55 protein-coding genes (1 of these 55 cut by a window edge) are annotated in these 55,627 nt (G+C 71.6%); 25 read left to right on the top strand and 30 right to left on the bottom strand.

Annotated elements, in window-relative coordinates; translation table 11 throughout:
• Window positions 1-767, bottom strand: the 5' portion of a protein-coding gene (locus tag AB0I88_RS16985) for a hypothetical protein (RefSeq protein ID WP_361024494.1). The gene continues 40 nt to the left of window position 1, outside the view; only the first 767 of its 807 coding nucleotides appear in the window; it begins with the start codon at window positions 765-767; the stop codon falls past the left edge of the window.
• A 182-nt stretch (window positions 768-949) separates the two neighbouring features.
• Between AB0I88_RS16985 and AB0I88_RS16980 the strand changes: the two genes are divergently transcribed.
• Window positions 950-1,498, top strand: coding sequence for a TetR family transcriptional regulator (locus AB0I88_RS16980; RefSeq protein ID WP_361024491.1), 549 nt, complete (start codon window positions 950-952; stop codon window positions 1,496-1,498).
• Window positions 1,499-1,502: 4 nt separating this feature from the next.
• Here the strand turns inward: AB0I88_RS16980 and AB0I88_RS16975 are convergent, their stop codons facing one another.
• A complete protein-coding gene (locus tag AB0I88_RS16975; protein ID WP_361024488.1) occupies window positions 1,503-2,507 on the bottom strand; it encodes an SDR family NAD(P)-dependent oxidoreductase in 1,005 nt (334 codons plus the stop codon).
• A gap of 170 nt (window positions 2,508-2,677) precedes the next feature.
• On the opposite strand from AB0I88_RS16975, the gene AB0I88_RS16970 reads away from it, so the two are divergent.
• Together AB0I88_RS16970 and AB0I88_RS16965 are read left to right on the top strand one after the other, a co-directional pair.
• A complete protein-coding gene (locus AB0I88_RS16970; protein WP_361024485.1) occupies window positions 2,678-3,880 on the top strand; it encodes a hypothetical protein in 1,203 nt (400 codons plus the stop codon).
• A gap of 87 nt (window positions 3,881-3,967) precedes the next feature.
• The gene (locus AB0I88_RS16965; RefSeq protein ID WP_361024482.1) at window positions 3,968-6,226 is read left to right on the top strand and encodes an FdhF/YdeP family oxidoreductase; all 2,259 of its coding nucleotides are present in this window, start codon (window positions 3,968-3,970) and stop codon (window positions 6,224-6,226) included.
• Here AB0I88_RS16965 and AB0I88_RS16960 read toward each other — a convergent pair.
• Window positions 6,223-7,191 (bottom strand): glycosyltransferase, encoded by a 969-nt coding sequence (locus tag AB0I88_RS16960; protein WP_361024479.1) that lies wholly within the window; start codon window positions 7,189-7,191, stop codon window positions 6,223-6,225. The genes AB0I88_RS16965 and AB0I88_RS16960 overlap by 4 nt on opposite strands.
• Window positions 7,192-7,480: 289 nt before the next feature.
• Between AB0I88_RS16960 and AB0I88_RS16955 the strand changes: the two genes are divergently transcribed.
• Window positions 7,481-8,035, top strand: a complete 555-nt coding sequence (locus tag AB0I88_RS16955) for a dephospho-CoA kinase (protein ID WP_361024476.1) — start codon at window positions 7,481-7,483, stop codon at window positions 8,033-8,035.
• Window position 8,036: 1 nt separating this feature from the next.
• Here the strand turns inward: AB0I88_RS16955 and AB0I88_RS16950 are convergent, their stop codons facing one another.
• From AB0I88_RS16950 to AB0I88_RS16925, 6 genes are all read right to left on the bottom strand, one after another.
• Window positions 8,037-9,146, bottom strand: coding sequence for a hypothetical protein (locus AB0I88_RS16950; protein ID WP_361024473.1), 1,110 nt, complete (start codon window positions 9,144-9,146; stop codon window positions 8,037-8,039).
• Window positions 9,143-9,673: a sigma-70 family RNA polymerase sigma factor gene (locus AB0I88_RS16945; RefSeq protein WP_361024470.1), complete on the bottom strand. Its 531-nt coding sequence runs from the start codon at window positions 9,671-9,673 to the stop codon at window positions 9,143-9,145. The genes AB0I88_RS16950 and AB0I88_RS16945 overlap by 4 nt, the downstream gene beginning before the upstream one ends.
• A 61-nt stretch (window positions 9,674-9,734) precedes the next feature.
• Window positions 9,735-11,204 carry a glycosyltransferase family 39 protein gene (locus tag AB0I88_RS16940; protein WP_361024467.1) on the bottom strand — a complete coding sequence of 490 codons (1,470 nt, stop codon included), beginning with the start codon at window positions 11,202-11,204 and terminating at the stop codon, window positions 9,735-9,737.
• A 146-nt stretch (window positions 11,205-11,350) separates the two neighbouring features.
• Entirely contained in the window at window positions 11,351-12,274 is a 924-nt protein-coding gene (locus tag AB0I88_RS16935) for a PfkB family carbohydrate kinase (protein WP_361024464.1), read from the bottom strand.
• Window positions 12,275-12,343: 69 nt separating this feature from the next.
• The gene (locus AB0I88_RS16930) at window positions 12,344-14,455 is read right to left on the bottom strand and encodes an ATP-binding protein (protein ID WP_361024461.1); all 2,112 of its coding nucleotides are present in this window, start codon (window positions 14,453-14,455) and stop codon (window positions 12,344-12,346) included.
• Window positions 14,456-14,498: 43 nt separating this feature from the next.
• A complete protein-coding gene (locus tag AB0I88_RS16925; RefSeq protein WP_361024458.1) occupies window positions 14,499-14,918 on the bottom strand; it encodes a response regulator in 420 nt (139 codons plus the stop codon).
• Window positions 14,919-15,113: 195 nt separating this feature from the next.
• On the opposite strand from AB0I88_RS16925, the gene AB0I88_RS16920 reads away from it, so the two are divergent.
• Entirely contained in the window at window positions 15,114-17,351 is a 2,238-nt protein-coding gene (locus AB0I88_RS16920; RefSeq protein WP_361024454.1) for a bifunctional diguanylate cyclase/phosphodiesterase, read from the top strand.
• A 128-nt stretch (window positions 17,352-17,479) separates the two neighbouring features.
• On the opposite strand, the gene AB0I88_RS16915 is transcribed toward AB0I88_RS16920, so the two are convergent.
• The 5 genes from AB0I88_RS16915 to AB0I88_RS16895 all read right to left on the bottom strand — a co-directional run bounded on the left by AB0I88_RS16915 (window position 17,480) and on the right by AB0I88_RS16895 (window position 24,171).
• Window positions 17,480-18,649, bottom strand: a complete 1,170-nt coding sequence (locus AB0I88_RS16915) for a S8 family peptidase (protein ID WP_361024451.1) — start codon at window positions 18,647-18,649, stop codon at window positions 17,480-17,482.
• A gap of 192 nt (window positions 18,650-18,841) precedes the next feature.
• The gene (locus AB0I88_RS16910; RefSeq protein WP_361024448.1) at window positions 18,842-19,399 is read right to left on the bottom strand and encodes a hypothetical protein; all 558 of its coding nucleotides are present in this window, start codon (window positions 19,397-19,399) and stop codon (window positions 18,842-18,844) included.
• A 124-nt stretch (window positions 19,400-19,523) separates the two neighbouring features.
• Window positions 19,524-20,726 (bottom strand): GAF domain-containing sensor histidine kinase, encoded by a 1,203-nt coding sequence (locus AB0I88_RS16905; RefSeq protein ID WP_361024445.1) that lies wholly within the window; start codon window positions 20,724-20,726, stop codon window positions 19,524-19,526.
• Window positions 20,727-20,746: 20 nt separating this feature from the next.
• On the bottom strand, window positions 20,747-22,822 hold the full coding sequence (locus AB0I88_RS16900) for an ATP-binding protein (RefSeq protein WP_361024442.1): 2,076 nt from the start codon (window positions 22,820-22,822) through the stop codon (window positions 20,747-20,749).
• A gap of 80 nt (window positions 22,823-22,902) precedes the next feature.
• The gene (locus AB0I88_RS16895; protein WP_361024439.1) at window positions 22,903-24,171 is read right to left on the bottom strand and encodes a histidinol-phosphate transaminase; all 1,269 of its coding nucleotides are present in this window, start codon (window positions 24,169-24,171) and stop codon (window positions 22,903-22,905) included.
• Window positions 24,172-24,354: 183 nt separating this feature from the next.
• Here AB0I88_RS16895 and AB0I88_RS16890 point away from each other — a divergent pair, with 183 nt between their 5' ends.
• Window positions 24,355-24,777: a cupin domain-containing protein gene (locus AB0I88_RS16890; protein ID WP_361024436.1), complete on the top strand. Its 423-nt coding sequence runs from the start codon at window positions 24,355-24,357 to the stop codon at window positions 24,775-24,777.
• A 39-nt stretch (window positions 24,778-24,816) separates the two neighbouring features.
• On the opposite strand, the gene AB0I88_RS16885 is transcribed toward AB0I88_RS16890, so the two are convergent.
• Window positions 24,817-25,329 (bottom strand): hypothetical protein, encoded by a 513-nt coding sequence (locus tag AB0I88_RS16885; RefSeq protein WP_361024433.1) that lies wholly within the window; start codon window positions 25,327-25,329, stop codon window positions 24,817-24,819.
• A 90-nt stretch (window positions 25,330-25,419) separates the two neighbouring features.
• On the opposite strand from AB0I88_RS16885, the gene AB0I88_RS16880 reads away from it, so the two are divergent.
• Complete coding sequence (locus AB0I88_RS16880; RefSeq protein WP_361024430.1) at window positions 25,420-26,232, top strand: siderophore-interacting protein; 813 nt, start codon at window positions 25,420-25,422, stop codon at window positions 26,230-26,232.
• A gap of 68 nt (window positions 26,233-26,300) precedes the next feature.
• On the opposite strand, the gene AB0I88_RS16875 is transcribed toward AB0I88_RS16880, so the two are convergent.
• Window positions 26,301-28,805, bottom strand: a complete 2,505-nt coding sequence (locus AB0I88_RS16875) for a PAS domain S-box protein (protein WP_361024425.1) — start codon at window positions 28,803-28,805, stop codon at window positions 26,301-26,303.
• A gap of 158 nt (window positions 28,806-28,963) precedes the next feature.
• Between AB0I88_RS16875 and AB0I88_RS16870 the strand changes: the two genes are divergently transcribed.
• Both AB0I88_RS16870 and AB0I88_RS16865 read left to right on the top strand, forming a co-directional pair.
• Window positions 28,964-29,911: an NmrA/HSCARG family protein gene (locus AB0I88_RS16870; protein ID WP_361024422.1), complete on the top strand. Its 948-nt coding sequence runs from the start codon at window positions 28,964-28,966 to the stop codon at window positions 29,909-29,911.
• A 105-nt stretch (window positions 29,912-30,016) separates the two neighbouring features.
• Entirely contained in the window at window positions 30,017-30,568 is a 552-nt protein-coding gene (locus tag AB0I88_RS16865; RefSeq protein ID WP_361024419.1) for a GNAT family N-acetyltransferase, read from the top strand.
• A 221-nt stretch (window positions 30,569-30,789) separates the two neighbouring features.
• Here AB0I88_RS16865 and AB0I88_RS16860 read toward each other — a convergent pair whose 3' ends face one another.
• The 4 genes from AB0I88_RS16860 to AB0I88_RS16845 all read right to left on the bottom strand — a co-directional run bounded on the left by AB0I88_RS16860 (window position 30,790) and on the right by AB0I88_RS16845 (window position 33,319).
• Window positions 30,790-31,503: a hypothetical protein gene (locus tag AB0I88_RS16860; RefSeq protein WP_361024416.1), complete on the bottom strand. Its 714-nt coding sequence runs from the start codon at window positions 31,501-31,503 to the stop codon at window positions 30,790-30,792.
• A gap of 160 nt (window positions 31,504-31,663) precedes the next feature.
• Window positions 31,664-31,945 (bottom strand): hypothetical protein, encoded by a 282-nt coding sequence (locus AB0I88_RS16855; RefSeq protein WP_361024413.1) that lies wholly within the window; start codon window positions 31,943-31,945, stop codon window positions 31,664-31,666.
• Window positions 31,938-33,041 carry a hypothetical protein gene (locus AB0I88_RS16850; protein WP_361024410.1) on the bottom strand — a complete coding sequence of 368 codons (1,104 nt, stop codon included), beginning with the start codon at window positions 33,039-33,041 and terminating at the stop codon, window positions 31,938-31,940. The genes AB0I88_RS16855 and AB0I88_RS16850 overlap by 8 nt, the downstream gene beginning before the upstream one ends.
• On the bottom strand, window positions 33,038-33,319 hold the full coding sequence (locus AB0I88_RS16845; protein WP_361024407.1) for a hypothetical protein: 282 nt from the start codon (window positions 33,317-33,319) through the stop codon (window positions 33,038-33,040). The genes AB0I88_RS16850 and AB0I88_RS16845 overlap by 4 nt, the downstream gene beginning before the upstream one ends.
• 256 nt (window positions 33,320-33,575) lie before the next feature.
• Between AB0I88_RS16845 and AB0I88_RS16840 the strand changes: the two genes are divergently transcribed.
• The 5 genes from AB0I88_RS16840 (at window position 33,576) to AB0I88_RS16820 (ending at window position 38,995) form a co-directional block, all read left to right on the top strand.
• Window positions 33,576-34,406, top strand: coding sequence for a polyphosphate polymerase domain-containing protein (locus AB0I88_RS16840; RefSeq protein WP_361024404.1), 831 nt, complete (start codon window positions 33,576-33,578; stop codon window positions 34,404-34,406).
• Window positions 34,407-34,409: 3 nt separating this feature from the next.
• A complete protein-coding gene (locus AB0I88_RS16835; protein ID WP_361024401.1) occupies window positions 34,410-35,087 on the top strand; it encodes a DUF4956 domain-containing protein in 678 nt (225 codons plus the stop codon).
• Entirely contained in the window at window positions 35,087-36,640 is a 1,554-nt protein-coding gene (locus tag AB0I88_RS16830; RefSeq protein WP_361024398.1) for a CotH kinase family protein, read from the top strand. The genes AB0I88_RS16835 and AB0I88_RS16830 overlap by 1 nt, the downstream gene beginning before the upstream one ends.
• A gap of 257 nt (window positions 36,641-36,897) precedes the next feature.
• Window positions 36,898-37,878, top strand: coding sequence for a glycosyltransferase family 2 protein (locus AB0I88_RS16825; protein WP_361024395.1), 981 nt, complete (start codon window positions 36,898-36,900; stop codon window positions 37,876-37,878).
• Window positions 37,865-38,995, top strand: coding sequence for a glycosyltransferase (locus AB0I88_RS16820; protein WP_361024392.1), 1,131 nt, complete (start codon window positions 37,865-37,867; stop codon window positions 38,993-38,995). The genes AB0I88_RS16825 and AB0I88_RS16820 overlap by 14 nt, the downstream gene beginning before the upstream one ends.
• 186 nt (window positions 38,996-39,181) lie before the next feature.
• Here AB0I88_RS16820 and AB0I88_RS16815 read toward each other — a convergent pair whose 3' ends face one another.
• From AB0I88_RS16815 to AB0I88_RS16800, 4 genes are all read right to left on the bottom strand, one after another.
• Complete coding sequence (locus AB0I88_RS16815; RefSeq protein WP_361024389.1) at window positions 39,182-39,388, bottom strand: type II toxin-antitoxin system Phd/YefM family antitoxin; 207 nt, start codon at window positions 39,386-39,388, stop codon at window positions 39,182-39,184.
• 68 nt (window positions 39,389-39,456) lie between these two features.
• On the bottom strand, window positions 39,457-41,055 hold the full coding sequence (locus AB0I88_RS16810) for a hypothetical protein (protein WP_361024386.1): 1,599 nt from the start codon (window positions 41,053-41,055) through the stop codon (window positions 39,457-39,459).
• Window positions 41,052-41,885 (bottom strand): hypothetical protein, encoded by an 834-nt coding sequence (locus tag AB0I88_RS16805; protein WP_361024383.1) that lies wholly within the window; start codon window positions 41,883-41,885, stop codon window positions 41,052-41,054. Before AB0I88_RS16805 ends, AB0I88_RS16810 begins: the two co-directional genes overlap by 4 nt.
• Before the next feature lie 47 nt (window positions 41,886-41,932).
• Window positions 41,933-42,763, bottom strand: coding sequence for an SGNH/GDSL hydrolase family protein (locus AB0I88_RS16800; RefSeq protein ID WP_361024380.1), 831 nt, complete (start codon window positions 42,761-42,763; stop codon window positions 41,933-41,935).
• A 70-nt stretch (window positions 42,764-42,833) separates the two neighbouring features.
• On the opposite strand from AB0I88_RS16800, the gene AB0I88_RS16795 reads away from it, so the two are divergent.
• From AB0I88_RS16795 to AB0I88_RS16760, 8 genes are all read left to right on the top strand, one after another.
• Window positions 42,834-43,130, top strand: coding sequence for a SelT/SelW/SelH family protein (locus AB0I88_RS16795; protein ID WP_361024377.1), 297 nt, complete (start codon window positions 42,834-42,836; stop codon window positions 43,128-43,130).
• Between the two features lie 88 nt (window positions 43,131-43,218).
• Window positions 43,219-44,226 (top strand): permease, encoded by a 1,008-nt coding sequence (locus tag AB0I88_RS16790; protein WP_361024374.1) that lies wholly within the window; start codon window positions 43,219-43,221, stop codon window positions 44,224-44,226.
• The gene (locus AB0I88_RS16785; RefSeq protein ID WP_361024371.1) at window positions 44,223-44,930 is read left to right on the top strand and encodes a TIGR03943 family protein; all 708 of its coding nucleotides are present in this window, start codon (window positions 44,223-44,225) and stop codon (window positions 44,928-44,930) included. Before AB0I88_RS16790 ends, AB0I88_RS16785 begins: the two co-directional genes overlap by 4 nt.
• Window positions 44,927-45,970, top strand: coding sequence for a hypothetical protein (locus AB0I88_RS16780; RefSeq protein WP_361024368.1), 1,044 nt, complete (start codon window positions 44,927-44,929; stop codon window positions 45,968-45,970). Before AB0I88_RS16785 ends, AB0I88_RS16780 begins: the two co-directional genes overlap by 4 nt.
• Before the next feature lie 83 nt (window positions 45,971-46,053).
• Complete coding sequence (locus tag AB0I88_RS16775; RefSeq protein WP_361024366.1) at window positions 46,054-46,554, top strand: copper chaperone PCu(A)C; 501 nt, start codon at window positions 46,054-46,056, stop codon at window positions 46,552-46,554.
• Window positions 46,551-47,693: a Dyp-type peroxidase gene (locus AB0I88_RS16770; RefSeq protein ID WP_361024364.1), complete on the top strand. Its 1,143-nt coding sequence runs from the start codon at window positions 46,551-46,553 to the stop codon at window positions 47,691-47,693. Before AB0I88_RS16775 ends, AB0I88_RS16770 begins: the two co-directional genes overlap by 4 nt.
• Window positions 47,606-48,238: a copper resistance CopC family protein gene (locus AB0I88_RS16765; protein WP_361024361.1), complete on the top strand. Its 633-nt coding sequence runs from the start codon at window positions 47,606-47,608 to the stop codon at window positions 48,236-48,238. Before AB0I88_RS16770 ends, AB0I88_RS16765 begins: the two co-directional genes overlap by 88 nt.
• Window positions 48,239-48,252: 14 nt before the next feature.
• A complete protein-coding gene (locus tag AB0I88_RS16760) occupies window positions 48,253-48,969 on the top strand; it encodes a YcnI family protein (protein ID WP_361024358.1) in 717 nt (238 codons plus the stop codon).
• Here the strand turns inward: AB0I88_RS16760 and AB0I88_RS16755 are convergent.
• Window positions 48,945-49,520 carry a class I SAM-dependent methyltransferase gene (locus tag AB0I88_RS16755; protein ID WP_361024355.1) on the bottom strand — a complete coding sequence of 192 codons (576 nt, stop codon included), beginning with the start codon at window positions 49,518-49,520 and terminating at the stop codon, window positions 48,945-48,947. The genes AB0I88_RS16760 and AB0I88_RS16755 overlap by 25 nt on opposite strands.
• 53 nt (window positions 49,521-49,573) lie before the next feature.
• Here AB0I88_RS16755 and AB0I88_RS16750 point away from each other — a divergent pair, with 53 nt between their 5' ends.
• Window positions 49,574-49,957 carry a MerR family transcriptional regulator gene (locus AB0I88_RS16750; protein WP_361024352.1) on the top strand — a complete coding sequence of 128 codons (384 nt, stop codon included), beginning with the start codon at window positions 49,574-49,576 and terminating at the stop codon, window positions 49,955-49,957.
• Here the strand turns inward: AB0I88_RS16750 and AB0I88_RS16745 are convergent.
• Entirely contained in the window at window positions 49,954-50,319 is a 366-nt protein-coding gene (locus tag AB0I88_RS16745) for an MmcQ/YjbR family DNA-binding protein (protein WP_361024349.1), read from the bottom strand. The two genes, AB0I88_RS16750 and AB0I88_RS16745, sit on opposite strands and share 4 nt — an antisense overlap.
• Window positions 50,320-50,443: 124 nt before the next feature.
• On the opposite strand from AB0I88_RS16745, the gene AB0I88_RS16740 reads away from it, so the two are divergent.
• Window positions 50,444-51,397, top strand: a complete 954-nt coding sequence (locus AB0I88_RS16740) for a sulfite exporter TauE/SafE family protein (RefSeq protein ID WP_361024346.1) — start codon at window positions 50,444-50,446, stop codon at window positions 51,395-51,397.
• 53 nt (window positions 51,398-51,450) lie between these two features.
• Here the strand turns inward: AB0I88_RS16740 and AB0I88_RS16735 are convergent, their stop codons facing one another.
• Genes AB0I88_RS16735 through AB0I88_RS16725 form a run of 3 tightly spaced genes read right to left on the bottom strand, consistent with a single transcriptional unit; the run spans window position 51,451 to window position 53,343 of the window.
• Window positions 51,451-52,236, bottom strand: coding sequence for a hypothetical protein (locus AB0I88_RS16735; RefSeq protein WP_361024344.1), 786 nt, complete (start codon window positions 52,234-52,236; stop codon window positions 51,451-51,453).
• 2 nt (window positions 52,237-52,238) lie between these two features.
• Window positions 52,239-52,631 carry a hypothetical protein gene (locus AB0I88_RS16730; RefSeq protein ID WP_361024341.1) on the bottom strand — a complete coding sequence of 131 codons (393 nt, stop codon included), beginning with the start codon at window positions 52,629-52,631 and terminating at the stop codon, window positions 52,239-52,241.
• A gap of 19 nt (window positions 52,632-52,650) precedes the next feature.
• Entirely contained in the window at window positions 52,651-53,343 is a 693-nt protein-coding gene (locus AB0I88_RS16725; RefSeq protein ID WP_361024338.1) for a YbaB/EbfC family nucleoid-associated protein, read from the bottom strand.
• A 125-nt stretch (window positions 53,344-53,468) separates the two neighbouring features.
• On the opposite strand from AB0I88_RS16725, the gene AB0I88_RS16720 reads away from it, so the two are divergent.
• Window positions 53,469-54,065, top strand: a complete 597-nt coding sequence (locus AB0I88_RS16720; RefSeq protein ID WP_361024335.1) for a hypothetical protein — start codon at window positions 53,469-53,471, stop codon at window positions 54,063-54,065.
• 14 nt (window positions 54,066-54,079) lie between these two features.
• Here the strand turns inward: AB0I88_RS16720 and AB0I88_RS16715 are convergent, their stop codons facing one another.
• Entirely contained in the window at window positions 54,080-55,009 is a 930-nt protein-coding gene (locus AB0I88_RS16715; protein WP_361024332.1) for a YegS/Rv2252/BmrU family lipid kinase, read from the bottom strand.
• Window positions 55,010-55,627: the final 618 nt, after the last annotated feature.

Below are 55,627 nucleotides of genomic sequence, written 5' to 3'. Positions count from 1 at the left end.
GTGCCGCCGCCGGTTGTTCCGGTGCCGCCGGTCGTGTCGGTGCCGCCGCCGGTTGTTCCGGTGCCGCCGGTCGTGTCGGTGCCGCCACCTGTCGTTCCCGTTCCGCCCGTGGTGTCGGTTCCGCCGGTGTTACCGGGGGGCGGGGAGGTGGTGGGTGTGGGTGACGCTCCGCCGGTTGTTCCGGTGCCGCCGCCTGTCGTTCCCGTTCCGCCCGTGGTGTCGGTTCCGCCGGTGTTACCGGGGGACGGCGAGGTGGTGGGTGTGGGTGACGCTCCGCCGGTGTTGCCGCCGGTTGTTCCGGTTCCGCCGGTGTCACCGGGGGACGGGGAGGTGGTGGGTGTGGGTGACGCTCCGCCGGTGTTGCCGCCGGTTGTTCCGGTTCCGCCGGTGTCACCCGGGGACGGCGAGGTGGTAGGCGCCGGAGTGCCCGCTCCACCAGGGGCGCCGGTTCCCGGCTGCTGGCCGGGGGCGCTCGTTCCGGTTGGCTGATCCGGTCCCCATTGCTGGTATTCGACGATCAGGATGAACATCCGTTTGTTGCCGATGTGTTCATCGGTGCAGCCCTGGCTTTGCCACAGTCCGATATGATGCCCCATCTGGTTGATGGTCTGGCATGCGGACATCGAGCCGAAATGGCCGATGACATTATCCGATCCGGACCCCGGGGGAGGGTTGCCGGGCCCCGCGTGCGCGATGCCCGATCCGAATATCGCACCGGCCAACAGTCCGATTCCAGCGACGGCCAGCCCCCGTTTTGCCTTGCTCATGTCGTACCTTTCTACGCGTAACGCCATGTCCCGGATAGCTGAGCACGGTGCCGGAGAGGTGTTGTCCGCAACGGGCGAACCCGGCCGGTCCGGGCCACCGGTTCGGCCCGCGAGGGCTACGCGGCCGTGGCGGCACGAGCCTGCCGGGACTGCCGATGCTGGTGGCGGCATACGATCAGGGCATGGTCAGGCGTACCGGGGAGGCGACCCGCGAGGGGATCCGCAATGCGGCGGCGCGTCTGTTCCGGGAGCGCGGTTTCGCGCGTACGTCGGTGCGTGACATCGCCGCGCAGGCCGCCACCGATCCGGCCCTGGTGATCCGCCACTTCGGAACGAAGGAACTGCTGTTCCTGGACACCATGCATCTGACGATCGACGACGAGCCGCTGCTCGACGTGCCGCTGGAGCGGTTCGGTGAGCGTTTCATCGAGGTGGTGCTGGCCGACCAGGACATCCGCGGCGTCTACCTGGCGCTGGTGCGCGGCAGCAACGAGCCGCGGATCAGGGCCCGTCTTCAGGCCATTCACGAGCGCACCTTCGTCGAGCCGGTCCGGGCCCGTCTGACCGGCCCGGACGCCGACGTCCGGGCCCGTCTGGCCGCGGCGGTGGTCGGTGGTCTCCTCTACGCCCTCTGGGTGGTGGAGGACGAGCATCTGGTGACCGCCGACCGTCCGGTCCTGGTGGAGCGTTACGGCGCGCTGTTGCAGCAGGCCCTGACGCCGCGCGGGTGACGGGTCACTGCACGGACCAGCCGCCGTCGGACGGCAGGATCACCCCGTTGAGGTTCACCCCGTCGTCGCTGAGCAGGAAGGTGATCGGCGCGGCCAGGTGCTCGGCCTGCGCCACGCCCGGGATGAGCTGCAGGAACGGGCCGGTCCGCCCGCGCCCGAACTCGGAGACGTCAACGGGCGCCATACCGGTGGCCACCCCGCCCGGCGCCACCGCGTTGGTCCGGATGCCCTCGTGCCCGTACATGAAAGCGGTGTTCTTGGTGATGCCGAGGACCGCGTGCTTGGACGCGGTGTAGGCGACGCCCGCCGCGTTGCCGCGCAGTGCGGCCTCGGACGCCACGTTGACGATCGAGCCGCGCCCGGCCGCCCGCATGACCGGCAGGACGGCCCGGGTGAGGCGGAAGACGCCGTCGACGTTGACCGCGAAGACCTTCTCCCAGATCGTGTCGGACGTCTCGTGGGCGGCGCTGAAGTCGTCGACCACGCCCGCGATGTTGGCCAGCCCGTCGATCCGGTCGCCGGCGGCGGCCACGATCCGGTCGATGTCGCCCGACCGGGTGATGTCCCCGGCGACGGCGACGAACGACTCGCCCAGTTCGGCCTCGGCCTCCTTGAGCCGATCGGCGGTGATGTCGACGCCGATGACGCGGCCGCCCTCGCGGACGATGCGGGACGCGGTGGCCCGTCCGATGCCGGAGGCGGCGCCGGTCACGATCACCGTCTTGCCGTCGAAGCGGCCCGGGGTGATCCGTTCCCGCCAGCCGGTGCTCTCGCCGGACTCGACGGGGGCGACGCCGCCGTTGACCTTGAGCACCAGGTCGTCGATGAGCGACTGCGGCATCTTGCCCTGGCTGAGGGCGACCAGTTGCTGGAGCGGGAGCCCGCGGACCGGCGCGAGCGACGAGGCGTCGGCGCCGCCTGCCGCGAGCAGTTCGCCGAGGGCCGGTCCGCCCTCCGGGTGGTCCAGCCATTCGCCGACGGTGTTCGCCGCGGTCAAGGGCTTCGTCATCGGTGGTTCTTCCCTTCGATCGGGGAAAGGGGCAGCGGAGGTAAACTTAGTTGACTTTCGCATCTTGGGTAACCCGGCAGTCGTCTGATAGCGGTCGCGATCTCGCCGGCGGTGCGGCCGCTGCGCTGTCGCCGTCCCCGGCCCGGCCGTAATTCGAGTACGGTCCACCAATGGGACTGCTGGACAGGTTCGCCGGTTCGCCGCGCCGCCGTTTCGCCCAGCTCGCTCTCCGGGTGGCCCGGCGGACCCCCGGCGTGGAGCGTGCGGTCTACCAGCCGGACGACTTCGCCATCGCGATCCACCGGACCGGGATCGCCGGCCCGGCCCATCTCTACCTGTCCAACGTCTTCCGGGAGACCGCGGACGCCTCCCCGGCCGAACGCCGGGAGCGGCTCGAGCGCCTCATCCGGCTGATGGCGCCGATGCCCGAGGACGATTGGGATTCGGTACGCGGAAAGCTGCGCCCGGTGTTGCGCCCGGTGACGTTCGGGGTGGCCGGGCCGACCGGGATGCGCCCGCCGTTGTCCCGCCCCGCGATGCCGTACCTGCGGGAGCTGGTCGTGATCGACGCGCCCGAGGCGATGGCCTACGTGCCACCCGACCGGCTGGAGACCTGGGGCGTGCCGGTCGAGGAGGTGTTCGCGGCCGCCCGGGAGAACCTGGCGGCGATGGCCGGCGGCGTACTGGACCGGCCGTGGCGTGACGGCATGGCGATCAGCATGCTCGACGACGGCGACGGCTACTTCACCTCGATGCTGCTGACGCCCGGCTGGCTGTCCGAGGTGGGGGAGCGGATGGGCGGCCCGGCCCTGGCGTTCGTGCCGGACAGCAACACCCTGCTGGTCACCCCGCTGCCGGACACCGGCGCGGAGCAGCTCTACGCCGCCGTCGAGCACGCCTTCGGCGAGGCGGTCCGCTACCTGTCCCCGGTCGGCTACGTCGCCGGGCCGGACGGGCGTTCGGTGCCGTACACGCCGCCGCCCGGCCACCCGCACCACCTGCCGGCCCGCCGCGCCGACGCCGTGCTGGCGCTGACCGAGTACTCGAACCAGACCGACTGGCTCGCCGAGCAGTACACGAAAGCCGGCGTCGACGTGCACGTGGGCAGCCTGCTCGCGGTCGAGCCGCCCGACGGCGGCCCGGTCGAGACCGTCGCCACCTGGACCGAGGGCGTGAGCACTCTGCTGCCCCGGGCCGACACGGTGGCGTTCGCCCGGCCCGGCGCCGGCATCGACTTCCGGGTGCCGTGGCGGATCGCCGAGGAGCACGCCGGGCTGTGCCCGGAGCCGTTGTTCGCCCCGGTCCGCTACCGGGTGGAGACGTGGCCGTCCGCCGACGTGCTGGACGGGCTGCGGCTGCACAGCCTCGACTGAGCATTCTCAGGTTGCCGATCCCGCACGGTGGGGCGCACGGTGGTCGGGGGAGACTGCACCCGAACGCACGGTGAGGGGAAGGGTCCGATGACAGCCTTCGACGAGGAGGAAGCCCACCTGCGGGTGGGACCACCGGCCGACCACGTGGCAGGGCTCGAGGCGGTGCGCCTGAGCATGGCGAACGCCGTACGCAAGATGGGTGTGCGCAAGTCGGTGCGCAACCTGCGCGCCCTGAACCAGCACGACGGCGTCGACTGCATGAGCTGCGCCTGGCCGGACCCGCAAGGCCGGCGGCACACGGTCGAGTTCTGCGAGAACGGGGCGAAGGCGGTCTCCTGGGAGGGCCAGCGGGACACCGTCGGCCCGGAGTTCTTCGCGGCGCATCCGATCGCCGACCTGGCCGGGCGGACCGATCACTGGCTGGAGAAGCAGGGCCGGCTCACCCATCCGATGGTCCGGCGTGACGGCGGCACGCACTACGAGCCGATCTCCTGGGACGACGCGTTCGCCCTGATCGGCTCGTTCCTGCGTGACCTGGACAGCCCGGACGAGGCGGCGTTCTACACCTCGGGGCGGGCCGGCAACGAGGCCGCGTTCGTCTATCAGCTGCTGGCCCGGGCGCTCGGCACCAACAATCTGCCGGACTGTTCGAACCTGTGCCACGAGTCGACCGGCACCGCGCTGATGCGCACCATCGGCGTCGGCAAGGGCTCGGTCACCCTGGACGACCTGCACTCCGCCGACCTGATCGTGGTCTCCGGGCAGAACCCGGGCACCAACCATCCGCGCATGCTGACCGCCCTGGAGGTCGCCAAGCGGGACGGCGCGAAGATCCTGGCGGTCAACCCGCTGCCGGAGGCCGGGCTGATCCGCTTCGACAACCCGCAGAAGGTTCGCGGCCTGGTCGGCGCCGGCACCCCGCTGGCCGACCGGCTGCTGCGGATCCGTTCCAACGGCGACCTGGCGCTCTGGCAGGCGATCGGCCACCTGCTGCTGCGCAAGGGTGTCGCCGACCGCGAGTTCATCGGGTCGTCCACTGTCGGGTTCGAGGCCTGGGCGAAACACGTCGCCGGCATCGACCGGGACACCGTGCTCGCGGCCACCGGCCTCGGCTGGGACGAGATCGAGGCCGCCGCCGACATGCTCGCCTCGGCGAAACGGATCGTGCACTGCTGGGCGATGGGCATCACCCAGCACCGCAACGCGGTCGCCACGATCAAGGAGTTCGTCAACGTCGCCCTGCTCCAGGGCATGATCGGCAAGCCGGGGGCGGGGCTCTGCCCGGTGCGCGGGCACTCCAACGTGCAGGGTGACCGCAGCATGGGCATCTGGGAGAGGCCGCCCGCCGCCTTCCTGGACCGGTTGCGCGACGAGTTCGGGTTCGAGCCGCCCCGCGAGCACGGCCACGACGCCGTCGACACGGTCCGCGCCTTCCGCGACGGCCGGGCGAAGGTGTTCCTCGCGCTGGGCGGCAACTTCGTGGGCGCCATGCCGGACACCGACGTGACCGCCGCGGCGATGCGTGCGGCGGCGCTGACCGTGCAGATCTCCACGAAACTGAACCGCAGCCACGTCGAGGCCGGGCGTACCGCGCTGATCCTGCCGACGCTCGGGCGTACCGAACAGGATCTGACCGGCGGCCGACCGCAGCGGGTCACCGTGGAGGACTCGATGTCGGCGGTGCACGCCTCCCGCGGCCGGTCCGCGCCGGTGGGGCCGCTGCTGCGTTCCGAGGTGGACATCGTCTGCGGCATCGCGGCCGCCGCCCTCGGCGGCCGGTACGGCATCCCGTGGGACGCGTTCGCCGCCGACTACGACGAGATCCGGGAGCGGATCGGCCGGGTGGTGCCGGGCTGCGACGGCTACGCCGCGAAGATCCGCGACGGCGGGTTCACCATGCCGCACCCGCCGAGGGACTCGCGCACCTTCCCGACCCCGGAGGGCAAGGCCGTCTTCACGGTCAGCCCGCTGGAGGTGATGACCGTGCCGGAGGGCCGGCTCGTGCTGCAGACGCTGCGCAGCCACGACCAGTTCAACACCACGATCTACGGGCTGGACGACCGGTACCGGGGGATCAGCCGGGGCCGCCGGGTGGTCTTCATCAACGCCGCCGACCTGGCCGAACTGGGGTTCGCCGACGGCGACGTGGTGAACCTGGTCTCCGAGTGGGCCGACGGCGTCGAGCGGCGTGCCGAGCGGTTCCGGCTGGTCGGCTACGACACCCCGAAAGGTTGTGTGGCCGCCTACTACCCGGAGACGAACCCGCTGGTCCCGCTCGACTCGCAGGCCGAGGAGAGCGGGACGCCCACGTCCAAGTGGGTGCAGGTACGCCTCGAGCGGGTCTAGACGGAGACGTTGTCCGTGGTGGGCGGGGCGCTCTCGAACAGCCCCGCCAGGGTCTCCACGCCACCGCCCCAGGCGGCCGCGAGGACGGCGGCGACCACGGCCATCGCCTGCAGCGCGTGCACGGTCCCGCGGCCGGTCACCGCGTGCGCCAGGTTCCGGGCCACGGCACGCGGCAGCGTACGCCGCAGGTAGTCCTTCTCGGTGCCGAGCTCCTGGTCGTCCGGCATCAGACCGGCCATCTGCACCTTGCCCCGGCCCTCGGCGTAGCAGCGCCGCATCAGGAACCCGAACGTCGACCGGTCGGCCGGCACCTCGTGGTCGATGGTGGCGTGCGGCACGTACATCCAGCGGCCGCCGGCCACCGCGCTCATCCGCAGGCACAGCTCGGTGTCCTCGGGCCGGTTCTGGTCGCCCAGCTTGCCGAAGCCGGTGCGGAAACCACCGACCGCCAGGAACGCGTCCCGCCGCACGATCATGTTCGCCGACCAGACGTTGCGGATCGGCGCCGTGGTGGTGGGCATCCCGGTGTAGGAGACGCCGACCGTCCAGAGCAGCTCGTCGGGCATCCAGGGCGGGCGCGGTCCGGCCCAGGCGGGGATGATGCCGCCGCCGGTGCCGACCACCGACGGGTCGGCGAACGGGGTCAGCTGGTGGGCGAGCCAGTCCGGGCTCGCCACCGTGTCGTCGTCGAGGAACGCGATGAACGGCGTACGCGTGTGGAAGGCGCCGGTGTTGCGGTTGCCGGAGGCGCCGCGCGCGTACGCGTTCTCCAGCACGGTCACGCCGGGGAACGTGAGCTTCACCCGGGCGGCCATCTCCGGGTTGTGGTCGACCACGACCACGATCTCGGTCGCCGCACGCGTCTGCGCCTGAGCGGAGGCGATCGTACGGGCGAGCGACGCCCACCGTTTCTCACTGTGTGTCGGGATGACGATGCTGACGTCGGAAGTGCTGTTGTGCTCCAAGCCGTTTGCTCCTGGGCGACGGCGCATGACGCGGTGGGGAGGCGCGATGTGCGAAACGAGTGTGGACACGGGGGATCCGGGGTGGATGCAGTTTTGTGCCACCAAAAGGCGAAACAATTACGCGATCGTGACGAGAAGGGGATTTCTGGTCGGTTATCGACGCCGGTGACCAGAGCTTTGCCGAGAAGTCTGTGGTGAGCCTGTGGAATCGGGAAACTTGAGCGAACGGCGCTGTGAGCCCGATCGCTCCCCGTCGGCGGAGGCCCGGGAGCAAATAGGATGATCACCCATGATGGCGGTGGAAAGGGACGTGGCCCAGCGGGTCGTCGCCTGGGCGGCCGGCCGGAGCCCGGCGATCGGGCGCCGGCGGATCGTCGCGATCGAGGGCCGTTCCGGATCGGGTAAGACCACCCTCGCGGCGGCGGTCGCGGACCGGACCGGAGCGCCGGTCGTCCACATGGACGATCTCTACGCCGGATGGGACGGGCTCCTGCCCGGGGTCACCGCGCTGCGCGAGTGGATCCTCGAACCGCTCGCCGCCGGAGAGCCGGCCGTGTGGCGGCGCTGGGACTGGACCGCCGGCGCGTACGGGGAGGAGCACCGCGTGCCGCCGGGCGCATGGCTGATCGTCGAAGGGGCCGGTGCGGGGGCGCGGGTGCTCCGCCCGTACCTCGCCGGGGTCGTCTGGCTGGAGTGCCCCACCGCGGAGCGCAAGCGGCGCGCGCTCGCCCGGGACGGCGAGACCTATGCCCCGCACTGGGACCGGTGGGCCGCGCAGGAGGCCGCCTTCTACGCGGACGAGCAGGTCCGCGAGTGCGCGGACCTGCTCGTCGAGACGTGCTGACTCACTCCTTCATGGCGTACTCGTCCAGGCGCGGGTCGTCGGCCGGGAGTTGCCGGAGGCCGGCCAGCAGGGCGTGGACGGCGGCCGCGTCACCGTGGACCTCGGTGGTGACCCGGCTTCCCGGCAGCACCTCGTAGGTGACGGAGCCGGAGGACCAGCGGAGAAGCGGGCGGCCGGCCAGGTCCTCGAGTCGTTCTCCGGGGCGCAGGTCCACCGCGATCGGCTGGGACCGGCCACTGATCACGTCGACGAGCCGTTCCCGGGTGCCGTCGGTGAGCCGGATGTACCAGTTCTCCGTCGAACCCTCCGCCGGATACCGCGGGCCGGTCCGCTGATGCAGGACACGCATCCGCGGGAACCGGCTCCCGGACCAGACGACCTGGTCACGGTCGGTGCCGACCGCGGACATGATCTTGCGGGCGTCCGCCAGGGAGTGCCCCGCGACCGATGCCTGCCAGTGTTTGCCCCGGTCGTCGGCCCAGATCCAGGAGTAGTGGATGCCGTCCTCCTGCTGGTAGTCGTAGCGGACCGCCGGACGGCCGTTGAGGGTGTCGGCGGTGCGCAGCGGCTTCGGATTCACCTCGGCACCCTCTTCCTCGTAGGAGATCCGGTCGACCGGGCCGCTCACCCAGACACCGCCGCGCATCACGCCCGTCGCGTCCAGTTCCGCGGCCACCAGCGAAGGCGTGGTGCAGGCCACCGGCCAGGTGGACTCGCGGGCGAAGATGTCGACGAGCCGCCAGCCCGCGGGGATGACGGTCGGGAACAGCCGCACCCGCGCCTTGTCCGGGCGGATCGGATCAGCGTGCCCCTCGAAGGAGGACCCGCAGCTGAGCGAGCCGTCCACCGCGACGGCCGCGGACACCAGCGGGTCCGGCTCGGGCGACCACAGCCGGGTCCCGGCGACCGCCACCACCACTGCGGCGGTGGTCAGCCCGGCCAGCACGGCCAGACGGCGGCCGTGCCGGCGCGGCCGGGAACGGACGGCGACCGCGTGCCGGCGGTGGTCGACGGCGGCGCGGATGGCGGCCAGCCGCTCGGCGTCACCGGGTTCGGCGCCGGGCGCCGGGTCGGCCGCGAGCAGAGCGGACGGCAGATCGTGGCGGCTCATCGCAGGCCTCCCGGAACGGTGGCGGGCAGAACGTTCGAGCCGGCGTCGCCGGCCATCTCCCTCATCGCGGCCTCCAAACGGCGGCGGGCCCGGTGCAGGCGCACGGCCAGCGTGCCCCGCGAACAACCCAGCGCGGCCGCCGCCTCGGGCCGGGTCAGCCCGTCCCAGGCCAGCAGCATCAGCAACTCCCGGTCGTCGGCGGGCAGCCGCTCCAGGGCGCGGCCCACCACGCCGGACGGGACCCCGGCGGCCGGTACGGGCTGGGCGGCCAGCCGGTCGTGCAGGGCCTCCCGCCGCTGCTCCGACCGGCGCACGTTCGCGCTGACCCGCCGGGCCACCCCGAACAGCCACGGACGGGCCGCCTCCGGGATCTCGCGCAGCCGCCGCCACGCCACCACGAACGTCTCGGCGACCACCTCGTCGGCCTGGTCGCCGTCGACGCGGCGGCGTGCGTACGCCAGCACGGCCGCGGCGTGGTCGCGCCACAGCCGGTCGAATCTCTCCTCGTCGGGCGCGTCGTCGCCCACTCGTGCCTCCCCGGTCGTGAACATCCCTCACCGGGGGATGTGTCCGGCAGACGGCGAGAGATTACCGGCGCACCAACAGGGTGATGCCGAGCAGCGGATAACTCCAGCGACGGGCGACCCGGTAACCGTCGCCGATCCGGTCCCGTTTGGCGGGCGCCATGTCCGCCAGCGGGTCGGCCGGGCTGTCCACCCGGATCACCCAGATCCGGCCGGGCGTGCCGAGGCAGGCGGCCTCCGGGCACTCCCGCGCGGACAGCCGGCCGCTGAGCCGCTGACCGGTGGTGGCGAGCACGTCCGGCGGCCTCGGGGCGGGCAGATAGCGCAGGTAGAGATCGCGCGGGGCCCAGCCGATGCTGGGATGCGAGTCGGGGAACACCGCCACGTCGCCGGGGCGGTGGAGCGGGCGGATCACCGCGGCGATGCGGGCCGAGTCCTGCCCGTGCCCGGCCGGCTCGCGGATGTCCCGCTGGACCGGGTGGCCGAGCAGCGCGGCGAGCGCGACGACGGCGGCCAGGTGCGCTCGGCCGGCCCGGACGGCGGCCCACGCGGCGAGCACCGCCAGGGCGGGGACGGTGATCAGGACGTACCGGGCCACCCACACCGGAGTGAACACACCGGCGGCCAGCAGCAGCACGATCGGGGCGAAACCGGCGCCGGCCAGGCAGAGCGCCGGGGACGGCCGGCCCGGCGTGTTCGTCTCGCCCGTGCGGCGCGTGCCCAGGATCGCCGGGGACAGCCGGCCCGGCGTGTTCGTCTCGTCCGTGCGGCGCGTGCCCAGGATCGCCAGGCCCAGGATCAGGCCGCCGAGCGCGGCGGAGAGGAACAGCTGCTTCGGCACGTTCCGCACGGTCTGTTCGCCGACCCGGGTGATCCACGAGAGCTGCGCGGACTGCCCGGCCGCCATCAGGCAGAGCGCCACCGCCGGAAGGCTCCCGGCCAGCGCGGCGGGCGGCCAGCGGCGTGGCAGGCGCCATCCGGGCAGCGCGTGCCCGGCGACCATGAGCAGGCCGCTCAGCGGATGGCACAGGCCGGTCAGCGCGACGGCGCCCGCGTAGACCGCCGTTCGCGCGAGTGTCGGCCGCTCCAGCAGGCGGATCAGGGCCAGCAGGGCCAGGGCCGCGAACAGCATGGCGAGCGCGTACGGGCGGGCCTCCTGCGCGTATCGCGAGGTGACCGGCAGGATCGCGAACAGCAGCCCGGCACCGAGACCGGTGCGGTCGCCGCCGGCCCGCCGGCCGAGCGCGACCACCGCCAGCGTGGTGGCGATCATGGCGAGCAGCGAGGGGAGGCGCAGGGCCGCCGTGCCGGTCCCGGCGATCGCTGCGAAAGCCTTCAAACCGGCATAGTACGGCGTGAGCACCGCGTCAACCGCGTCAGCCAGCCGCCAGAGCCGCCCCCAGCTCAGCCGGACCGCTCCCCACGTGGCCAGCTCGTCCGCCCACAACGCCGCCCCGGTCAGCCGCCAGCCCCCGAGCACGGCCGCGACCGCCGCCGGAAGAGCCCACACCAGCGGAGCCGTCACGCGTCGCACCGGACGAACCCTAGAAGCGGCCGCCCGGGCGGCACGACGATCGCCGCCCGAACAGTCCGTGAACGTCAGGTGAGCGGGGGCGTGAGGCCGGCCCGCCGGGCGGGCCGGGGTCGGATGGGTGCCGGTGTGAGGCCGCCGGGCGGGGGTCAGGTGGTGGCGGGCGTGAGGCCGACCCGCCGGGCGAGTTCGACGATCGCCTCCCGGCGGCCGGTGCCGAGACCGTGCCGGGTGACGTTGAGCGCCCCGGCCGCCGCCCCGGTGCGTACCGCCTCGTGCATGTCCCCGCCGCGGGCCATCACCGTGGCCACCCCGGCGGTCATCGAGTCACCGGCCCCGCGGTGGTCCACCACCTGCAGCGACGGCAGGTCGACGAGCAGCGGATCGTCCTCCAGCAGGGCGACACCGGGCCGGTCGGCGCGGCTGATCAGCACCGACCCGGCGCCCTGTCTCCGCAGCTCGCGGGCGGCCGCCAGCATCGCCTCGTCGCTGTCGTCACCGGCCCGCCCGTCGTCGAGCAGTTCCTCGTGGCTCACCTTGAGGAAGTCGACGCCGCCCTCCAGCACCGCGGTCAGATGGTCGCCGGACAGGTCGGCGACCACGGTGCCGCCGTGGGCGCCCAGGTCGGCGGCGAGCCGCCGGTACACCTCCGGCGGCACCACCTGCGGGGCGGCCGGGCCGCTGAGCACGCTGACGTCGGCGTGCAGCCCGGCGGCCAGGGCGGTGCCGTACAGCTCGTCCAGGTCGTGGCGGCCGAGCGGGGCGCCGGCGAAGTCGGCCACCGTGTCCCGGGAGCCGTCCCGGCGGTCGTGCACGTACCAGCCGCTCCCGCCGCTGCGGCGTACCGTCCGTACCTCGATGTTCTCGTGGCACATGAGCGCCGCGACCACCTCGCCGATCTCCCCGCCCACCGCCGCGCAGAGGGTGACGTCGGCGCCCAGCCCGGCGCACATCCGGGCCTGCCAGACGCCCTGCCCGCCGGGGTGCACGTGCAGTTCCGGCTCCTCGCCGGAAGTCTGCTCGACGGTGACGGTGAGCTGGGGAACCGGTGCGAAGACCATGACCGTGGACATGGCCGTCGCGTACCCCGGACCGGGCCGGTCAACCCTGGACCGCGCCCACGATCGACAGGGTGGACGAGGCTACGGCACGTTCGCGGGCAGGCGGTCGCCCGACCGGATTCCGGCGATCGTGAAGGTGAAGACGGTTCCGCCGCCCGGGTTCGGCATCGCCTCGATCTGCCCGCCGTGCCGCTCCACGATCCGGCGGCAGATGGCCAGGCCCAGTCCGGTGCCGGGCATCGCGGTGCCGTTGCTCGCCCGGTGGAAGCTGTCGAAGACGGCCGCGTGCTCCCCGTCCGGGATGCCGATGCCCCGGTCCGCCACCTGTACCCGGACCATGCCGTTCCCGGCGTCGCGGGCGGTGACGTCGATCCGCGGCGCCTGGCCCGGCGGCGTGTACTTGATGGCGTTGCCCACCAGATTGTCGACCACCTGGCGCAGCAGCACCCGGTCGGCCCGCACGTCCGGCAGCGCGGCGACGAAGACGTCCGGCCGGGACCCCGGCCCCTCCGGCGCGTCGGCACGCGCCGCCACCACGTCGTCCACCAGCGCCCGCAGATCCACCCGGTCCACACGCAGCGTCGCGTCCCGGGCCGCCGTGTAGTCCAGCAGCTCGGTGATCAGCGTCTGCATCCGGATCGCCCCGTCGATCACCTTGGCGGCGCCGCGGCGCACCAGTTCCAGCGTGTTCGCGCCGGGAGCCGGGTCGCCGAGGGCCTCGGTGATCAGTTCGGCGTATCCGCGTACCGAGGTGAGCGGCGCCTTCAGATCGTGGGCCACCACGCCGGCGAACCCGCGCAACTCGTTCTCCACATGCTTGCGGTCGGTGATGTCGTGGAAGACGGCCACCGCGCCGCGCTCCCCGCCGGACGTCTCGATCGGCCGGGCCGACACGCTGATGATCCGGCCCTCCGGGTGCTCCGGGCCGCGGACCACCATCTCCTCCTCGTCGGTGTCCTCCCCGTTCAGAGCCCGGTTCAACGGCAGCCGGCCGTCCGGGTACGGGGTGACCCCGTCCGCCAGGAACAGCTCCGACCGGCCCCGCCGGGTCCCCAGGATCCGCTCCGCCGCCGGGTTGTACATCAGGAACCGGCCGTCCGGGCCGACCACGCCGACACCGTCGCTGATCCCGTTCAGCACCGCCGACAGCAGGCCGGCCTGACGGTGGCTCTCCCCTTCGCGGGCGCGTAGTTCGGCGATGGCCGTACGGACCCTGGCCTCGGCGCGTTCCCGGGCCGTCGCCAGCACCCAGACCAGGGCCGTGAGCAGCACCGTCAAACTCAGCCCACCCCCGGCCACGGCGAACGGCAGCACACTGTGCGCGCCCGGCAGACGGTCGCGGACCGCCGAGAGCCGCAGCACCCACGTCCCGCCGGCCACCGGCACGGCCACCGTACGGTGCAGGTCGCGCTCACCCGGCTGGCCGGAGCGCAGCGCGGCGACGACGACGCCCCGGCGTTGCTCGTCGGCGGCCACCAGCTCCAGGTCCAGCAGGCCCTGCCCGGCGTTGGCCAGAGTGGCGCCCATGAAGTCCTGACCGCGCACGCCGAGCATGATCCAGCCGAGGAAGCGCCGCGGTTCCTGCTGATGGACCGGGGCGGTCAGCACGAACGAGAGCTGCCGTTGATCGGCCGGCAGATCCCGGTCGGCGAGCAGCTGATAGGTGTCCGACACCGCCACCCCGCCGGTGCGCCGGGACTCGGCCAGCGCGGCGGCCGGCGCCTGCGCCCCCATCATGTCCAGGCCGGCGGGCGCCGTCCGGTCACCGAGCGACCTCACGTAGATCGAGAAGGCGTGGTCGCCCCGCCCGTACGGGGCCAGCGTGAGATCCGGCGCCGCCCGCTCCCGCCACAGCCGCTGCACCGAGTGGACGCCGGTGTCGTCGGACGGCACGATGAACGCGATCGAGCTGGCCCCGGCCAGCTGCATCGAACCCAGCGGCGCGGTCATTGCCGAGTACTCGGTCCGGGTGAGGACCTGCTGCGCCCCCGCGGAGGCCGCCGTGGCGCGCAGCATGTCCACGTAGCGGCGGGTCTCCGCGCGGACCGCCTCGGCCGCGGCCGCCGTGCGGCGATCCATCTGGACCGCGCCGGCCTGCGACTCACGCCGCTCCAGTTCGACGCTCACGCCCAGGGTCACGGCGCAACACACCAGTGCCACGAGCGCGCTGATGAGTGACCGCTTCCTTCTCACACCCGGACTATCGACCGGCACGGCCACCCGGCTGAGCACGATCTCACGGGCGGGGCGGCAGCAGCCAGCGCACCCGGCGTACCAGCTCGGCCGGATTCACCGGCTTGGCCAGGTACTCCTCGGCGCCGGTGACGAACGCCAGCTCGATGTCGGTCTCCGAGGCCATCCCGCTCAGCATGATCACCGGGATCTCGGCGGTGGCCGGGTCCGCGTGCATCCGGTAACAGACGCTCACCCCGTCCAGGCCGGGCATCACGACGTCCAGCACCACCAGGTCGGGACGGATCTCGGCGACCATCGTCAGCGCGGTGCAGCCGTCCGCCGCGGTCGCCGTCCGGTAGCCGGCCATCTGGAGTTTGAACGCCACCAGGTCCCGGACGTTCTCGTCGTCGTCCACCACCAGCACGATGGGCCCGGTGCCGGTACGCGTCGGAACGGTGTCCACATCCATCAGAGCCGTCATGATCTCTCCGGTTCTCCTCGCTGGGCCCGGCGGGCCGTGCCGCCGGAGTCGACCCGAGCTATCGGCCCGGCCATCGCCCCCGCCAGCCAAACGTCGGTTGCCGGCCGGTTGCGGCGTGAATCACCGGAGAGGTCAGGTCCCCACCGTGCCCGCCGATGGAGAGTCCCGTCCCACCACCGCAGGCGAAAGGCACCGATGACCACAGACCGGAAGACGGCCGTGTTCTACGGCCTGACGGGCGCCCTCCTGCTCGCCGTGCTCGGGAACCTGCTCGCCGGCGGGGTGCCGCTGGAGGCGTTCACCAGCCTGTCGATGATCGTCTTCGACCTGGTGGGCGCCGTCTTCGCCGTGCTGGCCAGCCGGCGTCCCGGACTGCACCCCCGTACCCGGCGGGCCTGGCGGTGGATCGCCGCGTCGAGCGTCACCCTGTCCGGCTGCTCCATCGCGTACGCCGTGTTCGCCGGAATCCAGATCTTCCCGGCCCCCGGCGACGTGTTGCGGCTGCTCTTCGTGCCGATCATGCTGACCGGGCTGCTCGCCCTGCCCCGGCGTGCCGCCGCCGGCGGACTGGCCCGCGCCAAAGCCCTGCTCGACGTGGGCACCGTGGTGGCCGGCGGTGGCATGGTCATGTGGTACTTCATCATCGCCCCGACCCTGAGCGGCCACGGCCTGTCCCCGGCCGTGGTGGCCGGCGCGATCGCCTTCCCGATCGGCGACCTGGTCCTGCTCTTCGGGGTCAGCCTCGTCCTCGTGCAAGGCGCCGACGCGGCCGTACGCCGTCCCCTCAGCCTGCTCGCCGCCGCCATGCTGTTCGAGATCGTCGGCAACGTCTGGCTCGGCTACCTGCGCTCGCACCAGGACTTCAAACCGCTCACCTCGTGGCAGTTCGGCTGCTGGGCGATCGGCCACTTCCTCATCGCGGCCGCCGCCTGGGAACAGAACCGTGCCGCCAGCCGCACCGCCGCCGGACTCTACCCGGAACCGGCCGTCAACCGGATGCCGTACCTCAGCGTCCTCCTCTCCCTCGGCCTGCTCGCCGGCGTCACCGTCCACCGGGCCGACGCCTCGCTCACCGGCCTGGTCCTCGGCGTCGTCGCGCTCACCGGCTTCGTCGTCGCCCGGCAGGTCGTCGCGCTCCGCGAGAACCACGAGATGGCCGTCACCGACGGGCTCACCGGCCTGGCCAACCGGCTCCGGCTGCACGACTCCCTCGGCCGTGCCCTGGCCCGCTCCGCACGCGGCGGCCGCCCGGCCGGCGTGCTGCTGGCCGACCTCAACGGCTTCAAGGAGATCAACGACACCCTCGGGCACGCCGCCGGCGACCGCATGCTGATCGAGTTCGGCGGCATGTTGCGCCGCTCCGTACTCGGCTACGACGTGGTCGGCCGGCTCGGCGGCGACGAGTTCGCCGTGGTCCTGCACGACATCGGAACCCGCGCCAACGCCGAAGCGGTGGTCCGCCGGCTGCGCCAGGAGATGGAACTGCCCGTCATGATCGGCGACGTGGTGGTGAAGATCCGGGCCGCCGTCGGCATCGCCATCGCGTCCCCCGGCGAGACCGACGTCGACACCCTGCTCCGCCAGGCCGACGAAGCCATGTACGAGGACAAGCGCCGCACCCGTCAAGGCCGCGCCGGAGAGGACGAGGCCCTCGCCGCCGATCTGTGGGGCGCCGCCGAGCGCGGCGAGCTGCGCGTGCACTACCAGCCCGTCGTCGACCTGCCGACCGGCGAGATCAACGGCATGGAAGCCCTGGTCCGCTGGGAACATCCGGCCCGCGGCCTGATCCCGCCCGGCGACTTCATCCCGGCGGCCGAACGAACCGGCGCCATCGCGGAGATCGGCGCCTGGGTGCTGGCCGAGGCGTGCGCCCAGGTGGCCCGCTGGAGCACCGCCGGCCGGCGCCTGCACCTCGCCGTCAACGCCTCGCCACGCCAGCTCCAGCCCGGCTTCGCCGACCGGGTCGTCGCCATCCTCGACCGGACCGGCCTGCCCGCCGCCGACCTGATCATCGAGGTCACCGAGAGTGTCCAGGTGGAGAACGCCGACGTCGTCACCGAACTCCACCGGCTGCACGCCCACGGCGTACGCATCGCCCTCGACGACTTCGGCACCGGCTACTCCACGCTGCGCTATCTCACCCAGCTGCCCATCGACATCCTCAAGATCGACCAGTCCTTCGTGGCGGTCCTCAACGGCACCGCCCACGGCGCCGTGGTCGCCGACACCGTCCTGCGCCTCGGCCGCATGATGAACCTGGTCACCATCGCCGAAGGCGTCGAATCCGCCGAACAGGCCACCGAACTCGTCTCCCTCGGCTGCCGCAGCGCCCAGGGCTACCACTTCGCCAAACCCATGCCTGCCGCGGCCTTGGAGACTCTCCTGCTCCCGTCACAGACCTTCTCCGGTACGGCGTTCCCCGCCACCCGGTGACAACGGCCGTCCCGCCGGCGCCCCGCGATCACCTGCCACTCCAGCCCCTGCCGCGCCCGCCGGGCCGAGCTCAGTGGTCCTGGTAGGAGCGAACGGTGGGGGACGAGAGCCCCCACCGTTCGCCGGCGTCACTGCGTCACGAAGAGCAGACGGTTCGGGGAGCTGGTGCCGGGGCTGGTGACCACGCCGGTGGTGGCGCTCGCGGTCAGCGACGAGGACACCTGGGCGGGGGTGTAGGACGGGTTGCGGGACAGCACGAGGGCGGCCGCGCCGGCCACGTGCGGCGAGGCCATCGACGTGCCGCTGATCGTGTTGGTGGCCGAGCTGCTGGTGTACCAGGCCGAGGTGATCGACGAGCCGGGCGCGAAGATGTCCAGGCAGCTGCCGTAGTTGGAGTAGCTGGCCCGGGCGTCGGTGCTGGTGGTGGCGCCGACCGTGATGGCGGTGGGCACCCGTGCGGGCGAGGCGTTGCAGGCGTTCGCGTTGGAGTTGCCGGCCGCGACGGCGTAGGTGATGCCGGCGGCGATCGAGTTGCGCACCGCGGTGTCGAGGGACGTGCTGGCGCCGCCGCCGAGGCTCATGTTGGCGACCGCCGGCTTGACCGCGTTCGAGGTGACCCAGTTGACGCCGGCGATGACCCCGGCGGTGGTGCCGGAGCCGGAGCAGCTCAGCACGCGTACGCCGACCAGCCTGACCGCCTTGGCCACACCGTACGTGGACCCGCCGACCGTGCCGGCGACGTGGGTGCCGTGGCCGTTGCAGTCGACCGCGCCGCTGCCGACGGCGTCGTAGCCGGCCGTGGCCCGCCCGCCGAACTGGCTGTGGCTGTAGAGGATGCCGGTGTCGATGATGTAGGCCGTCACGTTGGAGGCGGTGACCGGGTAGGTGTACGTGGTGCTCAGCGGCCGGGCCCGCTGGTCGATCCGGTCCAGGCCCCACGGTGCGTTGTTCTGGGTGGCGGCCAGGGAGACCACCTGGTTCTGCTCGACGTAGGCCACCTTGGAGTTCGCGGCCAGCCGCTTGGCCTGCGTCTCGGTGAGGGTGGCCTCGTAACCGTTGAGGGCCTTGCCGAAGCTGCGCTTCACGGCGCCGCCGTACGACTTGGTGAGCCCGGCCTCCGTGGCGCCGGACTTGAGCACCACGATGTAGCTGCCGGGGATCGCGTCCGCGGTGCCGGCCAGCCGGATGGTCCCGGTCGCCGGAGCCGCCGCGGCCGGGGTCCCCGTCGCTACGACTGCCGTGGCCAGCGCGAACAGACCGGCGGCCAGGATGCGGCCGCCATTGCGTCGAATCGCCATGATCTTCCTCTCTCGCGCGCCGGCGGCGAGCATCCGAGGGATCGATGCCCATCGCTCGACTTCTCCTGGTGAGCGTACGGGCGCGATTCGTTCACACCTAGATATCGAAATGTATATATCTTGTTTCCGGGGGTCGGGCGCCGACCGCCGGGCAGGGGCGGGCGACCCCGGCCCCGGCTCGCCGAAAACGCGTCACGGCACCGCGCCGAGCATCGTCAGCACCCCGGTGAACAGCGCCGTGGTCGCCTCCTGATCGAGGTGCCGTGCCTGCCAGCCACGATCCTGGGTGCCCTGGAGAACACCGACCATCGTGGTACGCACGGTGCGCAGCGTGGCGGGGGACAGCAACACGGCCGAGGTGCCGTCGGCGTGCGCGGCCCGGGCCGCCGACCCGACCGCGACCAGGGCGGCGGCCGCCCCGTTGAGGATCTGCGCGACGTGCAGCCGGTCCCGGTCGAGGTTGAACGCCGCCACGTGCACGGCCAGCCCGAGCGCCGTCACGAGGCGGCCGGTCTCGTCCCCGCTGAGCACCGCCGGCATGGTCGCCGAGTCGTCCTCGACCGTCCCGATCCCGGTGCAGAACCCGGCGATCAGCTCCTCGGCCACCACCAGCGGGATCGGCGTGGCCGGATCGGGGAACCGGCGCCGCAGGGCGGCCTCCACGGCGTCGCGGACGATGTACTCCGGGACGACCCGGTTCTGCTCGGTCAGCCGCTCGATGATCACCGAGACCACCTCGTCGATGGTCATCACGACGCCCCTGCCGCGCCCCGGCGCCGCGGCCGGGCCGGCGCCGGGCCCGATGGTCCGCTCGCGGGCTCGCTCAGGACGCCGGGCTGCTGCATTCCCTCACCGTAGCCGCGCACCGGCGGCCTCAGGTGACGGCGGGCAGCGTGATGCAGGCGACCGTGCCGGACGGCGTGCCGGTCAAGGTCAGCGTCCCCTGATGCGACTCGACGACGTTGCGGGCGATCGTCAGGCCCAGACCGACACCGGGAACGGCCTGCTCCCGGGCGTGCCGGCCGCGGTAGAAGCGGTCGAAGACGTAGGGCAGCTCGGCGTCCGGGATGCCGGTGCCGGAGTCCGCGATCTCCACGTAGGGCTGTGGCGCCGCGCCGGCCCGGATCTCGATCGGCCGGTCGGGCGGGGTGAACAGCAGCGCGTTGCGCAGCACCTGCCCGATGGCGCCGGCCAGCCGGGTCAGGTCGGCCCGGACCAGCACGGCCTCGTCGGAGCGCACCCGCGGCGGCCTGGAACGCAGCCCGATCAGCGGCCGGCAGGTGTTCAGCGCGGCCCGTACCACGGTGTCCAGCCCGACCGTGCCGGCCGGCGGCGGCAGCGGCGCCTCCGCCGGCCGGGTGCCGGCCAGCAGGTGGTCGACCATGTGGACGAGGCGTTCGCCGTTGCGGTGGATCGGCTCGATCAGCCGCCGGTACGCCGACAGCTCCTCCTGGTCGCCGAGGATCTCCAGATAGCCCTGGATGGACGCGACCGGCGTACGCAGCTCGTGGCTGATCGTCGCGACCAGGTCCTCCTCGCGCCGCGCGGCCCGGGCCAGTTCGTCGCCGAGGTCCGCCATCCGCATCCGGTCGCGCATCGACGACAGGTGCACGGCCGCCTGCCCGGCGAACGTCGTCAGGTTCCGGATCTGCCGGTCGTGGAACCGGTGCGGCCGGTCGTCGACGACACACATGGCGCCGAGCGTGTGACCGTCCTCGTCGATGATCGGCGCACCCGCGTAGAAGCGGATGTTAGGCGTGCCGGTCACGTTCGGCAGGTTCGCGAAGCGCGGGTCGAGGGTGGCGTCCGGCACGATCAGCGGGGCGCGGGCCGGGACCACGTGCTTGCAGAACGACACGTCCAGCGGGGTCTGCTGGTCGGCGAGGCCGGTGCTGCCGGCGAACCACTGCCGGTCCCGGTCGACCAGCGAGACCGCCGCCATGGGAGTGTCGAACATCGACGCGGCCAGCCGGGTGAGGTCGTCGAGCACGGCCGGGCGGGGCCGGTCCAGCACACCGTACGAGCGCAGAGCGGCCAGTCTGGCCCGCTCGTCGGAGTCCTGGAGTTCGTGCCCCACGACTGTCCTTCGGCGGCCGGTCAGCGGAGCTGAGCGGAATCGGGGGCCGGTTCCCGGTCCTGGGCGGTCTGCGCGGCCGGGACGGTGAAGACGAACCGCGACCCGCCGCCCGGATTGTCGGACGCCGTGATGGTGCCGCCGTGCCGCTCCACGATCCGTTTGCAGATGCCCAGGCCCAGACCGGTTCCGGCGTAGCCGGCCGTCCGGTGCGCCCGGTGGAAGTCGCCGAAGATCTCGTCGTGCTGCCCGGCCGGGATGCCGATGCCGTTGTCCGCCACACAGACCCGGACCAGCCCGTCGCAGACCGTCGCCGTCACCGTCAGTGCCGGGATCACGTCCTTCGCCGTGTACTTGACGGCGTTGCCGATCAGATTGTCCAGCAGCTGCCGCAGCAGCACCGGATCGGCCTGCACCGGGGGCAGGTCGCCGACGGTGAACCGGGGCGCCGGCTGGCCGGCCCCGATCGCCGCGTCCAGCCGGGCCACGGTCACCTCGGACACGATGGCGCCCAGGTCGACCGGGACCGCCGCCACCGTGGCGTCGCGGGCCGTGGTGTTCGCCAGCAGGCCGTCGATCAGCGACCGCATCCGGTCGGCGGCCCGCGACACCCGCAGCAGCGCGTCCTCGGCCTCCGCCGCCGCCGGGTGCCCCGGCATCCGGGCCACCGACTCGGCGGCGATCTCGGCGAAGCCCTGCACCGCGGTCACCGGGTTGAGCAGGTCGTGCGCCACCACCCCGGCGAAACTGGCCAGCTCGTCCCGCTGCCGGCGTTCGGCCGTGACGTCGTGGATGAGGACCACGGCGCTGCGCCGGCCGTCCTGGCCGACGAGGGTGGCGGCCCGTGCCGTGATGATCCGGCCCTCCGGGACGGCGGGGTTGCGGATCAGCAGGTCGGTGGGGGGCACGTCCTCACCGGCCAGCGCCCGGGCGTGCACCATCCGGTCGTCGGGAACCGGGCTGCCGTCCAGGTCGAAGACACCGTAGTGGGCGCTGCCGGCCACCTTGTCGCCCGGCTTGGTGAAGCCGCCGAGCAGCCGGACCGCGGCCGGGTTGCGCAGCACCACCCGATTGTCCGCGTCGATCACGGCGAGCCCGTCGGCGGTGGAGTCGAAGATCGCCCGCAGCAGGTCCTTCTCGGCGGCCAGTTCGGCGATCAGCGCGGTCCGCTCGTCGCGGCCCGTGGCCAGCGCCATCCCGACGACCGCCACGATCACGACGAACAGCTGGGCCACGAAGGCCCGGGTGGTGAAATCCGCGATGGTCGCGAACGGGCCGCTGCCGTACAGCGTGAACCCGATCGCGATCAGTCCGACCAGCAGATCGTGCGCCACCACGAACGGTGTGGCGAGCCGGGTGGCGGCCCAGACCGTGACCGCGATGAGCGTGAACGCGATCGGCAGGCTCCCGGTGTAGGAGAACCCGGTCAGGTAGGCGGCCAGGGAGCAGACCGTGAGGGCGGAGTACTCGGCGGCCCGCCGCCGGGGTGTGGCGGCCAGTGTGGCCCGGCAGCCACGCCACCAGGACCGCAGTGTGCCGTGCCGGGCCCGGTAGCGGGCGAGCAGGTGGGCGGCGTACAGGCCGGCCGAGCCGATCAGCAGGATGCTCGCGGTGTTGCGGGCCAGCCAGACGACGGTGGCCGGCCACGAGTGCCGGCCGGTGAGCAGCCAGATGGAGGTGGGGCCGATCACGGCGCCGGCCACGGTCGCCCCGAACGCGGCGCCGAGCAGCGCCCACAGGTCCCGGGGACCGCGCATCGGCCGCGGCCCGGCGGTCCACAGCGTGGGCCACCACCGGTCGATCAGGGCCAGAAAGGTTCCGATCTGTACCAGGTTGGTGACGACGAACAGCGCCGCCACCGCGGCCGTCGCGCCGGTCGCCATGTTCACCACCATGGTGATCACGGCGAGCGCGGCGACGTCCAGCCAGCGGAGAGGGGCCTTCCGCTGGGCGCAGAACCAGACCACGCCGACACCGGCGGCCGGCCACACCATGCTCATGTCGCTGCCGGGCAGCACGGTGAGGCGGCCCGTGACCGTCGCGGCCAGGTACGCGGCGGCGAAGAGACCGGTGCGGGCCAGTGATCGTCGGTAGGTCATCACTCGTTCTTCCGCGAGGCTTCTTCCCCGAGCATGATCCTCGGGGAGACCTATCGGCCGGAGAACGGGTTTTCTGAGCCTCAGCCCACGGCGGCCCGGCGGGCGGTGTACTCACCGCCGTTGCGGTGGCCGGGGTAGGGGATCAGGTTGTCCGGCTGGTCCTCGTACGCCGGCTCGGCCCAGCGGCGGCCGGTGGACTCCAGCGGGTCACTGTCGTAGACGGACCGGCTGTGGAAGCGCTGCGCGTACTCCATCATGCCGTCCACCAGGCGGTCCACGTCGGCGGCCGGGCGCACCACGAGGCGCATGAACTGGCTGGTCATGCCGAGCTTGTTGCCGCACTCGCGGGTCATGATGCCGTGGTTGGCGACCAGGTAGTCGCGCAACGCCACGCCGGACCACTCGTTCGGCAGCTTGACCAGGAAGAAGTTGCCCTGCGAGGGGAACACCGTCATGCCCTGGACACGCTGGAGCTCACGGCCCATCGAGCGGCGGTCCCGGCTGAGCAGGCGCAGGCTCTCCTCGTACTCCATCTCGTGTTCTTGAATCATGTGAACGACCTTCTCCGCGAGGGAGTTGAGGTTCCACTTCGGCAGCATCCTCGCGATCTTTCCGGAGATCGCCGGGTTGGCCAGCATGTAGCCGAAGCGGATGCCGTGCAGGCCGAAGTTCTTGCCGAGGCTCTTGAGCACCACCGCGTTGGGGCGGATCACCGCGTCCGGGCCGACCGAGGGGTAGCGCTCGGCGTCGGAGAAATCGATGAACGACTCGTCGACGACGACCAGGTCCAGGTCGCTGAGCGCGTCCATGAAGCGGATCACGTCGCGCCGCGGGATGTAGTGGCCGTCCGGGTTGTTCACGTTGCAGACCACCGCGACCCGGGACTTGCGCTCGCGGATGAACTCGACGTACTCCTCCAGATCGAGGCGGAAGCCGTCGCGTTCCTGCAGCGGGAACATGTCGACCCGCTTGCCGGTCTCCATCGGCTGGTCGGTCCACCGGCCGAAGGTGGGGATCGGGATCGCCACGCTCTCCTTGATCAGCAGATGGTCGATCCAGGTGATCAGCTCGGTCGAGCCGTTCGCCATGGCCACCGTCTGCGGGTGCAGGCCGAGCACGCCGGCCAGTTTCTTGGTGATGGCGGCCGAGTCGCTCGGGTAGTACTTGAGGATGCTCTTCAGATCCCGGCTGAGCTCGTCGAACATCTCCGGGGTGGGGAAGTACGGGTTGCACGGGATGCAGAAGTCGACGATCTCCACACCCTCGCCGGCGGCCCGTGTCACGTCGAAGTACGACGCGCTGTGCGAGCCCTTGTGCAGCATCGACGTATCGATTCCGGTCCGTGCCACGGTTGTCCTCCCGAACCCCTCGGTGATGGTGCCGCCACCGGGTACGAGAGCCCCACGCGGATCGTTCACAAAATCGTCGATGTGCGGGGAGGTTTAAGCCGCAGGAAAGGAAACCGTCCCCCGCCACCGATGATCAACTTGCTCGTTCTCCCACCAGTGGCTGTCGTGACAGGGATGGTGGAGATGCGCGGTTTGATCAGGGTGGGCCTGGCCGGAGTCGTGGTGTTCGGGGCGGTGATGACCGCGAGCCCGGCGCACGCCACGCCCGGGCACGGGGTGACCGCCGAGGTGGTCTGGCAGTGGACCGTGAAGGACACCGACTACGTGCTGCGCGAGATCACCATCCGGCCGGGCGGGACCACCGGCTGGCACCGGCATCCCGGCCTGGTCTTCGCCAACGTACGCGCCGGCACGCTCACCCACCGGATGTCCGACTGTGCCACGGTACGCCGGTACCGGACCGGCGAGAGCCTCATGGAGGCGCCCGAGGAGCCACGCGCCCATCTCGGTGAGAACCGCGGCAGCGAGCCGGTGGTGCTGGACGTCGTCTACGCCTCGCCGAAGGGCGTGCCGCTCTCCGCCGACGCCCCGGATCCCGGCTGCTGACCGGGCGAGCGCGGACCACCCGGATCCGGGTGATGATCGTCAGCGCCGGCCCCGTCGCCGCCGGACCTGCCGCCGGGCCTGCCGCCGGGCCGCCCGGTCGCCGCGGGGCCGCAGCTGCCGCGGTGGCGGGTTCTCCAGGTGACGGGTCCGCCGGTCGTGCCACCAGAACGCCAGAAGCCCGGCCAGCAGGAAGCCTCCCGCGCCGGTCAGGTCCCCGGGCAGGTCGTCCCAGTCCTGCAGGGCCATGCCGGGCGAGGCGACCATCGACGGGTCCCGCTCGTACACCTGGATGGGGACCCAGTCGTTGCGCTTCGGATGGCCGGCGAGCCGGGTGGTCCACGGGGTGATCAGCTCGCCCTCGTGGTGGAAGGCGACGATCCAGGCGGGCCCGTCCGCATGCTGTTCGACATGGTCGACGCGGGCTCGGGTGTGGACCGAGTTGTACTTGAAGTCGATCTCGCGGACCCCGTCCGCGCCGGTCGCGATCAGGAGGGAGAGCGCCACGATGACGAAGACGCTTCCGACCGCGGGTATCCGCCAGCCGTCGCTCATCCGATCATCGTGGCATTCACGCGCATCCCTCCGGCCGTCCCGCGCCGGTGTCTGGACCACCCGGGGTTCTTAGGTTAGGTTCACCTAACTATGGCGACGTTCCAGCTCCGCAAACCGGTCGACCCGCACGTCCTGCTGCTCGAGGTGACCAAGACCGAGCGGATCTCGCCGAACATGGTCCGGGTGACGCTCGGCGGCGACGGCCTCGAACGGTTCACGCCGCTCGGCTTCGACCAGTGGTTCCGGCTGTTCCTGCCGCGCCCCGGGCAGGACACGCTCAAGCTACCCACCCGCACCTCCGGTCTGTGGTATGCGCAGTACCTCGCCACCGCCCGGCCCAAGCGGCCGTTCGTGCGCAACTACACGGTCCGGGCGTACCGGCCGGACGGGCTCGACATCGACTTCGTGGTGCACGCCGACGACGACGGGCACAGCGGCCCGGCCAGCGCGTTCGCCCTCTCCGCCGACCCGGGCGACCAGGCCGGGCTGCTCGACCAGGGGGTCGGCTACCACCCGCGGCACGACCACGACTGGACGCTGCTGGTCGCCGACGAGACCGGGCTGCCCGCGGTCGCCGGCGTGCTGTCGTCACTGCCGGAGGACGCCAAGGGCGTGGCCGTCGTCGAGCTGCCGTCGATCCAGGACCGGCAGGACTTCCGGGTGCCGCCCGGGGTCACCCTGCACTGGGTGGCCCGCGACGGTGCCCCGGACGTGCCGGGACGGCTGGCGTTGCGGACCCTGCGCGCGGCGGAGCTGCCGGCCGGGCCGGTGTACGCGTACCTGGTCGGCGAGTCCGGGCTGGTCACCGGCGGGCGGCGGCATCTCGTCGAGGACCGGGGCGTGCCGAAGAGCGTGATCGACTTCATCGGATACTGGCGGCACGGTCACGCCGCGCCCGGCTGACCCGTGTTCCGGAAGGGACGGCCACGCCGCAGCCCGGCCATCTCTTCCGGGACACCGGCGGGGTCCCCTCAACGGGGCAGTGTCACGGTGAACCGGGTGCCGCCTCCGGGCCCCGGCTCGGCGACGATCGTGCCGGCGTGGGCGGCGACGATCGCCTTGGTGACCGCCAGGCCCAGCCCGGTTCCCTTGATCTTGTGATCGATCGCGGTGCTCGCCCGGAAGAAGCGGGTGAACAGCTTCGGATACTGCTCGGGCGGGATGCCGATGCCGGTGTCGGTGACCGCCACCGTCACGGTGTCGGCGTTCGCCCGGGCGGTGACCGTGACCGTGCCGCCCACCGGCGTGTACTTGATCGCGTTGGAGAGCAGGTTGTCCAGCACCTGCCGCAGCCGGGCGGCGTCCCCGGCGACCATCGGCAGCACGTCGATCTCGGTGATCAGGTCCACCCGGGCGGTCAGCCGGTGCTCCTCGACGGTCTGGCGCAGCAGCCGGTCCAGGCGCAGCGGCCGTGAGTCCAGCGCGTCCGGCCCGCTCTCGAACCGGGCCAGGTCCAGCAGGTCCTCGACCAGGTGCAGCAGGTGGGCGCTGGTCCGTCCGATGGCGGCCAGTTCGGGGCGCCCGGCGAACTCGGGCTCCTCCCGCAGCGAGTCGGTGTAGGCCGCGATGATCGCGATCGGGTTGCGCATCTCGTGGCTGACCACGGCGACCAGTTCGTCCTTCATCCGGTCCAGCTCCCGCAGACGGCGCACCTGCTCGCGCTCCCGGGCCAGCAGGGCCTCCCGCTGATCGGCCAGCTCCCGGCGTTCGGTGACGTTGGTGCTGATCCCGTCGACGTAGAGGCGGCCGTCCTCGTGCCGGGTGACGCCACGGGTCCACACCCAGCGGGTCCGCCCGTCGTACCCGATGACCCGGCACTCGAACTCGGCCGGCCGGCCGGAACCGATCCGCTCGTGGAAGGCCAGGAACGTCGGCAGATCGTCCGGGTGCATCCGCTCGGCGAGCGTGCGGCTCATGTCCGAGTCGGTCGGCAGGACGCCGCCGAAGACGCCGGTCGCCCCGGGGCTGGAGTAGACCGACCGCACCGTGCCGTCCGGCATCACCTCGACCGTCCAGAAACAGTCGTCGACCTGCTCGATCACCCGGTTGAAGTCGCGTCGCGCGGTGGCCAGCGCCAGGGTCAGGTCCTCGGCCCGGCGGCGTTCCACGAACCGGCCGATCTGGGCCGCGATGTCCCGCAGCATGGTGAGGATGTCGTCGTCGCGGGTGACCGCGGTGTCGGTGAAGAACGTCAGCACCCCGGCCACCCGGGCGCCGTTGTGCACCGGCATGCCGATCGCGGCGCGCAGCCCCAGCCGGTGGCCGAACGGCAGCCGGCCCGGATCGGCGAGGCCGCCCCGCAGGTCGTTGCTCCAGATGTCGGCGCCGGTGGCCCACACCGCGCCGGGCACCCCCTGTCCGGCGCTGAACGCCAGCGGGCTGTCGCCGGTGAACCCGGTCAGGTCGAACCCGGGCCGCGCCCACGAGCCGGCCCGGACGATGCGGCGCCGATCGTCGTCCACCTCCCAGTACTCGGCGCAGGCCCAGTCCAGTTCGACGGCGATCGCGGTGGCCGCGGCCATCGCGGAGTCCCGGGCCGAGACCGCCTCGGACAGCGCCCGGGCCACCGCGTACCGGCAGCGGCGCAGCAGATCGGCCCGGTACGCGTCGGTGATCTCGTGCATCGCCACCACGGCGCCGAGGCGGCGGCCGTCGGGTGTGTCGATCGGCCGGGCATTCGCCAGGAAACGGCGCGCCGGCCGGCCGGGCGCGACCACCACCACCTCCTCGTGCTGCACGGTCTCACCCGCGTAGGCGCGGGCCAGGGGCGCCTCGTCCGGCTCCATCGGGGTACGCCCGTCGGCCCGGCGCAGATGGTGGGTCCCCACCCGGGAATCCGCGCCGACCGGTTGCCGCCCGATGCCGTGGATCTCCCGCATCGCCGGGTTGAACTGGGCCAGCCGCCCCTCGCCGTCGCACGCCGCCACACCGGTGTCCAGGCTGTTCAGCAGCGCCTGGAGGAAGGCCCGCTCCCGCCGCAGCTCGGTGCGGGCGGCGGCCCGGTCGGTGATGTCGTGCAGGAAGGCGTGGAAGGCCGGTTCGCCCCGCTCGAACCGCGCCTGGAGGGTCATCTCGACCGGGAACTCCCGGCCGTCCCGGTCGACCGCGTACAGCTCGAGCCGGCGCCCGGCCAGGTCCGACACCCCGGATCGGCGGACCCGGGCCAGCCCCTCGTCGTGCGCGGCGCGCAGGCGTGGCGGGATCATCAGTTCCCCGGCCGGGCAGCCGATCGCCTCCGCGGCGGTCCAGCCGAACAGACGTTCGGCGGCGATGTTCCAGGCCGTGATCACGCCTTCGGCGTTCATCGACACGAAGGCGTCGTGCGCGTTGTCCAGCACCGCCCGCAACCGGGTCGCGGTATGCACCGCCTCGTCCCGTTCGGCGCGGAGGGCGGCGATCTCCCGGTTGAGCGAGTCCACGCCCGCCGGGCCGTGGGTCCGGCCCGGCGTGGCGATCAGCTCGTTGTCACGCCCCATCATCGAAACCGTTCGGCAACCAGGAGCCACCGCTGAGGGCGATGGGGATCGGACGTGACGGCGATCTCATTGCATCGGGAATTATCGATTCCTTGGGGAGGTTGAGCGGGTCACGAGAGGCCGACAGGACCTCGCGGAAAGCGAAAGAAGTGATCAAAATGGGTCAGCAGAAGGTCATCGCGGTCGTCGGCGCCACCGGTGCGCAGGGCAGCGGTCTGGTCAAGGCGATCCTGGCCGACCCCGACGGCGGGTACGCGGTCCGCGCGCTCACCCGGGATACCACCTCACCCCGCGCGCAGGAGCTGGTGAAGCTCGGCGCCGAGGTGGTCCAAGCGGACAACTATGACGAAGAGAGCCTGGTCCGGGCGTTCACCGGGGCGTACGGCGCCTACCTGGTGACCGACTTCTGGGCGCACATGTCCGCCGACAAGGAGCTCGAGGAGGCCGCCAACCTGGCGAACGCCGCGAAGCGGGCGGGCCTGGCGCACGTGATCTGGTCGACGCTGGAGGACACCCGCGACCACATCCCGGTCCACGACGACCGGATGCCCACACTCCAGGGCAGGTACAAGGTCCCGCACTTCGACGCCAAGGCGGAGGCCGACGAGCTGTTCCGTGCGGCCGGGGTGCCGACCACCTTCCTGCGCACCACCTTCTACTGGGAGAACCTGGCCAACGGCTGGGGCGCCACCCGCGACGCCGACGGGGTGCTCACCCTGAGCCTGCCGATGGGCGAGTCCAAGCTGGCCGGCATCGCGGTCCAGGACATCGGCAAGACCGCTTACGCGATCTTCAAGGCCGGATCCGGGTACGCGGGACGCACCGTGCACATCGCGGGCGAGCATCTGACCGGCGAGCAGATCGCGGCCGGCCTGTCCCGGGCCGTCGGGGAGCGGGTCGTCTACCGGCCGCTCACCCACGACGCCTACCGTGACCTCGGGTTCCCGGGTGCCGACGAGGCGGGCAACATGCTCCAGTACTACACCGAGTTCGAGGACTATTTCACCGGTGTCCGCGACCTCGACGAGGTCCGCCGGCTCAATCCGGAGCTGCAGACCTTCGACCGGTGGCTGGCCGCGAACGGCCACACCATCCCGACGGCCTGACCCTCGGCCGAACCGCGCCCCGCCCCGCCCCGTCGCGGGGCGCGGCGGCCGCCGAATACACCTAGCCTCCTAGGATGATCTGGAGGGGCGGTAGGATGCGACTCCGTGACCGAGCAGATCTCCATCGCCCGTCCGGCCGACCGTCCGCGGATCGTCCGGTCCCTGGTGGCGGCGTTCCCGCAGGACCCGGTTCTGCGGTTCCTCTTTCCCGACCCGGAGGCCTATCCGGCGCAGGCCGCCGCCTTCTTCGGCTACCTCTTCGACAAGCGGGTCCGCAAGGAGACGATCTGGACGATCGGCGGCGGGGCGTCGGTCGCGATCTGGGAACCGCCCTCCGGCGGCGACACCCCGGCCGGGGAGATCGACCTGCCGTCCGGCGCGCTGGCACGGATGAAGGAGTACGACGAGGCGGTCCACGCCGCGCTCCCGGACGGGCCGTTCTGGTATCTGGGCGTCCTCGGCACCGACCCGGCGAGCGCGGGCCGTCGCTGGGGCCGGGCGGTGATGGCCGCCGGGCTGCGCCGGGCCGCCGAGGACGGCCTCCCGGCCGTCCTGGAAACGAGCAGACCCGCCAGCGTGGACCTCTACCGCCGTGCGGGCTGGCGGGTGCTCCGCGAGTTCAGCACACCCCTGCCGACCTGGGTGCTGACGCGGTGACGGCCGGAGCCGTCCGGGCACCCTCGCGCTAGCCGCCATCCAAGACCCAGCGTGTGGGGTTGGGGTGTGATTCGGGCCCGAATCCCACACGCCGGGGCCGCCGGTGGGTGGGTTCGTTCTCGGGCGTGGCGTCTTCCAGGAGCCAGCGTGTGGGGTTGGGGTGCGATTCGAGCCCGGACCCCACACGCTGGATTGAGGGTGCGCCTTCGGGTGCGGGCTCGTCAGGTCCGGGGCGACGCCCTGGACCTGGGTGACGTCGGTGCCTGGTCGCCGTGATGGTCAGGCGCTTGTCGGTGCGGCCCCGTGCGGTGGGTGGCGGTGAGCCAGATGCCGAGGATCAGCAGGAGTTCGCCGACGTTGCCGATCCAGAAGGCGGTGACCGCGGCGGCCGCCGCCGCGAACATGGCGATCGCGCCGGTCAGCAGCCAGGGCCGCCGGGAGTACGCCAGGAGGGCGGCGCCGATGGCGATCAGGATGACGATGGTGGCCACGGCCGGGATCGGCGGACCGTGGGCGGCGGCGTTGGTGTAGCGGAGGGTGCCGGCGTAGCGGGTGGGCTCCAGGTCGAGGGCGACGATGTCGATCCGGATGCCGACCGCGATGAGCGCGATCGTCACGGCGCCGAAGACGGCGGGAGTGGCGCGGCCGGTGAAGAAGCGGACGCCGTGGCGGCGGGCCAGGCCGACCCCCACCATGATCAGCAGTGGGACCAGGACGCCGTGCGCCGCGTAGCGGGGGAACGACAGGGTCTCCAGGGTGGCGCCCTCGCCGACCGTGGCGCCGATCGCGATCACCGTGTTGTCCCAGATCAGGCCGATCAGGACCAGGATCAGGAGGGTGAGCGCCCAGTCCGGCCGGCGGCGGCGCAGGGCGATCACCATGCCGAGCAGGACCGTCTCCGCCGTTGTGATCAGGCCGAAGAGCGCGCTGAGCATACGTGGCCCCGTTTCGTTGAGGGAAACGCCGTTCCGTCAACGTAGACGCCGCGCCGCACGGAGGCAAGGCCGGTTGATGATCATAAATGCGGGGCGCCGTGGAATCCTCTCGGTCCTGTCCTCGGTGATGGCGGCCGGACCGGGCGTCTCAAGCGGTTCATCACTGTGGGTCGATGCGATCACGGCCGTACTGCTCGAGTTCGGCCCGTTCCTCAGGCGTCATCTCCTGGTACCTGTTCCAGAACGTCGCGATGTCAGCGCCGATCTGTTCGCCGTACACACTGCTTGCGGCCATCTGGCGAAGTGAGGCGCCGTCGAGCACGTCGCGAGCCATCTCGCGCACCCTGTCATTCTGATGATCGAGGAGTGACCTGAGGAGCATCCTGATCTCGGCGGCCAGGCGGACGTTGCCGTGCGCGATGTCGAGGATCTCGTCAGACATGGGCGCCTGCTCCGGCCAGCGGGTGATCGTAGCCGGCTCCGCCGCCGAGAGCGGAGAGTCCGACCTCGTCCAGGTCGCTGAGTGTGCTGTCCAGCAGCGCCCGGAACCCTTTCACCGCCGAGTCCGCGTAGGCGAGGTACTTCGTGACCTGCGCCCACATCGCGAGCATGCCGGCCGCCTCTGCGGCTGCGACTCCATATCCCACCACCGCTCCACCGCCCGTCCATGCGGTGGCCGTTCCTGCGGCGGCCGCGACGCCGGCGATGAGGGCGGCATCGCAGATGCCCTTGATCAGGCCGCCGATGGCGTCGCCGGCCTCCCAGACGGCATCGGCCATGATCCGGTACTCCTCACCCATCTTCGCCAGCGGCGCCCGCATTCGATCGACAGACGTCGCGAGGTCGGTGAAGTATCGGTAAGCGGCCTCACCGGCATTCCCGTTCCAGCGGCCGCCGTGAAGCTCGGTCGCTCCAGCCTGGATGTTGTAGGCGAGATCGTGGACGGCGGCCGACGCATTGGTCAGCACCGGCTGCATCTGGGCGAAGACCTCCCAGTCGCCGAAGATCTTGTTCTGCACTTCCTGGACCGGATCGAAACCGAGGATGATGTCGAACCCCTTCATCATCCAGGCGGTAGGGCTGATGTAGTCCATCCAGGCCAGCTTGTTCACCGGTCCCTCCGGCTCGAGGTCCGGCTTGTCGAGGTGCTGTTCGGGGAACCTGGAATCGTTGAAGGGAACCGGCGGGCAGACGGCGATCTCGTGCTCGATGGCAGTCGGGCACCACTCGCCACTGGCAGGCAGGGCGCGGTCGAGCTCGATCGCCGCCTCGAGATCCGTATTCCGGTAGTACTCCGCCGCTGCGCGCAACTCGGGAATCGCACTGTCCAGCACCGACGTCACTCGGCCGAAAGCGTTTCGGATCACCTCGACGGCGTGCTTGTTCCCCTCGTCGGCGACCCCGTAGATCTCCCCGCCGGTGCCGTCCTCGGCGTTCTTGACGATGTAGTCACCGATGGCCCGGGAATCATCACGTGCCCGCCCCAGCTGATCGGCGTAGGAGACCAGCGCCTGCGGCTCCACCCGCACATCGCTCATGAGCCGCTCCCCGCGACGAGTGCCAATCCTCCCAGCCCGAGAGCAGTGAAGACGACCGCCGCCAGCAGGAGCCAGAGGTTCAACCGCGGGCGCGGCCGGGTGAGATAGACCCCCACCGCGCAGACGCCGCCCACCACGTTCGACAGAGACGGCAGAAGTCTCGCGCCGTCGGCCTGACCGCGGGAGATGGACACCACCGCCACGATCCCGAGGAAGACGCAGAGGGTGGCGATGGTCGACCGTACGTTCCAGTAGGCGACGCGCTGGAGTCTTTCCACCGACTCCTGATATCTCGCCGCCGCTGCCTGCCGCTCCTCAGGCGTGCCACGCCTCTTCCGACCGCTGTTCCGTGCCATGACCAGAGACCGTAGCGATGGATGAGTCTGACCGCTGTCCCCGCAGCGTGGCCGGCATGAGCCGCGAACCCGCGATTCCCGCATCGGCTACATGTCCGCCGCGGTTCACTCGCCGTTCCCATCAACTTCACAGCATCCATCGAGGTTGCTCTGTCGTTGCTCGCCGTAGATAGCAGGCATGAATCGACTGCTCGGTGACGATCACGCCGGTCACGCCCTGCGGGCTCCCAGCAGGCTGCACTCGTTCAACCGGTACGAGATCAAGTATCTGGTGCCGGGTGAACGGCTACCCGCGCTGCGGGCGGAGATCGCCGGCCGGATGGACTCCGACAGCCACGGCGCAGACGGCGGGTACGGGGTGTGGAGCACCTACTACGACACCCGTGACCTGCGTTTCTACTGGGAGAAGATCGAGGGCCTGAAATTCCGGCGCAAACTGCGGGTGCGGCACTACGGCGATCGTACGAACGTCGGCGACGACACGACGGTGCACGTCGAGATCAAGCAGCGGGTCAACCGGGTCACTCAGAAACGGCGGGTGGCCATGCCCTACCGGCTGGCCCGTGACCTGTGCGACGGGCGGCGGATGGTCGAGCACGATCCGCCGCAGACCGCGTTCCTCGAAGAGGTGCTCGAGCTGGTCTCGATGCTGGACCTGCGGCCGGTCGCGATGACCGGCTACCAGCGGGAGGCGTTCGTCGGCCGGGACGCCGACGTGGGCCTGCGCGTCACCGTCGACTCCCGGGTCCGCGGCCGGGACCGCGACTTCGACTTCGCGGCGGACGCGGAGAACCGGCTGATCGTCCCGGCCCGGCTGTCGGTGGTCGAGTTCAAGGCCAACGAGCGGGTGCCGTACTGGCTCACCGATCTGGCCGCCCGGCTGAACATGTCGGTGGTCCGGGTGTCCAAGTACTGCCAGAGCGTCGAGGCGTTCGGTCGCGCCCCACGGTCGATCTTCCATGTTCTTGAAGACAAACAATGCCCCGAATCCGAAATCGTCGAGGTCTGACCCATGCCTTTCAAAGTACAGGATCTGTCCGGCACGTTCAGCGTCGGCGACATCGCGATCGCGCTGTCGCTGTCGTTCCTGCTCAGCGCGTTCATCGCCTGGGTCTACCGGTTCACCCACCGCAACGTGTCCTACTCCCAGTCGTACGTGCAGACGCTGGTGATCCTCGGCATGCTCATCGCGCTGATCATGCTGGTCGTGGGTTCCAACATCGCGCGGGCGTTCGCGCTGGTCGGCGCCCTGTCGGTGGTCCGGTTCCGCAACGCCATCAAGGAGACCCGCGACGTCGGGTTCATCTTCCTGGTGATGGGTGTCGGCATGGCCGCCGGCACCCGGTTCTACACGCTGGCCGTGGTGGCCGCGATCAGCATCAGCCTGATCATCCTGGTGATGTACCGGTTCAACTGGTTCGCCGCCAACGTGCAGCGGCAGGTGGTCAAGGTGCAGGTGCCGCCGGACGGCAACCACACACAGCACATCCAGGACGTGCTGATCACCCTGACCAGCGAGTTCGAGCTGGTCAGCATCGAGTCGATCCGCGGCGGCGCGCTCACCGAGCTGATGTACACGGTCCGGTTGAAGAAGGGCGCCGAGCCCGGCGAGCTGATCACGAAGCTCGGCGAGCGGACCGGCGGGCAGCGGGTCACCGTGCTGACCGGGTACGACCAGACGGACCTGTGATGCTGCCCCGGCGGATCGCCCACCGGATTCCGGTACGGGTCAGGCACTACTGGAAGCTGCTGGCGACCTGCGCTGTCGTGCTGACGGCGTTCGCCGTGGTGTTCAGCACCGTCCGGGTCGCCCCGCTGGTCACCAGTCCCGGCGCCGGCGACGGTGACGAGGTGACGGTGGACATCGCCGGCGCCGTCGACCTGTTCGACGCGGGAGTCGCGCACAGCATCACGCTCACCTACCGCGAGGAGGCGTACCAGGAGCTGTTGGACTCGTTCTGGGAGGAGGGGGAGAAGGCGTACCTGGAAGCGGACCTGACCATCGACGGGACGGCTGTCCCGAGCGTCGGGATCCGGCTCAAGGGCAACTCCACCCTCCAGGGCCTGACCCGCGACGGCCAGTCCCGGCAGGGCGGCTTCGGCGGACGCGGCGCGGCCCCTCAAGGCGGCGCGGCCCCTCAAGGCGGCGCGGCCCCTCAAGGCGGCGCGGCCCCTCAAGGCGGCGATGCCTCTCAGGGTGGCGGCTTCCGTATGGGAGGAGGCGGCATGCGGACGTCGCTCAAGGCCGAGGAGCCGGAGAACCTGCCCTGGCTGATCCGCTTCGACGAGTTCGTCGAGGGACGCCGCTACCAGGGGCACCGGGAGATCGCGATCCGGGTCGGCGGCATGGGCGGCGGGGCCGCGGTCCTCAACGAGGCCGTGGCACTCGACGTGCTGGCCGCGGCCGGCGAGATCAGCCAGCGGTACGCGTACGCCGGTTTCACCGTCAACGGCCGGCCCACCACGGCCCGGCTCGTCGTCGAGCACCCGGACGAGAACTTCGCGGCGGCGATCGGCGGTGACGGGGTGCTCTACAAGAGCCTGTCGACCAGCCGGTTCACCGACCAGGGCGACGACCCCACGGCGTACGCCGACGACTTCAAGCAGATCAACCGGAAGGGCAGCCAGGACCTGCAGCCGGTCATCGACCTGATCCGGTGGGTGAACAGCGCCGATGACGCCGAGTTCGCCGAGCACCTGGACGAGCACGTCGACGTCGAGTCGTTAGCCCGCTACGCCGCCGTCCAGAACCTGCTGGTCAACTTCGACGACATGGCCGGGCCGGGCCGCAACTACTACCTCTGGTACGACCTGGACACCGAACGGTTCTCGGTGGTCGGCTGGGACTACAACCTGGCCCTGTCCGGCTCCGCCACCCAGGACCCGTCCGAGTCGGTGAGCATGGGCGGCGGCGGGATGCGCGGCGGCGGGGACTTCCCGCCTCCCGAAGGCATGGAGATGCCACAGGGCGGCCGTGGCGGCCTCATGTCCGGGCACAAGCTCAAGGAGCGGTTCCTGGCGGCCGCCGCCTACCAGGACACCTATCGGACGGCGTACAAGAAGCTGTTCAACGAGATCTACGGCAACGCGGCGGCGCTCAACGCCGTCGACACGATCACGAAGGTGGCCGGCGCCGTGGACGGGGCGAACGCGGAATCCATCGCGAGCGAGGCGGAGAATCTGCGCACGTTCCTGCGGGAACGCACCCGGTTCCTGATCACCGACGAGATCATCACCGGCTGACGCAAGCGCCCGGCCTCACCGGGCAGGCCGGGCGCGCTCAGCCCGTACCGGAGAACGGGTTCGATCCGGAAGGGTTCGTCCAGGCCGGGCAGACGGCGGCCGACTCGGGCGGACCATTCCGGCGCTCTCGCCACGGTGAAGGAGGCCCGCTGGTGGCGGGCCGTTCCGCGGCCCGCCGCCCGGCATTAACCGTCCTGCCTCCCAGCGCTCCTAGCGTCGGCTCGAATACGCCCGGCCCCCTGCGTAAGCGAGTCGACATGCCTGCTGAACCGGATGTCAGCGTCGTCATCCCCACCTGTGGACGGCCGCTGCTCGCCACCCGGGCGGTCCACGGCGCCCTCGGCCAGACCCACGAGAACCTGGAGGTCGTCGTCGTGGTGGACGGCCCCGACGAGGCCACCACCGGCGCCCTCGCCGCGATCGGCGACCCCCGGCTGCGGGTGGTGGTCGTGCCGGAACGGCGCCGCGCCCCGAACGCCCGCAACGTCGGCGCCGCGGAGGCCCGCGGCCGCTGGACCGCACTGCTCGACGACGACGACGAATGGCTGCCCGACAAGATCGAGGTGCAGCTCGCACTGGCCGCCGGCTCGGCCGCCCGCTATCCGGTGGTCGCCAGCAGGCTGATCAACCGCACCCCGCGCGCCGACTCGGTCATGCCCCGCCGCCTGCCCGCCCCCGGCGAACCGCTCAGCGAATACTTCTGCGTCCGGCGCGGCCTCTTCTACGGTGACGGGTTCATCCAGACGTCGACCATCATGGCGCCCACCGAACTGCTGCGCCGGGTGCCGTTCACCGTCGGGCTGCGCCGCCAGCAGGAACTCGACTGGGCGCTGCGGGCCGTCCGCGAGGACGGTGTGGAGCTTCTCTACGCCGAACAGCCGCTCGTGCTCTGGCACCAGGACGAGGACCGCGACCGGATCAGCCTGCACCACCCGTACGAGCAGCAGCTCGCCTGGCTGCGCGGCAACCGCCACCTGTTCACGCCCCGGGCGTACGCCGCCTTCACGCTCAGCGTGATCAGCTCGATGGCCGCGCCGACGCGCGACGGCCGGCACTTCCGCGACCTGCTCGCCGAAGCCCGCCGGCACGGCCGCCCCCGGCCCCTCGACTACCTCACCCACCTGCAGATCTGGGCGCTGCCGCCGAGCCTGCGCCACCGGCTGCGCGACCTCGTCGTCGGCCACCGCGACCCCGCCCCCGCCCCGGCCGCCGCCGAGCCCGTCGATGCCGGCCGATAGCCGCCGGGTCGCCGTCTGGCGCAGCGCCATGCTCCCGGGCTCGGAGACGTTCATCCGGGCCCAGGGCGACGCGCTCACCCGCTGGACGCCCACCTACGTCGGCGCCACCCGGGCCGGATCCGCGCTGTCCCGCCCGGACGACGTGATCACCTTCCCGGACGGCGGCCACGACTTCCTGCGGCTGCGGCTCACCGGCGCCTCGCCGCGGCTGCGCACCGTCCTGGCCGGGGTACGCCCCGACCTGGTGCACGCCCACTTCGGCGGCGACGGCTGGCTGGTCAGCCACAGCGCCCGGCGGCTCGGAGTGCCGCTCGTGGTCACCGTCCACGGCCACGACGTCACCCGCCAGCCGCTGGCCCCCGGACTGCACGGCCTGCGCTACCGGCGCAACCTGCGGACCGTCTTCGACCGCGCCGCCCTGATCATCGCCGTCTCCGGCGTGATCCGCGCCCGCGCCGAGGCGTGCGGCGCCGACCCCGCCAAGACCCGCGTCCACCACACCGGCGTACCGGTCCCACCGGCCCCGCCGATCGTCGGAAAACGCTGGGACGTCGCCTTCGTCGGCCGGTTCGTCGCCAAGAAGGGCGTCGACGACCTGCTCACCGCCCTCGCCGGGCTCACCGCGCCACGCCCGCGCGCCCTGCTCATCGGCGACGGCCCGCTGCTGCCCGAGATGCGCGCCCACGCCGAACGACTCGGCGTCGACGCCACCTTCGTGGGCGCGCAGCCGCCCGCATCGGTCCAACAGCACCTCGCCGAGGCCCGGATGCTGGCCGCGCCCTCCAAGACCGCGCCCGACGGCGACACCGAAGGCCTGCCCACCACCATCCTGGAAGCCGGCGCGCTCGGCCTGCCCGTGGTCGCGACCCGGCACAGCGGCATCCCCGAGGCGATCATCGACGGCCAGACCGGCCTGCTCGTCCCGGAAGCCGACCCGGCATCGCTCGGCGCCGCCCTGGCCCGCCTGCTCGGCGACGCCGGTCTGCGCCGCCGCCTCGGCAGCCGGGCCCGCGCGCACGTCGCCGCCCACTTCGACCTGAACACGCAGACGGCAGCCCTCGAAGACCTGTACGACGAGGCCGTGCGCACATCACTCTCACTGCCGGGTCGTCGCTGAAACCCGGCAGCGTACGGCCTGCGCGGCGCCGCCGCCGACCCGTTCAGTCGTCCGTAAGGCGGGAACCCCGGCCGTTCACGACTCCGATGGGTAACCTGCAAATCGGACAGCGGGGCTGCGCTGACCAAGTCGCTGACCTGGGCCGGACATCGGCGATCATGCATTCCGCCCAGCCGGTTTGGTCGTTTACCAACGGAGTCGTTCACGGCCGGGACCGTTGGCGCCGCGGGACGAGTGTTCGGTTTCCCGCCAGGCGTCGTACTCACTCTTGCGCATGATCACCAGCGGCTCGTGCCCGCTTCGGGTGACGACGAGATCCTCGGCATCGTTCTCGACGGCGTCGAACACGTTGGCGAGGTTGGCGCGCAGGTAGGACGCTGTTACGACCTTCATTGCCCCTCCCGGAGTCTGTCCGCATACCGTAAGGCCTCAACATCGTCCTGAGCCTCGGGTACACCCGTTCAAGTGATCGAGCGCAGCCGGGTGAGGACCGTGCGAGCCAGCCGCCTGCCGCCGCGCACGCCACCCAGGACGGCCGTCGCGGCGCGGCCCGGCGTGGTGGCCCGCAGCACCGCGATGACACGGTGGGCGCGGGAGAGCTCGGCACGCATGGTCACGGCGCTCCGCTCGTACCACTCGATCTGTGCCCTGGCCTCGGCGAGCTCGCGCGCCAGACGGTCGTGCGCCGCGCTCAGCTCGCGGAAGGTCCCCGGGCCCGGACGGGCCGCCGGGTCCGGGCCGATCTCGACGCCGGCCATCGCCGCCAGCAGCTCGGCGGACCCCTCCGGCGGCCACCGGTGGGCCAGGCCCTCGTCGTGCAGGGCGGACGCGAACCGGCGCAGCGCCTCCGCCGGATCGGTGGGCGTGGCCAGCGGGCGCAGCGTGCCGTCCCCGGTCAGCAGGATCGCGTCGGCGGTGACGGCCGCCGCGGCACCGGACTGCCAGGCGGCCAGCAGGGCGCGCATCCGCGGCAGGTCCCCGGCGCGGGCCGCGCTCAGCAGCACGTCGTGCAGGCAGCGTCCGGCCGGCGCCGGCTCGGCCGTGTCACCGAGCGTCCAGCCGTGCGGCGTCCGGCGCAGCGAGACGAGGTCGCCGCCGGCGGGGGCCAGGACGGCCTCAGGCAGCGAGACGGGATCGCCGCCGGCCGGGGCCAGGACGGCCTCGGGCAGCGAGACGGGATCGCCGCCGGCCGGGGCCGGGACGGCCTCGGGCAGCGAGACGAGGTCGCCGCCGGCGGGGGCCGGGACGGCGCCGGGTGGCGGCGGGTGATTTTGGCCGGGCAGCGCGGCCGCCACGAGCCAGGCCGGGGCCAGCGCCGCGACGAGGCCGTGCCGCAGCAGATCGGCGGCGAGCGGCGCCGGGTCGGCCAGCAGCGGGCCGGGCGGGCGGCCCGCGCGGCGCAGCGCCGAGGTGAGCAGACCGTGCAGATCCGGGTCGGCGAGCGCGGCCTCACTCAGCAGCACGGCCGGGGCCTGCGGGGACGGATAGGCGGCGTACCCCTGAAGGAGGGTGAGACCCGCGGACGCCAGATGCTCGCGCAGCCCGGCGAGACCCACCGGCAGCGTCGGGTCGTCACCCGCCGGAGCGGCCCAGTCGGCGTCGCCCGGTTCCCGGGCGGCCGCGTAGAGCCGGTGCAGGCCCGCCGGGTTGGCGCAGCCCAGCAGCAGCCGCCCGCCCGGGCGCAGCACGGCGAGCAGCAGCGCGAGACCGGCCGCCCAGGTCAGATCGGGGGTCTCGGTCGAGCCGGTCCGGTCCAGGCCGTCCAGGGCGACAACCGTGTCGTACGCCGGAACCGCCGCCAGCTTCGACAGGCTCCCGCAGCGGATCTCGATCCCGGGCCGGCCGGCGTACCGGACGGCCAGCGCCTCCGCGTCCGGAACCCCGCGCACCAGCACGGTGACCTGCCGGGACCCGACCGCGTCGATCAGCTCCGGATGGTGCGGGCCGACGATCAGCGTGTGCCCGTGCGCCGACGCGGCCAGCAAGCGCAGCGCCTCGCCGCGGACGGGGGAGCGGTCGGTCCAGTGCGGCATCTCGCCGCCGAACAGAAAGGGGGTCACGCTGTCGTCTCCGCGTCGATGGGCCAGTGGAAGAGATGGCGCAGCTCGGCGGGGGAGAGCAGCCGCCCGGCGCCGAGCTCGTCGCCGGCGGCGGCCCGGGCCACGTCGAGGTCGACCTGCGCGCCGTGCAGCTCGGCCCACTGGCGGCGGATGCGGGGCCGGCCGCCGAACAGGTCACGTTCGTCGTGCAGCCGCATCGGGTCGCCGTAGACGGCCGGCTCGCAGCCGGCCAGGATGCCGTAGAAGATCGCGCTGCACAGCCGGTTCGACGCCACCCGGCGGTGCCGGCGCTGCTCGGCCAGCTGCCGGTCCAGGAAACCCGGGTCGAGGTCCTTCCACCAGCCGCCGCGGTAGCCGTGGCAGATCACCCGGAACCCGGCCCGCTCGTAGCGGCGGCGCACCCCGGCCGTCCGGTACTCCTGCCAGTACAGGCAGACGGTGACCGGGCCGGGTTCGGTGTCGCGGATCTCGCCGATCAGCCGGTCGTGGTCGCCCTGGACGTGCTGGCCCTCCCAGCCGTGGAACGGATACCAGATGGTGCCGTCCCGCCCGGTGTCCGGCGCGGGCGTCATCTCGACCAGGTACGCCCACGGGGCCCCGGTGACGTACACCTGGCGGCGCCCCATCGACCAGGCCCGCCGCCGGGTCCGTTCGCTCCACACGAACGAGGGGATGCCGGGCACGAACTCGTGATCCGGCGCCATGCCGTCGCCGATGTTCCAGCCGTGCTGCAGATACCCGCGGATGCGCGGCGGATCAGGCGACTGCGGCAACCCGCAGTAACGGGCCATGACCGCGGAGTGCCCGTAGTAGTGGTTCGCGTGGTGCACGTCCCATCCCAACCCGGGCAGGTGTGCACCACGCGAACAACAGGGGATCAGCCGGTGACGGAGACCAGTGCCTTGAGGTACGCCTGATAGCCGTCCGCGGTCGGGTGGAACGACTCGGACAGGTCGTCGCCGACCGCGTGGATCCACGGATCCTCGGTGCACGCCTCGTGCCCCTTGAACGCCTCGCGCACGTCGACGAAGGTGAAACCGTCCTGCGCGGTGACCCGGCCCTTGATCACCTCGACGAGGGCGTCCGCGCCTTCGTTCAGCGCCTTGCGGTGCGGACCGGTCAGCGACTCGCACGACACCCCGGGCGCGCCCGGGTCGGCGACCAGGTGCGGGTAGCCCAGCACGTACACCTTCGCGTACGGCGCCCGGCTACGGATCGCCTGGTAGAGCGTGTCCAGCCGGGCCGGCAGAGTGGCCTCGACCGTGGCGACCGCCTTGTCCACCGAAGCCTGGCAGGTGGCGCCGTCGCCGAACATGCACTGTTGCAGGGTGCTCGTCCAGCCGGCGTCGTTGCCACCGACCGTGAGCGTCACGAAGCCGGTGTGCTCGTCCAGCCTGGACAACTGCCTGAACTGGACGTCGTCGATGACGGCACCGCTGCAGGTGGCGTCGGTGACCGTGCTGAACGGGTTCGCCGCGCGGGCCTTCACCCACAGTTGCGGGTAACCGCCGTCCTTGCTCTGCTTGCACTCGGTGTCGCCGTAGTTGCCCGCGCCCAGGCCGGCCGCGTACGAGTCACCCAGCGCCACGTAGCCGAGGGCCACGACGGGTTTGGTGGCGCTCTCGTCCCCGCCGGAACAGGCCGAGGCGGCGACGCCCACCAGCAGAGCGACTCCACCGGCGACGGCCGCGGTCCAACGTCCCCTCAATGCGACTCCTTAAAGACGGATGATCCCCGCGATCATGCCTGATGACACTGGTGCGGCATACTTCGGAGCTGTGACGCAGCCCCGGGAACCACGTCTGGAGATCGAGTACTGCACCCAGTGCCGCTGGCTGATGCGGGCGGCCTGGACGGCGCAGGAACTGCTGACCACCTTCGTCACCGAACTGGGCGAGGTCGCCCTGGTGCCGGGCGTCGGCGGCGTCTTCGAGGTACGCCTGGGCTCCGAGACCCTGTGGTCCCGCAAGGCCGAGGGCGGCTTCCCCGAACTGCCGCACCTCAAGCGGCTCGTCCGGGACCGGATCGCCCCGGGCCGCGGCCTCGGCCACTCGGAAGGCCACCAAGCCGGATAACCGTCACAACCGGAGGACGAGACCGCTCGCGGTCCACCTGTTCCTGGCGGCCAGCCCGTGATCAACCGGTAACGGTAGATTCCAGCGGGTGACCGAAACGCAGGAGCGCCAGAGCACAGCCGACGCCCCGGCCGGTGGACGGCGAAACCGGGGAGTCGACTCGGTCGAAGCCCTCGCCGTGGTGCTGATCCTGCTCGTGATCTTCCGGGACCGGCTGTCCGGCCTGGTCTCCGGCGAGCGCCTGCAGACCTGGACCACGGTGTTCGTCTCGGTGCTGGTGCAGGCCGTCCCGTTCCTGGTCTTCGGGGTGCTGCTGTCGGCCGTCATCGCGGTGTTCGTGCCCCGCTCGTTCTGGGCCAAGGCGCTGCCCCGGCACCCGGCGCTCGCGGTCCCGGCGGCGAGCATGGCCGGGGTGGTGCTGCCCGGATGCGAGTGCGGGGCCGTACCGATCGCGGGGTCCCTGATCCGTCGCGGCGTGACCCCGGCCGCCGCGCTCGCGTTCCTCCTGGCCGCCCCGGCGATCAACCCGATCGTGCTGACCGCGACCGCGGTCGCCTTCCCCGGCAACCCGGAGATGGTGGTGGCCCGCGGCCTGGCCAGCCTGGTCGTGGCGGTGGTGATGGGCTGGCTGTGGCTGCGGCTGGGCCGCACCGACTGGATCCGGCTGCCGCACCGCCCCGACCTGGACGGCGCCTCCAAGGGCCGGGCGTTCTGGGCGGCCTGCCGGCACGACGTGACACACGCCGGCGGGTTCCTGGTGCTCGGCGCCGCGGCCGCCGCCACGATCAACGTGATCGTCCCGGAGGCCTGGCTGCAGACGCTGGCGAGCCACCCGGTGCTGTCCGTGCTGGCGCTGGCGGTCCTCGCCGTACTGTTGTCGATCTGCAGTGAGGCGGACGCGTTCGTCGCCGCCTCGCTGTCGCAGTTCTCGCTCACGTCGCGTCTGGTGTTCCTGGTGGTGGGCCCGATGGTGGACCTGAAGCTGATCTCGATGCAGGCCGGGGTGTTCGGGCGCGGGTTCGCGGTGCGGTTCGCCCCGGCGACCTTCACGGTGGCGGTGGCCGCCGCGGTCGTGGCAGGGGCGGTGCTGCTGTGAACCGGCAGGCGCAGGCGGTCGTCCTCTTCCTCTTCGGCGGCGCCATCCTGAAGGCGTCGCTCACCGACCTCTATCTGCGGTATGTGAAGGAGGGCCTGCGCCCGTTCCTGATCGCCTCCGGTGTGGCGCTCGTGGCGGCCGCGATCATGACACTCTGGTATGAATTCCGGGCCTCCCGGGCGGCCGCGGACGACGATCACGGTCATCACCACGAGCCGCGGGTGGGCTGGCTGCTCGTTCTGCCGGTGCTCGCCCTGCTCCTGGTCGCCCCGCCGGCTCTCGGGTCGTACACCGCCGTGCAGTCCGGGACGGTGCAGCTCAACGCCGAGTCCGACTTCCCGCCGCTGCCCGACGCCGACCCGGCCCCGGTCGCGCTGATCGACTACGCCTCCCGGGTGATCTACGAGGACGGCCGCAGTCTGGCCGGCCGGCGCGTCCAGCTGACCGGCTTCGTGGCCCGCGGTGAGGACGGCTCCCCGATGCTGGCCCGGATCGTGGTGAGCTGCTGCGCCGCCGACGGGCGCCCGATCAAGGTCGGCCTCACCGGCGGCCCGATCGTCGACGTGCCCTCCGGCACCTGGCTGCAGGTGACCGGCAGATACAGCGACAAACGGGCCAAGGACCCCGTCAACCAGGCCGACATCGCGTTCCTCGAGGTGGAGCAGTGGCAACCGGTCGACCCACCGAAGCAGCAGTACGAATGAGGAACCGGATCAGCCTGGGCGCGGCCCTGCTCGCGGCCGGCACCCTGCTCGCCGGCGCGCTGCCGGAGAACCCGCCGGCCAACCCGGACGCGGTCGGCCGCCCGACGGTGGCGCAGGCGTGGCCGGGTGCGGCCCGCGCCGACCTGCCCGGACTCACCGTCGAGCCGCTGCTGTTCCTGGACGCCACCACGGTCGTCGGCACGCGAACGGCCGGCGGCTCCGTACACCTGGTGGTGGTGAAGGGTGACATCGAGCGCGAGTTGCGCCGCCTGCCGGCCGCCGACGAACCCCGCTTCGAGGGTTTGACCGTCGCGGGCGACGAGATGGTGTGGACCGAGGCGGCCGGGGACCGGCCGGTCGAGGTGTGGGCGGTTCGCAAGGAGGGCGGGGCGCCCCGCCGACTGACCGCCGACACCGGCAACACCCTGTTCTACGGCAACCAGTTCGACCTGGTGGTGGCCGACGGCCGGGTGCACTGGGCGGCCGGCGAGGGCGACCAGACCACCGAGATCCGGTCGGTCGCGCTGTCCGGCGGCAAGGTCACCGTCCGCGAGGAGAAGGGCCAGTGGGCGCTGTCCGCCTGGCCGTGGCTCACCGACGACACCGGCAGCCAGTCCGGGACCGTCCGGATGCGGAACATGACCACCGGCCGGGAGGTGCGCGCCCCCGTGTCCGGCGCCGAGTGGACCATGTGCAGCCCGGTCTGGTGCCGGGTGATGGTGATGAACGGCGACGGCCTGGCCCGGATGGACGTGATGCGCCCGGACGGCGCCGACCGCCGCCGGGTGGCCGGCCCGGAGGCGCAGGCCGCGGTCAGTGACGTGGCGGTGCTGGACCGGTTCGAGATCCTCTCCGAGCCGGGCCCGGAGTCCGACGTCACCGGCGTGGCCGGACTGGTCGTTCACGACCTGGCGACCGGCCGGACGGTGACCCTGGCGGCGGCCGCCGACCTGGCCGCCACCAAGGACGGGATGCTCTGGTGGTCGACCGGTCAGCAGGAGGCCGCCGTCTGGCACACCCTCGACCTGCGAACGGTCTAGGTTCTGTCGCAGGGATCACGGCTCCCGGAGGTTTCCGCGGAAAATCCCGGGAACCAGATCCGAACGACCGGCGACTAACGGGCATGTCGACTCGTACCGCCTTGGCCCTTGTGGCCCTCACTCTCACGACGCTTGCCGGTTGCGGCGCCTCGACGGAGGCGACACCGGCCGGCCCGCCGTCCTCAGCGGCTGCCGTGCTCACCGTGCGCGACCCCTGGGTGAAGGCGGCGGACACGGGCATGACGGCGGCGTTCGCCACGCTGGTCAACAACACCGGCGCCGACGTGACGATCGAGTCGGCGGCGTCCCCGGCCTCGCCGGTCGAGCTGCACACCATGGCGATGAAGGACGGCGCGATGGTGATGCGGCCGAAGGAGGGCGGTTTCGTCGTCAAGGCCGGCGCCACCCACGAACTGAAGCCGGGCGGCGACCACCTGATGCTCATGCAGCCCACCGGCGCGATCAAACCCGGTGACCAGGTCCAGTTCACGCTCACCCTGGCCGGCGGCGGCACGGTCGGCTTCACCGCGGTGGCCAAGCCGTTCGCCGGCGCCCAGGAGAGCTACGCCCCGGGACACTCGTGACGGTCACCAGGCGGGCCGTTCTGGCGGGCGGGGCGGTGGCCGGGCTGAGCGCGGCCGGTTGCTCCGCGCCCGCCGCACGCTCCGGACAAGACCCAGGCATCGGTACGGTCACCGTGCCCTTTCACGGGCAACGCCAGCAGGGCGTCACCAGCGAACCGCCCGCACACGCCGCGTTCCTGGCCCTCACCCTGCTCCCGGGCACCGGCCGGGACACCGTGGGCAGAATGATGCGGCTGCTCACCGACGACGCGGCCCGGCTCACCCGGGGCGAACCGGCGCTCGGCGACACCGACGCGCCGCTCGCCGCACACCCGGCCGGCCTGACCGTCACGTTCGGGTTCGGCCCCGGCCTGTACCGGGCCGCGGGCGTGGCGTCCCCGGTCGCCGACCTGCCCGCGTTTCCCATCGACCGGCTCCAGGACCGCTGGTGCGGCGGCGACCTGCTGATGCAGATCTGCGCCGACGACGCGCTCACCGTCACCCACACCCAGCGGATGCTGATCAAGGACGCCCGGCCGTTCGGCACGGTCCGCTGGCTGCAGCGCGGCTTCCGGCGTACGCCCGGCGTGCACCCGGCCGGGTTCACCCAGCGCAACGTGCTCGGCCAGCTCGACGGCACCGCCAACCCGAACGGCGCCGAACGGGACACCGCCGTGTGGAACCCGGACGGCGGCACCACCCTCGTGGTCCGCCGGATCCGCGCCGAGATCGAGACGTGGGACCTGCTCAGCGTCACCGACAAGGAGAACGCGGTGGGCCGCCGGATGGAATCCGGGGCGCCGCTGACCGGCACCGCCGAGCACGACGAGCCGGACTTCACGAAACGCGACGACACCGGGCTGCCGGTCATGCCGGACTTCGCGCACGTCACCCGGGCCCGGATCACCGACCCCCGGTTCAAGATCCTGCGGCGGCCGTACAACTACGACGAGGCGCCGGACGCGCAGGGCCGGCCCGACAGTGGGCTCATCTTCGCGTCGTACCAGGCTGACATCACCCGCCAATACCTGCCCATCCAACGGCGGCTCGCCGAGAAGGACCTGTTGAACGAATGGACCACACCGATCGGATCCGCCGTCTTCGCCATACCTCCCGGCTGCGCCGAGGGCGGCTGGATCGGCGAACAGGTGCTCGGCTGAGGCCGCTGCTCGCCCTCGCCGCGCTGCTGCTGGTGCTCGTGCCGGGCACCCCGGCCTGGGCACACAACGCGCTGGCCGAGGCCGATCCGGCCAAGAACGCCACGCTGAAGAAGTCACCCAGCGAGGTGCGGCTGCGGTTCCTGCAGAAACTGAACCCGGAGTACACCACCGTCACGGTCAGCGACGCCGGCAAGGCGACGGTGTCCACCTCCGCGCCGAAGGTGAACGGGGCCACCGCCGTCGTCACCGTCGGCACGCTGGACAACGGGGTCTACACGGTCGCCTACCAGGTCGTCTCCACGGACGGGCACACCGTGAAGGGCTCGTACGAGTTCACCGTCGACGACCCGTCCGCGTCGGCCGCGCCCTCGGCGGCACCGTCCCCGGCGACGCCCGTCACCAGCGCCGCCGCCGTGACCAGCGCCGCGAGCCCGCCGCTGCGTCCCGCGTCCTCGAACTCCACCCTGTACGGGTTCATCGCCGGCGTCGTGGCCGTTCTCGCCGCGGCCGCCGTCCTCCTGTTCATCCGTCGCCGCAAGGCATGAGAGGTATTCCCCCCATGAAGCAGACTGCGCTGCGGCGCGCCGCCACCGTCACCGCCGTCATGGCCGTGTTCGTGCTCGGCCTGGCCGGACCCGCGGCCGCCCACGTCACGGTCAACCCGGGCACCGCCACCCAGGGCGGGTACGCCAAGGTGTCGTTCCGGGTGCCGAACGAGAGCGACACCGCCTCCACCACCGAACTGGAGGTCAACCTGCCGGTCGAGAGCCCGGTCGGGTCGGTGTCGATCAAGCCGGTGCCGGGCTGGACCGCGGTCACCGAGAAGTCGAAGCTGGCCACCCCGATCAAGGTCCACGACAGCGAACTGACCGAGGCGATCACCAAGGTCACCTGGACGGCGGCGTCCGGCTCGGAGATCAAACCGGGCACCTTCCAGGAGTTCGACGTCTCGCTCGGCCCGCTGCCGGAGACCGACCAGATGGTGTTCAAGGCGCTCCAGACGTACTCCGACGGCACGATCGTGCGCTGGATCGACGAGCCCACCACCGACGGCACCGAGCCGGAGAGCCCCGCCCCGGTGCTCAAGCTGACCGCCGCCTCCGCCGCCCCGTCGGCCGCCGCGGCCGCCCCCGCCCCCGAGGCGGCCCCCGCCGAGGAGGACGGCAACGGCGGCACGGTCCTCGGGATCGCCGGCCTGGTCGCCGGGCTCGCCGGTCTGGTGGTCGGCCTGCTCGCCTACCGGAAGGCGGCTCAGTCCACGACACCGGCGGCCTGAATCCGGCTGTAGATCGACAGCGGGTGGAGCGGCTTACGCCGTACCCCCGCTGTCGTCGTGGCGAGTGGACCGCCCCGGCCGGCGCGCGCCGCGTGGGAGAGGGCGGTCTCCAGCCGGCGCAGCCGGGTGAACCGGAAGTCGTAGACCAGGATCCGGCCGCCCGGCCGGAGCACCCGGAACAGTTCGGTGGCGGCCGCCTCCGGGTTCGGCCACTCGTGCGCGCTGAGCGTCGACACGACCAGGTCGAGGCTGCCGTCCGGCCAGGGCAGGGCGGCCACGTCGGCCACGTCCAGGCGGATTCCCGGGCGGCGGGCGAGCGCCACCATGTCCGGTGACAGGTCGGCCCCGGCGAGGCGCAGATCCGGGCGGCGCCGGGCCAGCTCGTGCAGCAGCCGGCCGGGTCCGGTCCCGACGTCCAGCACCGCGGCGCCGGAGGCGGTGGCGGCCGCGACCTCCCCGGTGACACGGCGGTAGAAGCCGCGCAGCAGCCGGGTGGCCCGCCGGTCGTACGCGGCGCTGGCCCGCCCGTCGAATTTGATCTTCGTGCTCATGGCGTCCTCCGATGCGCTTGACAACACCGGGAACCCTGCATCTTCATGTCGACATGAAGTCAAGCATCGGCGATCTGGCGGCACGGTTCGGTCTGCCCGCGCACGTGCTGCGGCACTGGGAGCAGATGGGCCTGCTCGCGCCGGAGCGGGCCGGCAACGGCCGCCGTCTCTACGGTGACGCGGACGCCGCCCGGATCGTGCTGATCCAGCTCGCCAAGGAGGCGGGCCTGAGCCTGGAGCAGACCCGGCTGCTGCTCACCGACGCCCGCGACCGCAAGTCCCGCCGCGACCTCTACGCGGCCCACGCCGAGGCGCTCCGCAAGCGGATCGCGTCAGCCCAGGCCGCTCTGGCGCTGGTCGAGCACGCGGCCGAGTGCGACGCCGACGACTTCACCGCCTGCCCGCACCTGGCGGCCAAGGTCGCCGCCCGTCTCTAACCGTGGTACGCCGCCTCGACGTCCTCGGGGGCGCGCATCCGCCAGGCGTCGGTCACCAGTTCGGTCAGCCGTTCGGGTGACACCCGCTCCAGCCGGACCATGACGAGCGGCAGGCCGTCGTAGCCCGGTGTGGTGAAGAACATGTCCGGCTCGCCGAGCACCAGTGCCTGCTTCTCGGCCTCGTCCCCGACGTAGAGCACCGCGATGTCGGTACGGATGACCCGGGGTTTTCCGGGCCGCCGTTCCGGATATGACCAGACGAATCCCTTGCCGCCGACCCGGAAGTCGAAGCCGTCACTGTCGATCTCCTCGACCTGTGGCAGGGCGAGGGCCAGCCGTCGTACGTCGTCCGCGTCACTCACGGTGGCCATTCTGCAACACCGGTGCCGTCCCACGGGGCAATCAATGCCTTGCCTACTGGCTAGGTAGGCTCCTATTATCCGATCCAAGAAGTAGGAATTAGTCCTCATCCCTGGCGGTCGGCACATGCAGAAGCTCATCCTCCTGGCCCTGGTCGGGCTCGGCGCCCAGCTGGTCGACGGCAGCCTGGGCATGGCCTACGGCGTCACCTCGACCACCCTGCTCCTCGCGATCGGCACCAACCCGGCGGCCGCGTCCGCCACCGTGCACCTCGCCGAGATCGGCACCACGCTGGTCTCCGGCCTCTCGCACTGGCGGTTCGGCAACGTCGACTGGAAGGTCGTCCTCAAGATCGGCGTCCCGGGCGCGATCGGCGCCTTCCTCGGCGCGGTGGTCCTCTCCGGCATCTCCACCGAGGTCGCCGCCCCGCTGATGGCGGTCATCCTGCTCACCCTCGGCCTCTACGTCTTCCTGCGCTTCACCTTCCAGGGCCTGCCCAAGACGCAGCTCGGCAAGCCGCTGCGCAAGCGGTTCCTCACCCCGCTCGGCCTGATCGGCGGCTTCGTCGACGCCACCGGCGGCGGCGGCTGGGGTCCGGTCGGCACCCCGGCGATCCTGGCCAGCGGCCGCCTCGAACCCCGCAAGACCATCGGCTCCATCGACACCAGCGAGTTCCTCGTCGCCGTCGCCGCCAGCATCGGCTTCATCTGGGGCATCGGCAGCGAGAACATCGACTTCGGCTGGGCCTTCGCCCTGCTCGTCGGCGGCGTGATCGCCGCACCGATCGCCGCCTGGCTGGTCCGCCACATCCCGCCGCGCGTCCTCGGCGCCGCGGTCGGCGGCGTCATCATCCTCACCAACACCCGCTCCCTGCTGCGCAGCGACTGGATCGACGCTCCCGACAACGTCCGCTACGCCTTCTACGGCGTCATCTACGCGGCTTGGGCGGCGGCCATCGTCTACTCGGTCCTCCAATACCGCAAGCACTCCTCCGAGGACGCCGAGATCATCGCCGAGGCGGAGGCCATCGCGGCCGGCGGCGCCCCGGACGACAAGGACAAGACCCCCGCAAACGCCTGACCCTTCCGGTACGCGTAACGGGTCCCGCTTCCAGGTGGGGCCCGTGACACGTGTCAGCCGGTCTCGACCTTCCACGGCTTCTGGTTGTTCGTGATCTGCTCGCCGATCGTCGGCCACTTGCCGCCCGGCAGCCCTTTCGAGCCCCGGAGCTCGGAGTCCATGGTGGCGATCGCGGTCTTCATCTTCGAGTACGCGTCGTAGATGATCGGTGCCATCGACAGGAGCATGGTGATCGCCGCGGAGACCCCCGCGATGGCGATGGGCGGTGCCGCGGGAGCGCCGACGACGGTCCCCGCCGAGATTGCGGCCGATCCGATCGCCACGGCCGCGGTGGCCACCGCGACCCCTATGGCGAGCAGGAACATGATCTGACTGTTCGCCAGCTCGTGGAGTGCAGACTTCATCGAGGTGGAGAACGACATGAACGATTCGGTCGCGCTGCTCTGCAGGGCCGCGTTGCCAGCGTAGGCCCTCGCCGCTTTCCCATCGAAGCTGTAGGCGGCCGCCAGTACGGGTGGCTCCATCAGAACCGCCCGCTCGCTGAGTCTCTGGCCGACCTCGGTCTCCCATCGGTCGCCGATGCGGAACAACGCCGGGGGATACCCGGGCTCGGTGATGAGCTTCTGGAGAAGTTCCATGAAGTCGTGCATGAGCCCGTTGAGTTTCTCGAAGGCGGCGATGAGGCCGTCCGAGATGGGCGGGAACAGGAACCGGAGCACACGGTTGAGTCGCTCCTCCATGTTCCGGTACTCCCGCTGGATCTCCTCGATACCTGCGGAGATCGCCTGGGTGGCCTCGTAGAAGTCCGATTCGATGGCGCCCGCTCCGGGTGTGGTCATGCCTACCTCCCTTGCAGATCTCTGATGATCGAGCCCGCCGTCCGGCCGATGGACGTGCCGGTGCCGGTGCTGCCGACCTCACCGATGTTGATCGCCGACTCCTGGTCGGCGCCTTCGATCATGTCTCTGGCGTTGCGCAGTGCGACGGCCAGCTTCTCCAACTCGACGGTGCCCTCGCCCAGCCTGTCCTTCACGAAAGTCAGCATCGCGTTGTACTTCTCCGGGACGCCGACCAGGTCCGCGGCGATGCCGAACTCGAAGCTGCCCAGGTCGTAGGTCCGCGCCGTCTGCAGGGCGGTGCTGACGACGTCGGCGGAGTCGAACCAAAACTGCACGTCGGTATCGAGGTCCTCCAGCGCTGCCCTTAGTTCGTCGGCGGTGGGTACATCTCCCATCCCGTCACCTCCTCTGATGTCAGTTGCCGGTCAGCCGGCGGAGGAACTCCTGCGGATCCCGGGCCATGTCTCGTACCGCACTGAGATGCGGTGTGCGTGCTGCCGCTGCCTCGTCCTCCGCCGCGATCGTCCGGTAGGCCTCCCGGCACGCGGCCTGAACCTCGTCGGCGACCTGCTGGCCCCCGGCCTCGGCGGCCAGCCACCGGGAGTCGACTTCCACCGCGGTGAGCTGCCGCCCGGTGAAGGTGACGGTGACCCGGCCGGAATGGGTCCGGCCGATCGTCGTGCGGTTCGCGACGGCTCCCATGTGCTCGGCGTAGACGTGGAGTTCGCCGATGGCGTCGGTGACCGTCAGCATCAGTTCGTGCAGCCGGGGATCGGGCCCGTCCTGGGACACATGGGGGGACGGTGGCGGGCCCGGCGCCTCGACGGGCGGCCAAGATGGCCGAGGCGGCCGTAGAGCATCCTCGGCCAGAGCCGTCGCCTGTTTCGAGAGGGCGTCTCCGGCGGCCGCCAGCACGGCCGGTCCGACCCTCTCCGGGGACAACCGGCGGCGCCAGTCACGGTGAACCTCCACGGCGTCGATCAGCCCGGTGCCGTCGACGCGCACCTCGACCGTGCCGGTGTCGTCCGTGCCTATCGCCGGCCTCGGCTCGCGGACCAGCGAGGCGGCTTCGCGCTGCAATCGCCGTAGCTCATCCCATTGATCCATGGGCTTCACCCCCGAATGACTCCCTCGGCGGAAATTACCACGAGCGGCCGAATTCGGTTCAACGCGGCTTGTTGATCTATTCCGGCCGGGCGTCGCATTTCGTGTTGCTCTGCTTCAATGTTCGGATGGAAAGGCGTTCCGGTTCGATGTTTCGAGGTTGGCCTCTCTTCATCATGGTGGTCGGCGCGGTGCCGCTTCTCGTGCTCTGTGGATGCGGGGGGCTCTGGCTCGTCCTGCCGGTGCTGCAGGATGGCGAACGCTGGACGAAGGTGAACCATGTGTGCCCGGTCCTGGACGCGACCGTAGCGTCCCGCCTGGCGGTCGTCCCGACGGTGGCGGCGCAGAGCGCCGAAGGTCCGGACGGTCTCAGTAAATGCCGCTACGACGCGGTGGTCGGTAGGGGTTCGGACATGACGCGGCTCGATGTATCGGTGGATCTGATGCGGCCCGGGCAACTGGACGACGCGGGTGAACAGGCGCTCGACGTGGTCGAGCACGAGGCCGGCACCTACAGCCCGCTGGGAGAGCAACGCGACGATCAGATATTCGGCGAGGATGCGGGTGCGCTGCGAACGATTCTGATGGTCACCGCAGTCGACAATGCCGTCCTAAAGATGGAATATGACCACTCGTATGATCAACAGCTTGACATGGCCGAGAAAACAGCTCTTCGTGATCCGTTGCAGTCCGTTACTGATCAGGCTGTGGCTAATCTTGGATGATCAATTCTGGATGATCAGTGGTCGGGGGAATCCGCCGGCGCCATGATCCGGAGAGCGTTCGGGTCGACGGCCACCCGTAGCGGCGTCTTGCCGCACGGCTCCCCGTCCACCTCGACGTGCGCCGGCCGGTCGGTCTCCAGCCACAGTTCGCCCACCGCCAGGAACGGCTGCTCCCGGAACGTCCGGCGGTGCCCGGTGAGTGCGTTCCGCATCGTCTCCCGCAGCAGCTCCAGCTTGCCGGACCCGCCGACCGGGTAGGCCACCAGCAGCCGGTCGTCGGCGTGGGCGTCCGCGGTGATCGGGCGCCCGGCGTGGAATCCGCCGTTCGCCACGTACACCTGATGGGTTTTGAAGACGATCTCGCGACCGTCGGCCCGGACCGTGGCACGAAGCGGCCGGTGCCGGGTGAGCAGGCCGAGCGCCGTGATCGGGTAGGCGATCCGGCCGATCGCCCGTTTCAGCCGGCTCGGCACGTTGATCATGATCTCGGCGGAGAGGCCGACGCCGACGTGGTTGGTGAACGGCATGTCGCCCGCGACGCCCAGATCCACGTCGATGACCTTGCCGTCGACGAGCGTGGCGACCGCCTGGTCCAGGCCCGGCTCGATCCCGACCGTACGCGCGAAGTTGTTCGTCGTGCCCAACGGCAGCAGACCGAGAGCCACGTCCCGGTGCGCGAGCATCCGGCCGGCCGTGCTGATGGTGCCGTCCCCGCCTCCGGCGACGAGCAGGTCGGGCTTGTGCGCGAGGGCGGCGGCCAGCGACTTCTCCAGCTCGCCGGGACGATCCACAGCGTACGCCCCGAGCAACTCGAATCCGGCGGCCAGCAGACGGGCGTGTGCGTCAGCGTACAGTTGCCGGCCACGTCGCGACCGGGCGTTGACCACGAGGGCCGCCCGCCGTTCCCGCCGGATGTCCTCGGTCAGCTCCTGCTTCGTCCGCACCGGCCGACCCTACCGGTCCGAGATCTTGAGCGGCTTACCCGGACGGCCGGATGCCCGCGCGGCACGAACGTCCGCTGTGGCTCCGGAGCCCCGGCCGGGCAGCGTGGCCCGCGACTCGATCCGGGCGAGGGTGCGCCGTAACAGAAGTGGAGTATCGCCCCGAACCGAGGTGCGGACGGGCCCCGGATCGTCGATGCACCCCGATGCCCGGTGCTAGCAGGACTGTCCGGGCAGCGGACAGCAGTTGGTCGTGAGTGCTGTTTCGAGGTCGTTGAGGCAGCGCTCAGTGCCAGCTGGTGGTTTGAGAGCGCGGGTTCACGTGCTCTGGCAGGTTTCATGTTTTGAGGTGACGTAGGTCCGTTGCTCAGGGCACTATCGCCGGAGAGCGCCGACCCGACGGAGAGATCACCGAGCGGCCTGCCTGGCCCACCCGCGACGGCACCTGTCCGCTTTCTCCGGGCATCACTAGAGCGCATCTGACGGATCATCACGGATGACCGTGGTCGATCGTTGGCGTGTTGTAGCTGGTGATCTGACTGATCAGGACTGGATGCGGCTGGAGCCGTTGCTGCCGTCCATGTCGCCGCAGCGCGGCGGCCGGTGGCGTGATCACAGGCA

It is taken from the genome of Actinoplanes sp. NPDC049802 (assembly GCF_040656595.1).
Classification (GTDB): domain Bacteria; phylum Actinomycetota; class Actinomycetes; order Mycobacteriales; family Micromonosporaceae; genus Actinoplanes.
The sequence above is the reverse complement of the archived record's forward strand: the minus strand, read 5'-3'. Positions and strand labels throughout refer to the sequence as shown.

Bases quoted from the DNA above. Each gene is read 5' to 3' on its own strand.
- AB0I88_RS16980 (WP_361024491.1), top strand. From the start codon at position 950: ATGGTCAGGCGTACCGGGGAGGCGACCCGCGAGGGGATCCGCAATGCG.
- AB0I88_RS16975 (WP_361024488.1), bottom strand. From the start codon at position 2,507: ATGACGAAGCCCTTGACCGCGGCGAACACCGTCGGCGAATGGCTGGAC.
- AB0I88_RS16970 (WP_361024485.1), top strand. From the start codon at position 2,678: ATGGGACTGCTGGACAGGTTCGCCGGTTCGCCGCGCCGCCGTTTCGCC.
- AB0I88_RS16965 (WP_361024482.1), top strand. From the start codon at position 3,968: ATGACAGCCTTCGACGAGGAGGAAGCCCACCTGCGGGTGGGACCACCG.
- AB0I88_RS16955 (WP_361024476.1), top strand. From the start codon at position 7,481: ATGATGGCGGTGGAAAGGGACGTGGCCCAGCGGGTCGTCGCCTGGGCG.
- AB0I88_RS16950 (WP_361024473.1), bottom strand. From the start codon at position 9,146: ATGAGCCGCCACGATCTGCCGTCCGCTCTGCTCGCGGCCGACCCGGCG.
- AB0I88_RS16935 (WP_361024464.1), bottom strand. From the start codon at position 12,274: ATGTCCACGGTCATGGTCTTCGCACCGGTTCCCCAGCTCACCGTCACC.
- AB0I88_RS16925 (WP_361024458.1), bottom strand. From the start codon at position 14,918: ATGACGGCTCTGATGGATGTGGACACCGTTCCGACGCGTACCGGCACC.
- AB0I88_RS16920 (WP_361024454.1), top strand. From the start codon at position 15,114: ATGACCACAGACCGGAAGACGGCCGTGTTCTACGGCCTGACGGGCGCC.
- AB0I88_RS16915 (WP_361024451.1), bottom strand. From the start codon at position 18,649: ATGGCGATTCGACGCAATGGCGGCCGCATCCTGGCCGCCGGTCTGTTC.
- AB0I88_RS16910 (WP_361024448.1), bottom strand. From the start codon at position 19,399: ATGACCATCGACGAGGTGGTCTCGGTGATCATCGAGCGGCTGACCGAG.
- AB0I88_RS16900 (WP_361024442.1), bottom strand. From the start codon at position 22,822: ATGACCTACCGACGATCACTGGCCCGCACCGGTCTCTTCGCCGCCGCG.
- AB0I88_RS16890 (WP_361024436.1), top strand. From the start codon at position 24,355: ATGCGCGGTTTGATCAGGGTGGGCCTGGCCGGAGTCGTGGTGTTCGGG.
- AB0I88_RS16885 (WP_361024433.1), bottom strand. From the start codon at position 25,329: ATGAGCGACGGCTGGCGGATACCCGCGGTCGGAAGCGTCTTCGTCATC.
- AB0I88_RS16880 (WP_361024430.1), top strand. From the start codon at position 25,420: ATGGCGACGTTCCAGCTCCGCAAACCGGTCGACCCGCACGTCCTGCTG.
- AB0I88_RS16875 (WP_361024425.1), bottom strand. From the start codon at position 28,805: ATGGGGCGTGACAACGAGCTGATCGCCACGCCGGGCCGGACCCACGGC.
- AB0I88_RS16870 (WP_361024422.1), top strand. From the start codon at position 28,964: ATGGGTCAGCAGAAGGTCATCGCGGTCGTCGGCGCCACCGGTGCGCAG.
- AB0I88_RS16860 (WP_361024416.1), bottom strand. From the start codon at position 31,503: ATGCTCAGCGCGCTCTTCGGCCTGATCACAACGGCGGAGACGGTCCTG.
- AB0I88_RS16855 (WP_361024413.1), bottom strand. From the start codon at position 31,945: ATGTCTGACGAGATCCTCGACATCGCGCACGGCAACGTCCGCCTGGCC.
- AB0I88_RS16850 (WP_361024410.1), bottom strand. From the start codon at position 33,041: ATGAGCGATGTGCGGGTGGAGCCGCAGGCGCTGGTCTCCTACGCCGAT.
- AB0I88_RS16840 (WP_361024404.1), top strand. From the start codon at position 33,576: ATGAATCGACTGCTCGGTGACGATCACGCCGGTCACGCCCTGCGGGCT.
- AB0I88_RS16835 (WP_361024401.1), top strand. From the start codon at position 34,410: ATGCCTTTCAAAGTACAGGATCTGTCCGGCACGTTCAGCGTCGGCGAC.
- AB0I88_RS16830 (WP_361024398.1), top strand. From the start codon at position 35,087: ATGCTGCCCCGGCGGATCGCCCACCGGATTCCGGTACGGGTCAGGCAC.
- AB0I88_RS16825 (WP_361024395.1), top strand. From the start codon at position 36,898: ATGCCTGCTGAACCGGATGTCAGCGTCGTCATCCCCACCTGTGGACGG.
- AB0I88_RS16820 (WP_361024392.1), top strand. From the start codon at position 37,865: ATGCCGGCCGATAGCCGCCGGGTCGCCGTCTGGCGCAGCGCCATGCTC.
- AB0I88_RS16815 (WP_361024389.1), bottom strand. From the start codon at position 39,388: ATGAAGGTCGTAACAGCGTCCTACCTGCGCGCCAACCTCGCCAACGTG.
- AB0I88_RS16780 (WP_361024368.1), top strand. From the start codon at position 44,927: ATGAGGAACCGGATCAGCCTGGGCGCGGCCCTGCTCGCGGCCGGCACC.
- AB0I88_RS16775 (WP_361024366.1), top strand. From the start codon at position 46,054: ATGTCGACTCGTACCGCCTTGGCCCTTGTGGCCCTCACTCTCACGACG.
- AB0I88_RS16765 (WP_361024361.1), top strand. From the start codon at position 47,606: ATGGACCACACCGATCGGATCCGCCGTCTTCGCCATACCTCCCGGCTG.
- AB0I88_RS16760 (WP_361024358.1), top strand. From the start codon at position 48,253: ATGAAGCAGACTGCGCTGCGGCGCGCCGCCACCGTCACCGCCGTCATG.
- AB0I88_RS16755 (WP_361024355.1), bottom strand. From the start codon at position 49,520: ATGAGCACGAAGATCAAATTCGACGGGCGGGCCAGCGCCGCGTACGAC.
- AB0I88_RS16750 (WP_361024352.1), top strand. From the start codon at position 49,574: ATGAAGTCAAGCATCGGCGATCTGGCGGCACGGTTCGGTCTGCCCGCG.
- AB0I88_RS16740 (WP_361024346.1), top strand. From the start codon at position 50,444: ATGCAGAAGCTCATCCTCCTGGCCCTGGTCGGGCTCGGCGCCCAGCTG.
- AB0I88_RS16735 (WP_361024344.1), bottom strand. From the start codon at position 52,236: ATGACCACACCCGGAGCGGGCGCCATCGAATCGGACTTCTACGAGGCC.
- AB0I88_RS16730 (WP_361024341.1), bottom strand. From the start codon at position 52,631: ATGGGAGATGTACCCACCGCCGACGAACTAAGGGCAGCGCTGGAGGAC.
- AB0I88_RS16725 (WP_361024338.1), bottom strand. From the start codon at position 53,343: ATGGATCAATGGGATGAGCTACGGCGATTGCAGCGCGAAGCCGCCTCG.
- AB0I88_RS16720 (WP_361024335.1), top strand. From the start codon at position 53,469: ATGGAAAGGCGTTCCGGTTCGATGTTTCGAGGTTGGCCTCTCTTCATC.